Raw genomic sequence first — 57,108 nt, forward strand, 5'->3', positions numbered from 1 at the left:
TTATGCTGGGGGCCTTTTTGCGTTTATCGTCGACCTGTCTGTCGCATCGTCACCGGGTTCAGGGGGGACATTGAACTACTATCCGCCGCAGCCGAACTACGCGCCGCATTACCCACCGGCTCCGCCGAGCGGGAACGGTAACCGGGTGGTGCTCATCATCGTCTTCAGCCTCCTCGGGGTGGGAGTCCTCGTCGCCGCCGCGCTCTTCGTCTACGTCAAGAAGGTGACCAGCGACGACAATCCGTTCTCGTTGAACACCCAGGAGCTCGTGCAGCCTCAGATCGGGGAGTGCACCGCGGAGCGGGAGACGATCGTCGACTGGTCGGCGGTCGTCGCCGACTGCTCGAATCCGGCGGCGACGATGCGGATCGTGTCCAGCGAGATCGTGACGGGCCGTGACATCGAGGTCGAGTGCTCGAATCCGGACAAGCTGGTGATCACCGACGGGCGGGTCGACGGTGAGTACACCGTTGCGCACTCGTGTGCGGCGCCCAATCTGGTCGTCGGCAATTGCTATTCGGATGGGATCGGTGGATACACCTATGTTCCGGTGTGTTCGGGGACGGATGCCAGGCTGGATCGGGTGCTGACCGGGGTGACCGATGTGGGGGTGTGCGAGCCGGAGACGGACGACATCGCTGTCGAGATGCGGTACATCCTCGTGCGCAGCATGCATTTCATCGACCGGCACGTGGGGAGTACCTACTGCTTCGCGCCGGTGTCGTGAGCACTCGGCCGGGCTTTCGGTGACGTCGGGGTGAGGCGGTAGTGTGCTGGGGTGCGCCTCGTCATTGCTCGTTGCCAGGTCGACTATGTCGGCCGACTGACCGCTCACCTTCCGATGGCTCGCCGGCTGCTGATGATCAAGGCCGACGGGTCGGTGCTGGTTCACTCCGATGGTGGCTCGTACAAGCCGCTGAACTGGATGAGCCCGCCGTGCTGGCTGGAGGAGCGCGATATCGCCACGCTGGTGCCCGCGGAGCTGCCCGACGGCGTGACGGCGCTGCGGGAGGGCAAGACGGCGCTGCCGGTGAACATCAAGGCGCTGTGGGTGGTGACCAACAAGGCCGGTGAGGAACTGCGGATCACCATCGAGGAGATCGAGCACGATTCCTCGCACGAGCTCGGTGTGGACCCGGGTCTGGTGAAGGACGGCGTCGAGGCCCATCTGCAGGAGCTGCTGGCCGAACACGTGACGAAGCTCGGCGAGGGGTACACCCTGGTGCGGCGTGAGTACATGACCGCGATCGGCCCGGTGGACCTGCTGTGCCGGGACGCCGACGGCGCCACGGTGGCGGTGGAGATCAAGCGCCGCGGCGAGATCGACGGCGTCGAACAGCTCACCCGGTACCTGGAACTGCTCAATCGCGACCCGCTGCTGGCGCCGGTGGCGGGCGTGTTCGCGGCCCAGCAGATCAAGCCGCAGGCGCGCACACTGGCCGAGGACCGGGGAATCCGTTGCCTGACGCTCGATTACGACGAGCTGCGCGGCACGGAGAGCAACGTTTTCCGGTTGTTCTGAGGCTCACCACCATGCCGCGACGCAAGCCCCGCAATGATCGCCGTAGCGCCCCGGCGCCGATCGGCGACGTCTACGGCCGCACCGAGGAGGGGCCGGGCGACGAAACCTACATCGTGCGAACGGTTCCCGGCGCGCGAGCGGTGAAGACCTATCGCTGCCCGGGCTGTGATCACGAGATCGCGCCCGGGGTGGCCCATATCGTGGCCTGGGCGGCCGACGGCGGCGAGGACGACCGCAGGCACTGGCATCAGGGCTGCTGGAACGGGCGCCGCACGCGCGGCATCACCCGGCGCTGGTCCTGAACCCGTAGACAACGTAAACCGAAGGCCGCCTCGAAGATTCGAGGCGGCCTTCGGTGTTGGACGATATGTCGTCGCAGGTCCGGCGTCAGTTGCTGACGTCGGCGCTCTCGCGGTCCTCGTCGACGATGTCCTCGTCGGCGTCGGCGACCTCGGGGATGGCCTTGGCCTGGCGGCCGCCGGAGACCGACTTGTTGTTGCCGTTGTTGTTGCCGATCGACTTGCGCTCGGGGGCGCCGTCGAGCAGCTCGCTCTCCCGGTTGACCGCCGCGAGCATGGCGGGCACCGAGTCGAGCTGACCGCGGATACCGAGCAGCTGGGCCAGGACCCGGCCGCGCAGCACGCGCATCTCCTCGGCCAGTTCCTTCGCGTGCGCGATCTTGCGCTCGGAGGTCTGGGTGGCGGAGCTGATGAGACGGTTGGCCTCGTCGGTCGCGTCCTTGATCCGCTGGGCGGCCTCGGCGCGGCTGGTGGCCTCGAGCTCCTCCATGGCACGGGTCAGCTTGGTGCGCCGATCGTTCATGGTGGCCTCGAAGTCCTGCTGGGTGGCCTTGCGCTTGGCGTCGGCCTCCTTGCCCAGACGTTCGACATCGGCCTGGGCGGCTTCGATGATCTTGGCGGAATCGGTGCGCGCGTTGGCGAGGGTCTGCTCGTATTCGATCTCGAGCGCCTCGCGCTTCTCCTTGGTCTCCGCGAGCAGCGACTCGTACTTGCCACGCATCTCGGTGGCCTGCTGCTCGGCGATCGACACCATCTCGGCGGCCTCGGCCTGGGCCAGGGCGCGCACCTCGGACGCCTCGTCCGAGGCCAGGCGCAGCATGCGCGAGATGCGGTCGGACATGCCTTCGGCGGTGGTCGGCGGCACGGACAGCCGGTCGACCTCCTTGCGGAGCTCGTCGATCTCGTCCCGCGCGTCTTCCAGCTGGCTGGCGAGATTCCGGGCCTGCGCGGCGGCAGCATCCCGGTCGGTGGCGGTGACGCGAAGCTCCGCGTCGAAGCGGTCGAAGTAGTTGCGCACCTCGTCTTGCGCATAACCCTTGCGCACAACAGTGAAGGGCAGCGCAACGAAGCGATTGCGATCGGACTCAGGTGACGACATGGCACACAAAATACAGCCTCGAGCGACCGTGTGGAGACTCGACCGTGATTGTGATCTCGCCGAGATTTACCGACCGTATCTCCGTACTAGTGCGTAACATTGGGGTTCGGCTCGACGAGCTCCACCAGCACACCCCCAGCATCCTTCGGATGGATGAAGTTGATGCGGGAATCGGCGGTGCCGTGGCGGGGTGCGTCGTACAGCAAACGGAGTCCGCGCTCGCGCAGGAAGCCCGAAACCGCCTCGATGTCGGTGACCCGGTAGGCCAGCTGCTGCAGGCCCGGACCGCTGCGCTCGATGAACTTGGCGATGGTCGACTCGGGGGTCAGCGGGGCCAGCAACTGCAGGGCGGTCGCGCGGTCGGCCGCGGCCGGGCACGAGAGCATCGCCTCGACGACGCCCTGGGCCTCGTTCACCTCGCGGTGGGTCTCGACCATGCCGAGATTGTCGGTGTACCAGGCCACGGCGGCGTCGAGGTCGGGCACGGCGATGCCCACGTGGTCGACGGCGATGACGTAGTCGGCGGGGATGAAGTTCGTGTTGGTCACCCCACGAAGTTAGCGCCTGAACCGGCACAGACGCGAAGCGTTCCTCAGCCCTGCGCACGGCCGGAGCGCAGGCGGAGGTACGCCTACCTGCTGGTGGGGTGTTGGCGCGGACAAGTTACCGTTGAGTGCAACCCTTGATGCGTGCCGCTTTTCCGGATGTGCATCACGGCGAGGTTCGACTCTATGAATGCGAGGCTTTCGTGACGACTTCTGTCATCGTGTCCGGTGCGCGTACCCCGGTCGGCAGGCTCCTGGGCGGTCTGAAGGACTTCAAGGCCTCGGATCTGGCCGGTGTGGCCATCAAGGCGGCGCTGGAGAAGGGCGGCGTGGCCCCCGAACAGGTCGACTACGTCATCCTCGGTCAGGTGCTGCAGGCCGGTGCCGGGCAGCTGCCCGCGCGTCAGGCCGCCATCGCCGGTGGCATTCCGATGGACGTGCCCTCGCTGCTGATCAACAAGGTCTGCCTGTCGGGCATCAACGCGATCGCGCTGGCCGACCAGCTGATCCGCGCGGGTGAGCACGAGATCATCGTGGCCGGTGGCATGGAGTCGATGAGCCAGACCCCGCACCTGCTGCCCAAGAGCCGTGAGGGCCACAAGTACGGCGACACCACCCTGGTCGACCACATGGCCTACGACGGTCTGCACGACGTGATCACCGACCAGGCGATGGGTCTGCTGACCGAGGATCGCAACGACCTGGACAAGGTGAGCCGCGAGGAGCAGGACGCGCTGGCCGCGGCCTCGCACCAGCGCGCCGCCGCCGCGTGGAAGAACGGGCTGTTCGCCGACGAGGTCGTGCCGGTGGCCGTGCCGCAGCGCAAGGGCGACCCGGTCTACGTCACCGAGGACGAGGGCATCCGCGCCGACACCACCGTCGAGTCGCTGGGCAAGCTGCGCCCGGCCTTCCGCAAGGACGGCACCGTCACCGCAGGGACCGCCTCGCAGATCTCCGACGGCGCGGCCGCGGTCATCGTGATGAGCAAGGCCAAGGCCGAGGAGCTGGGGCTGGAGTGGATCGCCGAGATCGGCGCCGCCGGTCAGGTCGCCGGTCCGGATTCGACCCTGCAGGATCAGCCCGCCAACGCCATCCTGGCCGCCTGCGCCAAGGAAGGCATCACCCCGGCCGAGCTGGATCTGATCGAGATCAACGAGGCCTTCGCGGCCGTGGGCGTCGCCTCGACCAAGAAGCTGGGCTACGACCCGGAGAAGGTGAACGTCAACGGTGGCGCCATCTCCATCGGTCACCCGCTGGGCATGTCCGGCGCGCGCATCCTGCTGCACCTGGCACTGGAATTGAAGCGCCGGGGTGGTGGCGTTGGTGCCGCCGCACTCTGTGGTGGTGGCGGTCAGGGTGACGCGCTGATCATTCGGGTGCCGTAGGGCTGGTTGTTTACCGTCCTGGGACGGTATACGGGCTGTGTTTATTGGAGCGCTGGCGCGCTCGAGTCGCGGCCCCTAGGGGCCGCCGGTCAGGCACCGTTGCTTGCTCCTTCGTCGCGTACGCAACGGCGCCTGACCGGCGACCCGGCCGCGACCGGCCGACTTCGTCGGCCGCCGCTCCTCGAGGTCGCGGGTGCGGGGCTGGGAGTGCGGTCATGGCGGACTTGGGGGGTTGCCGGGTGGCTGGGTGTGGTGTGACCGGTCCAACTACGTGGTGTCGTAGTGGGTCCGGCACAATGGGGCCATGGGTTTCTTCGATCTGCGGTCCACCGCCAGTCGTTTCCGGTTCTTCGCGGTGCTCGAGGCGCTGTCCTGGATCGGTCTGCTGACCGGTATGGCGTTCAAGTACCTGCCCGCCGAGGGCAACGAGATCGGCGTGAAGATCTTCGGGCCGGTGCACGGCGCGATCTTCGTGCTGTTCGTGATCACCGCGCTGCTGGCCGCGCGTGAGCTGAGGTGGTCGGTGACCACCACGCTGCTGGCGCTGGCGTCGAGCATTCCGCCGCTGTTCACCGTGCTCTTCGAGGTCTGGGCGGTGCGCACCGGCCAGCTCGGCGAGCTGAGCACGGAGGCGAGCAAGACCTCGCCGAGCGCTTCGTGACAAACTGGAAACCGTGACTCGACCCGCTGCCCGTCGTCCTTCGCCCGCCGTCGCCGCCGCTATGTCCGGCGCGGTGGATCTGTCCGCGCTGAAGCAGCCCCCCGCCGCGTCCGGCGGAGGGGCCGCCGCCCCGGGGAACCACACGGTCACCGAGGCGGATTTCGAGCCCAAGGTGATCCGCCGCTCGATGCAGGTGCCCGTGGTTGTCGTGCTGTTCTCGCAGCGCAGCCCGGGCAGCGTCGAGCTGGTGCGCACGCTGGAACGGTTCCACGCCGACGACCGCGGCGCCTGGGATCTGGCCGCTGTCGAAGCCGAACCCAATATGAACATCGTCCAGGCGCTGCGCGTGCAGGGCATCCCGACGGTGATCGCGGTGGCGGGCGGGCAGCCGCTGGCCGACTTCGAGGGAGCCCAGCCGGAGGCGCAGGTGCGCCAGTGGCTCGACGCGGTGCTCGACGCGACCGCGGGCAAGCTCGAGGGTGACGGCACCGCGCCGGAGCCCGAGGTCGAGGACCCGCGCTTCGTCGCCGCCGAGGACAAGCTGGCCGAGGGCGACATCGCCGGTGCCGAGGCGGCCTACGAGGCCATCATCGCCGAGGAGCCGGGCAACGAGGAGGCCAAGGCGGCGCTGCGTCAGCTGCGCTTCCTGACCAGGGCCCAGCAGGTCGACCCGGCCGTGGTCGCCACCGCCGACGCCGACCCCGCGAACCTGGACGCCGCGCTCGACGCCGCCGACGTGGAACTGCTCGAGCAGCGTCCCGAGGCGGCCTTCGACCGGATCATCGCCGTCGTCAAGCGCACCGCGGGCGACGACCGCACCAGGGCCCGCACTCGGCTGCTGGAACTGTTCGAGCTGTTCGACCAGGCCGAACCGTTCGTCGCCGCGGCCCGGCGCAAGCTGGCCGCCGCGCTGTACTGACACCGACACCGTTTTCGGGCCCGTCTCGGCTGAACCGCCGGGGCGGGCCCGCCGTATCTCCTCACAGACCCCGCGGCGACCGGGCCGCGCGCTGACCCGAGGAGTACCCCATGACGTCACTCGATCAGGCGGCCGAGGTCGATCCGGCCGCCGTGGAAGCCTTCGCCGGACGGATGGTCGAGGTGCTCGACCACGCCAGTACCGCCCTGATGATCAGCATGGGCCACCAGGTCGGTCTGTTCGACACCATGGCCGCCCGGCCCGGCGCGACCAGTGAGCAGCTCGCCGCCGCGGCGGGGCTGAACGAGCGGTACGTGCGCGAATGGTTGGGCGCGATCACGACGGCGGGCATCGTCATCTACGACCCGGCCGCGGCCACCTACACGCTGCCCGCGGCGCATGCCGCCGCGCTCACCCGGGCCGCCGGTCCGGACAATCTGGCCAGGGTCATGCAGTTCATCGCCCAGCTCGGTGAGGTGGAGCCCAAGATCGTCGAGCGGTTCCGCACCGGGGGCGGGCTGTCCTACGAGGACTACGGGCGGTTCCACGCGCTGATGGCCGAGGAGAGCGCCGAGGTGTTCGACGCCGCGCTGCTCGAGGTGATCCTGCCGATGGCGCCGGGGCTGCCGGATCGGCTGCGCGCCGGGATCGATGTCGCCGATATCGCCTGTGGCAGTGGACATGCCGTGAATCTGATGGCGCGGGCGTTCCCGGCCAGCGGGTTCACCGGCTACGACTTCTCCGCCGACGCGGTGGCGGTGGGCCGGGCCGAGGCGGCGGAGCTGGGACTGGCCAACGCGCGGTTCGTGGAGCAGGACGTCGCGGAGTGGGACGCACCCGAATCCTGTGATCTGATCACGATTTTCGACGCCGTCCACGATCAGGCGCATCCGGCGCGGGTGCTGGCCAATATGGCGCGGGCGCTGCGGCCGGGCGGGGTGTTGCTGATGGTCGACATCCACGCGTCGAGCAGGCTGGAGAAGAACCTGGACCTGCCGCTCGGCCCGTTCCTGTACACGGTGTCGACGATGCACTGCATGTCGGTGTCGCTGGGACAGGGTGGCGACGGTCTCGGCACGGTGTGGGGCGAGGAGCTGGCGCTGTCGATGCTGGCCGACGCGGGCTTCGCCGACGTGCGGACCGCCCATGTCGACGGCGACCCGCTCAACACCTACTACGTGGCGCACAAGGCCTGAGCTCAGCGCTCGGCGGCCAGCCAGACCGCGCTGTTGGCGGCCAGGGTGACCGTCGCCGAGGCAGGACGACCGTGCCAGGGCCTGTCCTCGGCGACCACCCCGCCGAGATTCCCGAGACCGGAACCACCGTAATCCTGGGCGTCGGTATTGAGGACCTCGAGCCAGGAACCGGTGTGCGGCAGGCCGATCCGGTAGTCCTCGCGGGTGACGCCGGAGAAGTTGAACACGCAGGCCACCGCGCTGCCGTCGGAACCCCAGCGCAGGAAGGCGAAGACGGAGGCGGCGCTGTCGTCGGCCTCGATCCAGGAGTGGCCGCCGGGGGTGGTGTCCTGGCTCCACAGCGCCGGATGCGCGAGGTAGGTGCGGTTGAGATCGCCGACCATGGTCGAGATGCCCTGGTGCAGCGGGTTTTCCAGCTCGTGCCAGTCGAGGCCGCGGTCGTTGTCCCATTCCCGGAACTGGCCGAACTCCTGGCCCATGAACAGCAGTTGCTTGCCGGGATGGGCCCACATGTAGGCGAGCAGGGCGCGCACGCCGCTCGCCTTGGCGAAATCGTCGCCGGGCATGCGGGTCCACAGGGTGCCCTTGCCGTGCACGACCTCGTCGTGGCTGATCGGGAGCAGGTAGTTCTCGCTCCAGGCGTAGACGAGGGAGAAGGTCATCTCGTTGTGGTGCCAGGAGCGGTGGATCGGGTCGCGGGCCAGGTAGCCGAGGGTGTCGTGCATCCAGCCCATGTTCCACTTCATGGTGAAACCCAGACCGCCGACATCGGTGCCGCGGGTGACGCCGGGCCAGGTGGTGGACTCCTCGGCGACGGTGACGACGCCGGGGTACGCGCGGTGCACGGTGTCGTTGAGTTCCTGCAGGAAGGTGACGGCCTCGAGGTTTTCCCGGCCGCCGTAGATATTGGGTTCCCAGCCGCCCTCGGGGCGCGAGTAGTCCAGGTAGAGCATGGACGCGACGGCGTCCACGCGCAGGCCGTCGAGGTGGAACTGCTCGATCCAGAACGCCGCGTTGGCGACCAGGAAGTTGCGTACCTCGTTGCGGCCGAAGTCGAAAACGTAGGTGCCCCAGTCGAGTTGCTCGCCGCGGCGGGGGTCGGGGTGCTCGTAGAGCGGGGTGCCGTCGAAGCGGGCCAGCGCCCATTCGTCGCGCGGGAAGTGCGCGGGCACCCAGTCCAGCAGCACGCCGATGCCCGCGTTGTGCAGGTGGTCGACGAACCAGCGGAAATCGTCGGGGCTGCCGAAACGGGAGGTGGGGGCGTAGTAGGAGGTGACCTGATAGCCCCAGGACCCACCGAACGGGTGCTCGGCGACGGGCAGCAGTTCGACGTGGGTGAAGCCGGTGGTGCGCACGTAGTCGGCGAGCTGTTCGGCGAGTTCGCGGTAGGTGAGGCCGGGGCGCCAGGAGCCCAGGTGTACCTCGTAGACGCTCAGCGGCGAGCGGGTGGCGTCGGTGCGGGCACGGCGGTCGAGCCACGCGCTGTCGGTCCAGACGTGGTCGGCGCGGGTGACGACCGAGGCGGTGGCGGGCGGCACCTCGGTGGCGAAGGCGAGCGGGTCGGCGTGGTCGACGACCCGGCCGTCGGCGCCGTGCACCCGGTACTTGTAGCGGGTGCCGGGTTCGACACCCGGCACGAACACCTCCCACACGCCCGAGGTGCCCAGCGCGCGCATCGGTGCCGAGGTGCCGCTCCAGTGGTCGAAATCGCCGAAGACGGTGACGCCGCGGGCATTCGGGGCCCAGACGGCGAAGGAGGTGCCCGTCACCTCGCCGTCGAGGGTGCTGTACCGGCGCGGATGCGCGCCGAGCACCTCCCAGAGGCGGGTGTGGCGGCCCTCGCCGATCAGGTGCAGGTCGAATTCGCCGACAGTGGGCAGGAAGCGGTAGCCGTCGGCGCCGAGCACGGTCGGGCCGCCGGGGTAGTCGGTGCGGACGCGGTAGTCGTCGATCTCCGGATAGGGCAGTACCGCGGCGAAGACGCCGTGCCCCAGCGACTTCAGCGGATGTTCGGCCGTGCCGACCAGCACTGTCACGGTGTCGGCGTGCGGGCGCAGCACGCGGACCGCGGTGCCGTCGGGGGTGGGGTGCGCGCCGAGCACGGTGTGCGGGTCGGTGTGCGTGCCCGCCGCCAGCAGCATCAGGTCGCGGCGCTGCATCAGAAGCTCCGGCGATAGGCCAGGGGTGCGCGGGCGGCGGCGGGGACGGCGGGCAGGGCCAGGATGTGCGCGGCCGCGCGGGTGGGGTCGAGCTGCACGAAATTGCGCTGGCCCCAGTGGTATTCCTCACCGGTGACCTCGTCGAACACCACCGGGTGGTCGTGCCATTCGCGGCCGATGGCGGGCAGGTCGAGGGAGATGTGGCCGTATTCGGTGGCGTACGGGTTGAGGTTGACGATCACCAGGACCGCGTCGCCGGTGGCCGGGTCGAGCTTGGAGTAGGCCAGCAGGGCGTCGTTGTCGACGGGATGGAAGTGGATGCAGCGCAACTGTTGCAGCGCGGGGTGGTTGCGGCGGATCTCGTTGAGGCGGGTCAGCCACGGTTCCAGGGACTCGCCGCGGGCCAGCGCACCGGCGAAATCGCGCGGGCGCAGTTCGTACTTCTCCGAGCCGAGGTACTCCTCGCTGCCGGGGCGCACGGCCTCGTGCTCGAACAGCTCGAAACCGGAGTACACACCCCAGGTGGGGCCCAGGGTCGCGGCGAGCACGGCGCGGATGGCGAACATGCCGGGGCCGCCGTGCTGGAGGCTCTCGTGCAGGATGTCGGGGGTGTTCACGAACAGGTTGGGGCGGGCCTCGTCGGCCTTGGCGGCCAGTTCGAGGCCGAACTCGGTGAGCTCCCACTTGTGCACGCGCCAGGTGAAATACGTGTAGGACTGGCTGAAGCCGCGCCGGGCCAGGCCGTAGAGGCGGGCCGGGCGGGTGAACGCCTCGGACAGGAAGAGCACGTCCGGGTCGGTGCGGCGCACCTGCGCGAGCAGCCACTCCCAGAAGTCGGCGGGCTTGGTGTGCGGGTTGTCGACGCGGAAGATGGTGACGCCCAGCGAGATCCAGTGCCGCACCACGCGCAGCACCTCGGCGTAGATGCCGTCGGGGTCGTTGTCGAAGTTGACCGGGTAGATGTCCTGGTACTTCTTGGGCGGGTTCTCGGCGAAGGCGATGGTGCCGTCGGGCAGGGTGGTGAACCACTCGGGATGCGCGGTGACCCAGGGGTGGTCGGGGGCGCACTGCAGGGCCAGGTCGAGGGCGACCTCGAGGCCGAGATCGGCGGCGGTGGCGACGAATTCGGCGAAATCGGCTTCGGTGCCCAGCTCCGGGTGCACGGCGTCGTGGCCGCCGTCGGCCGAGCCGATCGCCCACGGCGAGCCGACATCACCGGGCTCGGTGGTGAGCGCGTTGTTGCGGCCCTTGCGGTTGACCTCGCCGACCGGGTGGATCGGCGGCAGATAGACCACATCGAATCCCATGCCCGCGATGCGGGGCAGCTCGCGCGCGGCGGTGGCGAAGGTGCCGTGCACGGGACGGCCCTCGGCGTCGCGGCCGCCGGTGGAGCGGGGGAAGAACTCGTACCAGGAGCCCACCAGCGCGCGGCGGCGTTCCACCAGCACGGTGTGCTGGGTGCCGCGGGTGACCATCTCGCGCAGCGGGGTCGCGCGCAGGATCTCGCCGACCTCCGCGCTGAACGCGGGCGCCACCCGGGCGGGCAGCTGGTCGTCGCCGCGCAGCGCGGCCGCGGCGGCACGCAGGCGCTCGAACTGCTTCTTCGGCACCGCCTGGGCCGCGCGCTCGAACAGCACCGCGCCGAGCTCGAGATCGTTGGCGAGGTCGGCGGCGCTCTGCCCGACGCCGAGCTTGGCCTCCACCGCGGAGCGCCAGGTGGCGATCGGGTCGCTCCAGCCCTCGACCCGGAAGGTCCACAGGCCGGGGGTGGTAGGGGTGAACACGGCATTGAAGACATCGGGTTCGTATTCGGGGGCCATCCGGATCCGGGTGATCCGCGAGGAGCCCGGTGCCCGCACCGCCAGGGTCGCGGCGACGGCGTCGTGGCCCTCGCGCCAGACCACGGCCCGCACCGGGAAGACCTCCCCGACGACGGCCTTGGCCGGTCGGCCGCCGGGGATCGACGGTGCGATGTCATCGATGGCAATCCGGCCGCTCACCTCGTCAACGTACTGTATTTTTCGGCGCGCTGGCGCGCGCGTGTCCGCGGCCCCTGGGGGGCCGCCGGTCAGCCACCGTTTCTTGCTCCTTCGTCGCCTACGAAACGGCGGCTGACCGGCGACCCGGCCGCGGACCGGCCACTTCGTGGCCGCCGCTCCTCTGGGTCGCGGGTGCGGGGCTGGGGGTGCGGTCATCGCTGTGTGTTCGGCCTCGGTGGGCGGCATCGGATAATCTTCCGCTGGTGAAGGCACTTCGTCGGTTCACTGTCCGTGCCCATCTGCCGGAGCGGCTCGCCGCGCTGGGTGAGTTGTCGACGAACCTGCGCTGGTCGTGGCACGGCCCGACGCAGGATCTGTTCGCCGAACTCGATCCGGAGCTGTGGCGTGTCGTCGGGCAGGACCCGGTCCGCATGCTGGGTGAGGTGCCCGCCGGGCGGCTCGACGAACTCGCGGCCGACCCCGGCTACACCGCCCGCGTCGACGCCCAGGAGCGCGGGCTGGCCGACTACCTGGCCCGGCCGCGCTGGTTCCAGGAGCAGAGTGGCACCGCGGTGGCGGGGATCGCGTATTTCTCGATGGAGTTCGGTGTCACCGAGGTGCTGCCCAACTACTCGGGTGGGCTGGGGATTCTGGCCGGTGACCATCTCAAGGCGGCCTCGGATCTGGGGTTGCCGCTGATCGGGGTCGGGCTGCTGTACCGCTCGGGCTATTTCCGGCAGTCGCTGTCGGCCGACGGCTGGCAGCGCGAGCACTACCCGGCACTGGACCCGCAGGGCCTGCCGCTCAAGCTGCTGACCAGCGACGGGTCGCCGGTGCTGATCCACGTGGGCATGCCGGAGGGCCGGGTGCTGCGCGCTCGGGTCTGGATCGCGCAGGTGGGCCGGATCCCGCTGCTGCTGCTGGACTCCGATATCGCCGACAATGATCCGGAGCTGCGCGCGGTCACCGACCGGCTCTACGGCGGCGACCAGGACCACCGGATCAAGCAGGAGATCCTGGCCGGGATCGGCGGGGTGCGCGCGGTGCGGGCCTACACCCGGGCGCACGGGCTGCCCGATCCGGATGTGTTCCACATGAACGAGGGGCACGCGGGCTTCCTCGGGGTCGAGCGGATCCGCGAATTCGTCGCGGGTGGACTGGATTTCGACACCGCGCTGGCGGCGGTGCGCGCGGGCACGGTGTTCACCACGCACACCCCGGTGCCCGCGGGGATCGACCGGTTCCCGATGCCGTTGGTGCGCCGCTACTTCGGTGGCGCGCACGGCGAGCCCGAGTCGGCGCTGCTGCCGGGGCTCTCGGTCGACCGGATCCTGGCCTTCGGGCGCGAGGCCGATCCGTCGGTGTTCAACATGGCCCACATGGGCCTGCGGCTGGCCCAGCGCGCCAATGGCGTCTCGCGGCTGCACGGGGAGGTCAGCCGGGAGATGTTCGCCGGGCTGTGGCCCGGATTCGACGCCGCCGAGGTACCGATCGGCTCGATCACCAACGGCGTGCACGCGCCGACCTGGGCCGCGCGCGAATGGCTGGACAAGGCGCGCGAGCTGGTCGGGCCGGAACTGGTCGAGGAGGCGCGGGGCTGGGAGAAGCTCAGCGATGTGGACCTCGGTCAGCTGTGGTCGACCCGCGATACCCTGCGCGGGGTGCTGATCGCCGAGGTGCGGCGCAGGCTGCGCGAGTCGTGGTCGCAGCGCGGGGCCGCCGAGGCCGAACTGGGCTGGATCGACGACGTCTTCGATCCGGATGTGCTCACCGTCGGCTTCGCCCGCCGCGTGCCCACCTACAAGCGCCTGACCCTGATGCTGCGCGACCCCGAACGGCTGCGCGCGCTGCTGCTCGACCCGGAGCGGCCGGTGCAGCTGGTGGTGGCGGGTAAGAGCCATCCCGCCGACGACGGCGGCAAGGCGCTGATCCAGCAGGTCGTGCGCTTCGCCGACGACCCCGCGGTGCGGCATCGCATCGTCTTCCTGCCCGACTACGACATGTCGATGGCCCGCTACCTGTACTGGGGTTGCGATGTGTGGCTGAACAATCCGCTGCGCCCGCTCGAGGCGTGCGGTACCTCGGGGATGAAGTCCGCGCTCAACGGCGGGCTCAACCTGTCCATCCGGGACGGCTGGTGGGACGAGATGTTCGACGGCGAGAACGGCTGGGCCATCCCCACCGCCGACGGCGTGCGCGACGAGCACCGCCGCGACGATCTCGAGGCCGCCGCCCTCTACGAACTCGTCGAACGCACCGTCGCGCCCCGCTTCTACGACCGCGGCGCCGACGGCGTGCCGGTGCGCTGGACCGAGATGGTGCGCCACACCCTGCAGACCACCAGCCCGAAGGTGCTGGCCTCGCGGATGGTGCGCGACTACGCCGAGCAGTACTACGGCCCGGCCGCCACCGCGTTCGCCGAGGTCGCCGACGACGGCTTCGCCGGGGCCGCGCAACTCGCCGAGTACCGGCGCCGGATGGAAGCGGCCTGGCCCGCGGTGCGGGTGCTACAGGTGGACAGCTCCGGGCTGCCCGACACCCCGGTGATCGGCGCGGAGCTGTGGCTGCACGCGCGGGTGGAGCTGGGCGGGCTCACCGCGGCGGATGTGGAGGTGCAGGCGGTGCTCGGCCGGGTCTCGCCGACCGACGACCTGTCCGACACCGTCACCCTGGAGATGCGCCACACCGGCGCCGACGACGGCGTGCAGCTCTACGACATCAAGTCCCCGGTGCCGCTGTCGGGCGCGGTCGGCTACACCGTGCGCGTGCTGCCGCGTCATCCGCTGCTGGCCTCCGGCGCCGAGCTGGGCGCGGTCGCGGTGGCGGGCGGCTGAGCGTGAGCGGGGACACGGTTGACGGGTTGTTCGGTTCAGTGAACTTTCCGCTACCGTTCCTGGGCATCCTTCTTCTCTGAACACCCCGGACTGGAGAGTCATGGCCAGCGATGTCGTCACCCGCGCCCGGCGGCGCGTCGACGGATACTTCGGTGTCTCGTCGAGCGGGTCCACCTTCCGGCGCGAGGCGATGGCCGGGACGATCACCTTCCTGGCGATGTCCTATGTGCTGGCGGTGAATCCGTCGATCCTCGGTGACGAGGGCGCCCTCGGCGACAAGGGCATCCCGATGCAGGCGGTGTTCACCGCCACCGCGGTGGCCGCGGTCTTCGGCACGCTGGTGATGGGGATCTGGGCGCGCTATCCGATCGCGCTCGCGCCGGGCATGGGGCTCAACGCGTTCTTCGCCTACACCGTGGTGCTCAGCATGGGCATTCCGTGGCAGGTGGCGCTCTCGGGCACGCTGCTCTCGGGCATCATCTTCTTCATCCTCGCGGTCACCAAGGTCCGCGAACGGATTCTCAACGCGATCCCGTTGCAGATGAAGTTCGCCGTCGGCGCGGGCATCGGATTGTTCGTGGCGTTCCTCGGGCTCAAGAACGCGGGCATCGTGGTCGACAGCGAGGCCACGCTGGTGACCCTCGGCGACTTCACCAAGGGCACCACCCTGCTGGCGCTGTTCGGGCTCGTGGTGACCGTGGTGTTCCTGGTGATCGGCTGGCACGGCGCGGTGCTCTACGGCATCGTCGCCACCACCGTGCTCGGCATGGTGACCGGCCTGGTCGGCGTGCCGCACGCGATCGCCGAACTGCCCAAGGGGCTGGATCAGACCTTCGGACAGGCCATCATCCACCTGCCCGACGCGTTCACCGGGCAGATGCTCGTGGTCGTGCTGACCATGCTGTTCGTCGACTTCTTCGATGCCTCGGGCACGCTCATCGGCGTCGCGAACCAGGCCGGGCTGCTGAACAAGGACGGCACGCTGCCGCGCGCGGCCAGTGCGCTGGCGGCCGACTCGGTGGGTACCACGGCGGGCGCGATCATCGGTACCTCCACCACCACGGCGTATGTGGAGTCGACGGCGGGTGTGTCGGCGGGTGGCCGGACCGGGCTCACGGCGGTGACCACGGCGGGCTGGTTCCTGCTCGCGATGTTCTGTTATCCGGTGTTCTCGGTGATCGCCGGGGCGGGGGAGGTCACCGCGCCCGCGCTGATCGTGGTGGGTGTGCTGATGGCCCGCGCGCTCGGTGACATCGACTGGCAGCACCTCGAGTACTCGGTGCCCGCCTTCATCACGGTGATCATGATGCCGCTGACGTATTCGATCGCCAACGGCCTGGCCATGGGCATGATCCTGTATCCGGTGGTCATGGTGGCCAAGGGCCGGGTCAAGGAGGTGCATCCGGCCATGTGGGCGCTGATGGTGCTGTTCCTCGGCTACTTCTTCTTCCTGACTGAATAGGTTAGGCTAACCTCTCTGCTTTCGCATGTGATCACCGACACAGATCCGGTGGTCCGGATGCGAAATAGCCGATTCGACAACGGGGTTGATCGGAGAAGGCAATCGGACCACGGTCCGGTTGCGGGCATGTATCGAATCGCAGATGAGGACACGATGACCGACACCGCTACCCGCACCACTCCCACGACAACCACCACCACCGCCGACGCGGCGCTGTCCAGCGATATCGGGCTGCTCGTCCTCCGCGTCGGGTTCGGCGGGCTGTTCGCCGCGCACGGCGCCCAGAAACTCTTCGGCTGGTGGGGCGGGCAGGGCTGGCGCGCCACCGTCGACGGCTTCACCGGCATGGGCTACAACCCCGGCGAGATCTTCGGCACGCTGGCCGGTCTCACCGAATTCGCCGGTGGTCTCGCGCTGCTGCTGGGCCTGCTCACGCCGCTGGCCGCGGCCGCGGTGCTGGGCACCATGGTCAATGCCATCAATGTCACCTTCAGCGGTGGCCTGCTCACCGGCCAGGGGTACGAGATGGCGCTGTTGTTCGCCATCCCGGCGATCACGCTGGCCTTCACCGGTCCCGGTCGGCTCTCGCTGGATCACGGGCGGCCGTGGGCGCGTCAGGGTGTGGTGTGGGGCGCGGGCGCGGTCGCGCTCGGTATCGGCTCCGGTCTGCTGACGTTGCTGCTCAAGGCTGTGCTCTGAGCTGAGTTTCCCGCGACGGCGGTGTAGTGACCATGGGTCGCCGCGCCGCCGTTGTCGTGTGCCGGTCGCCGGGCTGTCGCCGCGGTGTCACCGGATGTCGGCGGCAACCACTACCCTCGTCGGCGTGCGGCCCGCGCGGGGCGGGCACGACATCGTCCGCACAGGGAAGGGACAGTCGGGATGAAGGCGTACGACCTGGGTTTCGGGGACTCGGCGGACAAGCTGGCGGAGACGCCGGGGGGTGAACCGCTGACGTTGGACGCGCCGGTGCGGTCGGGGTGGATCGGGAGCGAGGGGCCGGGGATCGAGGTGGCGAGCTGGCCGCGCGGGCCGGTGACCGGGTTGCCGATGATGCACGCGTTCACGGTGCGGCTGCCCGCCGACTATCAGCGGCGCGGTCCCGGGTTTCCGGCCATCGCGTTCTTCCAGGGTGAGGGGCAGTTCGCCGACGCCTCGGAACCTGTTGTGCCCGATGCCGCGTCGGAGGACCCGGTGGCGCGGGATCTGGTGAGCACCCGGCTGCATCCGCAGCTGCGGATTCTGCACGACGAGATCGGCGGCGCCTTCGCGCTGATCTGGCTGACCGAGGCCGAATTCGCCGCGGGGCCGGTCGCGCCGCCCGCCGACGTGCGCCCGGCCGGTGCGCCGGTGGCGAGCGACGAGGGCTGCAATGCCTGGGACGACGTGCATCCGACCGTGGGTATCTGGCTGGCCGAGCGCACCGGCGATCCCAATGTGGGTATCCCGCCGGTGGAGTACGAGACCGAGACCCGCTACCAGGACCCGCTCACCGAGGACTCCGGCTGGAACACCTGGGCCGAACCGCTGTTCGGGCGCTGCCACCTGGGTGGCACCGCCTTCCCCGTGCAGGCCCTGCCCGAGGGGCTGACCGCGTACTACCTGGAGATCGAGGAGATCTCCGGGATGAACTTCGGCGGCGGCAATGCCCAGCTCGACCTGGAGTCAGGCGTTTTCGACTGGGCGTGCGGGTAGCGGGACCACTACCAGCGGGTCGAGTCCGCGCGGATCCGGCGCTGTCGCGGGCTGTTCCATGACGATCGGGTCGATCGGTGGCGGCGTGCGCCCGCGCAGACCGACCGCGATGCTCACCAGCGTGATCAGGTACAGCACCACGTAGATATTCATCAGTATCTGCGACAGCGGCCACCACGGCGGCAGCAGGAAGGTGCCCACGCTGACCCAGGTCGGGGTGTAGGTGTAGGTCCACGCGGCGATCGCGGGGTAGAGGACACCGGCGGCGAGCCACCAGCGCCGCCGGGTCTGGGCGCGATGGATCAGGTAGACCAGCAGCGGGACGAACCAGACCCAGTGGTGGCCCCAGGAATACGGGGAGATCGCGCAGGCGGTGAGCCCGCCGAGGGTCACCGACAGCAGCGGCTCGCCCCGGCGCGCGAGCCGCGCGGAGAGCCACAGCGCGGTGATCGCGATCGGCACGGCGATGAGCAGCCACAGCCAGATCGGCGCCGGGCCGTGCGTCAGATGGGCGATGGCGCCGCGCAGGGACTGGTTGGCCGGGTGCACATCCGGGGCGATCCGGCCGGAGTGGAAGAACGTCGAGGTCCAGTACTGGAAGGAATCGCGCGGCAGGATCAGCGCGGTGCCCGCGATGGTGGCCAGGAAGGTGAGCGCCGCGGTGGCCGCCGCGCGCCACTGCCGCTGGAACAGGTACTGGGCGATGAAGTAGAGCGGGGTCAGCTTGATGCCCGCGGCGATGCCGATGCCGAGGCCGCGCAGCTTGCTGTGCTCGCCGCGCGAGAAGTCCCAGAGCACCAGCAGCATCAGCCACAGATTGATCTGCCCGTAGTACAGCGTGGTGCGCACGGGCTCGGCGAAGGTACCGGCCAGCGCGATCAGCGCGCTGATCGTGACCAGGCGCGGGGTGACCCGGTAGCCGAGCATCCGCCAGCTCTGCAGCACACAGCCGACCAGCACGGCCAGGTTGAGCACCAGCCAGGTGGTGGTGACGAAGCCCCACGGCACCAGCAGCAGCGGCAGGAACACCACCGCAGAGAACGGCGTGTAGGTGTAGAGCAGGCCGTAGTGGGTGGGCTCGAGATACAGCGCGCGGCCGTGCCACAACCGCCAGCCGCCGTCGCGATAGATGTGGGCGTCCAGGCCGCCGGCGAGGATGCCGCCGCTGTTCATCCAGGGGTCCATGGTGGTGAACAGCAGCGTCACGCCTAGGACGGCGGTACCGAGTAGCAGGATGAGCGTCAGGGTCGTGCGCGGCAGCTCCACGCGTCGAGATCTCTCCGCCACGGCCGTGCTACCGGCCGGCTCGCATCGTATGCACGACTAAGAACGTACAACGCCGGGCCGGGGGTGCCCGGCGGCGGCTCGCCTTCGGTAGCCGGGATCTATGACCGGTACGGGCGTGCCCGAATGCCGGTCCGGGCTAGCGGACCGGCATCGACCTGCGGTGATCAGGCGACGGGCTGCAGCGTCAGCATGGTGTCGGCGCCGTGGTGGAACTCATAGGGGGTTTTGCGCAGCGAGGTCTGAATTCCCTTGTCGTGCAGTTCGGTGCGCAGATGATCGATCAGGTCGTCGAGCGGGGCGCCGGTATAGTCGAGCAGCGGATAGACGCGAGCCTCGGTGGTGGCGACGCGGGCCAGTTCGACCAGGGCGGCCAGGTGGAAGTCGGCGTCGAGGCGGTCGGCGTAGCTGAACAGCAGGTGCGAGCTCAGGGCCAGATCGAAGGAGTCGTCCGGGCAGGGCAGCGACGGTAGCGAACCGGCCAGGTAGCGGTCGGGGGTGGTGCGCACGTCCTCGGCGAAGCGGGCCGCGGCGCCGCGGCGGATGGCGGCGTGCTCGGCGGTGCCGCCGTACCAGTCCCAGCGGTAGCGCTCGGCGTGCTGGTGGGCCCAGGCCACCGCGCGTTCGGTTTCGGGGGTGGCGCGGGCGGCCAGGTCGTCGGGGGCGGTGGCGTAGATCGGGTCGATCGCGGTCACCTCGGCGCCCAGCGCGCTCGCCTCCACGGCGAAACTGGCTGCGCCCCCGGGGCAATCGAGAATGCGGCGACCGGCGAGGTCGTCGTCGGAGAGTTGGAACATCGCGCGGTACTCGGCCAAAGATCTTGCGCTGACCAGAAATTCGCCGAGTACCTCGCCATCGGCGTGGTGCATCATCAGCACACGTTCTCACGAGTTGCGTTCGCCCGGTAGCGAATTCATTGTGCCAACCTTGCGAACCGAACCCCCGCTGTGCAAGCTCGCGGGCTCAGGACGACGCGGTCAGCCTTCGCAACGCCTTGGTCACGATCTCCGGATCGGTGGTCTCCCAGTACGGCGGCAGCGAGGCCCGCAGGTAGCTGCCGTAGCGGGCGGTGGCTAGCCGCGAATCGAGCACGGCAACCACGCCGCGATCGTCGACACTGCGCAGCAACCGGCCGGTGCCCTGGGCGAGCAGCAGCGCGGCGTGGTTGGCGGCCACGGTCATGAAGCCGTTGCCGCCGCGCGATTCCACCGCGCGCTGGCGGGCGGTGAGCAGCGGGTCGTCCGGGCGCGGGAACGGAATGCGGTCCAGGATCACCAGACTCAGCGACGGGCCGGGCACGTCGACGCCCTGCCACAGGGTGAGGGTGCCGAACAGCGAGGTGGCCGGGTCGTCGGCGAACTTGCGAACCAGCGCGCCCATCGAATCGTCGCCCTGGCACAGCACGGGGGTGTCGAGCCGCTCGCGCAATGCCTCGGTGGCGGCCTTGGCGGCGCGCATGGAGGAGAACAGGCCAAGGGTGCGTCCGCCCGCGGCGGTGATGAGCTGCTCGATCTCGTCGAGATAGGTGGGCGAGAGGCCGTCGCGGCCCGGGGCCGGAAGGTGCTTGGCGACATAGAGGATGCCGGACTTGGCATGGTCGAACGGTGAGCCCACATCCAGCGAACTCCAGCGCACCGTCTCGGTGTCGGAGGGGGCGGTGGCGCCGTTGGCCAGTGCCGCGTCGACCTTGCCGCCGGACTGCGCGGGCAGGCCCCAGGTGATCGCCAGGCCGTCGAAGGACCCGCCGATCTGCAGGGTCGCCGAGGTGAGCACGACGGTGGCCGAGCCGAACAGCCTGCTGCGCAACAACCCACCCACCGACAGCGGCGCCATCCGCAGGGTGCGCCGGGGCACGCCGCGCACCTCGTCGGCGGAGAGCCAGATGACATCGCGGCGCGCGGCCGGATCGGCCTCCTCGAAGGCGGTGAGCGCGCGGACCGCGGCATCGTGCACGTCGTCGAGGGCGGCCACCGCCATGGTGCGGGCGGCGGCGTTGTCGGGGTCGTCCTGGGCCTTCACGCTGCCCTGCGGGGCGAGTTCGGTGCGGGCGTTCCAGGCGGCGTCGCGGACCAGCGCGAGCACCGGGGCGATACCCTCGGGCAGGTGGTCCCAGCGGGCGGCGGGCAGGTCCTCGATGGCCTGGTGGAAGGCCTCGGCGGCGCCCTCGAGCCGGTCTACTTCGCGTTCGTCGATGAGTTTGGCGCAGCGCCGGGCGGCGGCGCTGATGGCGGTGGCGGCCAGTTCGGCGGTGGCCACGCCGGTGACCCGGTCGACCAGTTCGTGCGCCTCGTCGATCACCACCACGTCGTGTTCGGGCAGCACCTGGATGCCGCTGATGGCGTCGATGGCCAGCAGGGCGTGATTGGTGACCACCACATCGGCCTGGGCCGATTCGGCGCGGGCTTTCTCGGCGAAGCAGTCCTGGCCGAACTGGCAGCGCGACTTGCCCAGGCATTCACGCGAGGACACGCTCACCTGCCGCCAGGCCCGGTCGCTGACGCCGGGGGCGATCTCGTCGCGGTCGCCGGTCTCGGTGTCGGAGGCCCACTCGTTGAGGCGCTGCACCTCGCGGCCCAGGCGCGAGATGGCGAAGGCGTCGAAGAGTTCGGCCTCGCCGCCGGTGTCCTCCGGGATGACGCTGTTGATCTTGTTCAGGCAGAGATAGTTGTTGCGGCCCTTGAGGATCGCGAACTGCGCCGCGCGGCCCAGCGGCTTCTTCAACGCGTCGGCCAGGCGGGGCAGGTCGCGATCGACGAGCTGACGTTGCAGCGCGATGGTCGCCGTGGAGACCACCACCGTACGCCCGGTGCGCACCGCGTGCCGCAGGCTCGGCACCAGGTAGGCCAGCGACTTACCGGTGCCGGTGCCCGCCTGCACGGCCAGGTGCTCCTTGGTGTCGATGGCGTGGTCGACCGCGGCGGCCATGCTGGTCTGACCGGCGCGTTCCTTCCCACCGAGGGCATGCACGGCGGTGACGAGCAGGTCGGTGACGGGAGGAAGTTCGGGCACGCAGGCAGCCTAGCGGCCGCCGCCGACAGATTTTCCCGGCGATCAGTCCGCGCGGACGAAGTCGTCGGGGTGGGCGCGGATGTAGTCGAGGACGCGTTGTTCGAAATCTTCCGGTTCGTTGATGTCGTAGATCTCGTCGGGGTCGTCGGCGCGGGTGCCGGTGGGGCGGCGGATCTGGGCGGGGTTGGCGAGGGTCTGGTGTTCGTCTTCCCAGAAGCGGTCGAGGGGGTCGTCGGGGGAGCTGGGGGAGATGTCGTGGGCGGTGAGGATGGCGGCGGCGGCCAGGCGCGGCATGCCCGCGGCGCGCAAACCTCGGGTGGCCCAGGGGAGTTCGGCGCGGCGGGTGCGCAGGTAGCCGCTGAAACCGGTGTCCAGGACGGTGGTGTGCAGGCTGGTCAGGGCCAGCAGGTGGGTGAAGGCGGGTGGGAGCTGGGCGAAGGCGCCGATGCCGAGGCGCTGGAGGTCGTCGGTGGCGGGGTTGGACCAGAAGACCAGTTCGGCGGCGTCGTGGATGTTGTCGAGCCCGGCGAGCGCGGTGGTCAGGGCGGCGCGGGTGTGGGCCGGGAATCGATAATCCATGGGAGGAAGTATCGGCCCAGGCGCGGAGCGGGACGCGGGCGCATCCGTCCTGATGGCGCCGTGCCGGGGGTGTCGCGGCCCGGGATGCGGCTGGCGGGGCGCGCCGTGGCCGGGGTGGCTCAGGACGCGGGCGCACCGACCAGGTCGACGCCCGCCGCGCGCAGCGTGTCGAGTGCGGTCCGGGTGGTCTCGGGGGCGACGCCCGCGGTGAGGTCGAGCAGGACGCGGGTGGCGAACCCGGCGGCGCGGGCGTCCAGCGCGGTGGCGCGCACGCAGTGATCGGTGGCGATCCCGACGACATCGACGCTGTCGATGCCGCGGGCGCGCAGCCAGTCGGTGAGTGTGGTGCCGTCGGTGGCGGCGCCCTCGAAGCCCGAGTAGGCGGCGGTGTACTCGCCCTTGTGGAAGGTCTCCTGGATGGCCGCGGTGTCCAGGTTCGGGTGGAAATCGGCGCCCGGCGTGCCGACCCGGCAGTGCGGCGGCCAGGTGTCGACGTAGTCGGGGGTGTCGGAGAAGTGGGCGCCGGGGTCGATGTGCCAGTCGCGGGTGGCGACCACCGCGGCGTAGCCCGCGCCGGTGACGTACTCGCTGATCGCGGTGGCGACGGCGGCCCCGCCCGCGACGGCGAGCGCGCCGCCCTCACAGAAGTCGTTCTGCACGTCCACGATCACCAAGCCGCGCGTCATACCGGTCCCTCCAGGTTCGTCCACCACCATTGTCCTCAGCCCAGGAAGGTCGTGGTGATCGCGGGCTCGCCCGCCGAGAGCTTCAGCCCCTCCCACGGCAGGCTGACCAGCCCGCGCGCGACCAGCTCCCGGCTCCGCGCCAGCGTGGCCACCTCGTCGACGATCTCGCCCTTGCGCACCAGCGGCACCTGCAGCTCCCGCACCTGGAATCCGTCGGTGGCGGGCGCCTCCCCGGCGGCCGGGTAGATGATCTCCTCCACGATGGTGCCGGTGGCGCGGGCCAGCCGGACCGCCTTCTTGGTGCCGCCGCGCGACTGCTTGTGACTGGACCGCTTGGCGACCGGGATGCCGTCGACCTCGACCAGCTTGTAGACCATGCCCGCGGTCGGCGCGCCCGACCCGGTGACCAGCGAGGTGCCCACGCCGTAGACGTCCACCGGTTCGGCGCGCAGCGCGGCGATGGCGTATTCGTCCAGGTCGCCGGAGACCACGATCCGGGTGCCGGTGGCGCCGAGCCCGTCGAGCTGGTCGCGGACCTGCCGGGCCAGCACGCCGAGATCACCGGAATCGATGCGGACCCCACCCAGCTCGGGACCGGCCACCTCGATGGCGGTGGCCACGCCGCGGGTGATGTCGAAGGTGTCGACCAGCAGCGTGGTCGACACGCCGAGCGCCGCGATCTGGCTGCGGAAGGCCGCCGCCTCGTGCTCGCCGTCGGCGCCGGAGTGCAGCAGGGTGAACGCGTGCGCGCTGGTGCCCGCGCCCGGCACGCCGAAGCCGCGCACCGCCTCGAGATTGGAGGTGGCGTCGAAACCGGCCAGGTAGGCCGCGCGCGAACTCGACGGCGCGGCCAGCTCGTGGGTGCGCCGCGACCCCATCTCGATGGTCCGGCGCCCGGCCGCGGCGCTGACCATCCGCGCGGCCGCCGAGGCGACGGCGCTGTCGTGATTGAAGATCGACAGGGCCAGCGTCTCCAGCAGCACGCACTCGGCGAAGCTGCCGCGCACGGTCAGGATCGGCGAGCCGGGGAAGTACAGCTCGCCCTCGGCGTAGCCGTCGATATCGCCGGTGAAGCGATACTCGCGCAACCAGTCGACGGTCGCCGGATCGAGGAATCTCGCCACCACGTCGAGCTCGTCGGGGCCGAAGCGGAACTCGCGCAGCGCGTCGAGCAGCCTGCCCGTGCCCGCCACCACGCCGTAGCGGCGGCCGTTGGGCAACCGGCGGGCGAACACCTCGAAGGTGCAGCGCCGGTGCGCGGAACCGTCGGCCAGGGCCGCGGCCAGCATGGTCAGCTCGTACTGGTCGGTCAGCAACGCGGTGCTGGCGGACTCGTCACGGTGGGGCACACGAGAAACTGTAGTCACCGGGTGTTGTTTCCGGCCGCCCTCGTCGTACCCTGGGGTTTATGGCCGTGTGCAATTCCGTTCGAGCCGACATCGTGAACGCCGTCCTCTCGGCGCCACAGGCTACGCCGGAGGCCGTCGAGCACGCCGAGATCCTGGAGGCCGAGGACCGCCCCTGGGTGACTGTCGTCTGGGACGACCCGGTGAACCTCATGCACTACGTCACCTACATCTTCCAGAAGCTGTTCGGCTACAGCAAAGCCAAGGCGACCGAGTTGATGCTGCAGGTGCACAACGAGGGCAAGGCGGTGGTGTCCTCCGGATCGCGCGACAAGATGGAACAGGACGTGCGCCGGTTGCACGCCGCGGGCCTCTGGGCAACCATGCAGCGCGACGACTGAGTACCGTGGCCCTGTGCGCAAGTGGAGCCGGAAGAACTCGCTGAGTGGCCTGAAGCTTCGATCCGAGATGGACGAGCACGAGGCCACCGTGTTGCGCTCGCTGATCGGGGCCGTGTCCGGCCTGCTCAGCGACCGGGCCAACGAGGCCCCCGAAGACGAACTCGCCGCCCTCACCGGGCTGCGCACCGGCAATTCCACCCCGCCGGACGACCCGCAGCTGCTGCGCCTGCTGCCCGACTTCCACCGTGCCGAACCCGGCTCGCCCGACGCCAAGCGCGCCGACCTCAACAGCGCGCTGCGCAGCCTGCACGAGCCGGAGATCATCGACGCCAAGCTCGCCGCGGGCCGCACCGTGCTCGACAGCTGCCCGGAGACGGGCGGGCGCATCGTGCTCACCCCCGAGCAGGCCGACGCCTGGCTGGCCGCGCTCACCGATGTGCGCCTGGCCCTGGGCACGCTGCTCGACATCGATGACGACACGCCCGAGCATTTCGATCCCGACGATCCGCGCGCGCCGCATCTGGACGTCTACCACTGGCTCACCTGGATGCAGGACTCACTGCTGCAGGCATTGGCCCCCTGATGCGCAGCGCGCCGGGCGCCCGCGATGCCGTCACCGATGTGGCGGGGGTGCTCGTCGGTCATTGGCAGCGCCTCGACGCCGAGGTCACCCTGGGTTCCGGCGCGGCGACCGGCTGCACGGTGGTGCGGGTACCGGGCGGCGCGACGGCCGCGGTCGACGTGCGCGGTGGCGGCCCCGGCACCCGCGAGACCGACCTGCTCGACCCCGCCAATACCGTCCGCCAGCTGCACGCGATCCTGCTCACCGGCGGCAGCGCCTACGGCCTGGCTGCCGCCGACGGCGTGCTGCGCTGGGCCGAGGAACACGGCGAGGGCATCCCGATGGACCCGGCCGATCCGAGCCGGGTGGTGCCGATCGTGCCCGCCGCGGTGATCTTCGACCTGCCGGTGGGGGACTGGCACATCCGGCCCGACGCGGACGCGGGTTTCCGCGCCGCCGAGGCCGCCTCGACCGAGTTCGCGCGCGGTACCGCCGGGGCGGGGGTCGGCGCGCGGGCCGGGGCGCTCAAGGGTGGAATCGGTTCGGCGAGTGTGGTTCTCGGTGACGGGCCGGGGGAGGGGATGACCGTGGGCGCGGTGATCGTCGCCAATCCGGTCGGCTCGGTGGTCGACCCGCGCACCGGGTTGCCCTGGGGCACGGGCACCGACGGGCCGGAATTCTTCGGGCTCGCACCGGGCACGCCCGAACAGATCGCCGCGCTGAACGCGCTGCCGGTGAAGGGCACCGTGCTCAATACGACCATCGGCGTGGTGGCCACCGACGCCGCCCTCGACCCGGCCGGGTGCCGCAGGCTCGCCGCCACCGCGCACGACGGGCTGGCCCGCGCGATCCGCCCGGTGCACTCCCCGCTCGACGGCGACACCCTCTTCGCCCTCAGCACCGGCGCGAAGCAGGCCCCGGCCGTCCCGCTACCCCCGGCTTTCCCGGCGGATCTGCTGCTGCTCGACCAGCTGTGCACCGCCGCGGCCGTTGTCGTCGAACGGGCCGTGGTCGACGCGGTCCGCAGCGCCACCTCCATCGCCGACATCCCCGCCTACCGCGACCTGTTCGCGCCCTGATCCGGCCCGGCGTGCGCACCCACCGGAATAGCCGAATAGGGTGAGTGGTTGTCGAGACTGGTGCTCGGCACCGCTGGAACAGGATGTGGAAAGGGCCGACAAGTGCTGGTGATCAGGGCCGACCTCGTGGACGCCATGGTGGCGCACGCCCGCGCCGACCACCCCGACGAGGCCTGCGGGATCATCGCCGGACCCGAGGGCAGCGACCGCCCGGAACGCTTCGTGGCCATGGTCAACGCCGAACGCTCGCCCACCTTCTACCGGTTCGATTCCGGCGAGCAGCTGAAGGTCTGGCGCGCGATGGACGACGCCGACGAGACCCCGGTCGTCATCTACCACTCGCACACCGCCACCGAGGCCTACCCCAGCCGCACCGACATCTCCTACGCCTCCGAGCCCGACGCGCACTACGTGCTGATCTCCACCCGCGACGCGGACCAGCACGAGCTGCGCAGCTACCGCATTCTCGAGGGCGAGGTCACCGAGGAACCGGTGCGCGTCGTCGAGTCCTACGACGCCTGAACCCCACCGAACGAAGTCATCACCGAGGAGTCACCATGCCGGTCACCGTGTCCATCCCCACCATCATGCGTGGTCTCACCGGAGGCGAGAAGCGAGTCCAGGGCGAGGGTTCGACCCTGTCCGCGCTGATCGACAACCTCGAGGCCAGCCATCCGGGCCTGGCCGAGCGCCTGCTCAAGGACGGCAAGCTCAACCGCTACGTCAATATCTACGTCGGCGACGAGGACGTGCGCTTCGCCGGTGGTCTCGACGCCGAGGTGCCCGCGGACGCGTCGGTCACCATCCTGCCCGCCGTGGCGGGCGGCGCGTAACACCGTGGCCCGTTACGAATCGCTGATCGCGACCCTCGGCAACACGCCCCTGGTCGGGCTGCAGACGCTGTCGCCGCAGTGGGACGGCGAGCACCACGTGCGGCTGTGGGCCAAGCTCGAGGACCGCAACCCGACCGGCTCGATCAAGGACCGCCCCGCGCTGCGGATGATCGAACAGGCCGAGGCCGACGGGCTGCTCACCCCCGGCTGCACCATTCTGGAGCCCACCAGCGGCAATACCGGGATCTCGCTGGCCATGGCGGCCAAGCTCAAGGGCTACCGGATCGTGTGCGTGATGCCGGAGAACACCTCGGTGGAGCGGCGTCAGCTGCTCACCATGTTCGGTGCCGAGATCATCGACTCGCCCGCCGCGGGCGGCTCCAACCAGGCCGTGGCGCTGGCCAAGCAGATCGCCGCCGAGAACCCCGACTGGGTGATGCTCTACCAGTACGGCAACCCGGCCAACGCGCTGGCGCACTACGAGAACACCGGCCCCGAACTGCTGGCCGACCTGCCCGAGATCACCCACTTCGTGGCGGGTCTGGGCACCACCGGCACGCTCATGGGCACCGGGCGTTACCTGCGTGAACAGGTTCCGGATATCGAGATCGTGGCGGCTGAGCCGCGCTATGGCGAGCTGGTCTACGGGCTGCGCAATATCGACGAGGGGTTCATCCCGGAGCTCTACGACGAGAAGGTGCTCACCACGCGCTTCTCCGTCGGGCCGTATGACGCGGTCAAGCGCACCAGGGAACTGGTCGGCGAGGAAGGCATCTTCGCCGGGATCTCCACCGGCGCGATCCTGCACGCCGCCCTGGGCATCGGTAAAAAGGCACTGAAGGCGGGCAAGCGCGCCGATATCGCGTTCGTGGTGGCCGACGGCGGCTGGAAGTACCTGTCCACCGGCGCCTACGACGGCACGCTCGACGAAGCCGAGGAGAAGCTCGAAGGCCAGCTCTGGGCCTGACCGGTTTCGGTACGCTCGACGTAGTGGGCTTGTCCCCGGCCGGAGTGGAGGCGATGTCGGTGAGTGGTGGACTGGGCGCGTCGTTCGACCCGGATCGGATCGCGGGATTGCAGGGGCGTTCGGCGGGCCCCGCGCCGCGGCAGACGCGGACGTGGGCGCAGGCCGCGGTGGTGATTCTCGGGTTCGTCGGCGCGCTGTACGTGATCGAGGGGATCGACACGATCCTGTCGCACGACCGGCCCGCGGGCACGCTCAACCAGCTCGACGAGGCCGGGATCGCGCCGCGCTCGGTCGACGGGCTCGACGGCATCCTGTGGGCGCCGCTGCTGCACGGCGGGTGGGACCATCTGCTCGCCAATACGCTGCCGCTGCTGGTGCTCGGCTTCGTGGTGCTGCTGTCGGGGATCGGGCGTGGGCTCGCGGCCACGGCGATCATCTGGGTCGTCGCGGGGGTGGGCACCTGGCTCACCGCGTCGTCGGGGAGTGTGCACCTGGGGGCGTCGTCGATCGTATTCGGCTGGCTCACCTATCTGATCTGCCGAGGCTGGTTCACCCGTCATGTCGGCCAGATCGTGGTGGGGCTGGTGATCTTCCTGATCTACGGCTCCATGCTCTGGGGCGTGCTGCCCAGCGACCCCCGAATTTCTTGGCAGGGGCATCTTTTCGGGGCGGTGGGTGGAGTGCTGGCGGGCTGGGTACTCTCATCAGATGAACGTCGACGCCGCCGTGGAGCATCGGTCGTACCAACGCGGTAGCCGGGGATCCGGTCTGGGAAATGGGGGGATCCTGCAGTGAGCACCAGCACGTCGTGGCAGCATGAGGGCATGCGCCTTACCGTCCTCGGGTGCTCGGGCAGCGTGTCCGGCCCGGACTCCCCAGCGTCGGGTTACCTGCTGACGGGCCCCGATATGCGGCCGACCGTCATCGACTTCGGCCCCGGGATCTTCGGTGCGCTGCAGAAGCATCTCAACCCGGGTGACGTCGACATCTTCCTCACCCACCTGCACGCCGACCACTGCCTGGACCTGCCCGCCTTGCTGGTCTGGCGCCGCTACCACCCGAACCCGCCCACCGGCCGGGCCCTGGTGCGTGGCCCGTCCGACGCGGCACTGCGCATCGGCAACGCCTCGGCCGAGATCGGCGGCGAGACCGACGACTGGTCCGACGTGATCGACTCGCAGGCCTGGGTGGAGAACACCCCGATCCCGTTCGGCCCCGGCCACACGGTGGAGGCGCGGCGGATGTACCACCCGCCGGAGTCCTACGGCCTGCGCATCACCGCCGCCGACGGCCGCGTGTTCGTCTACACCGGCGACACGGCCATGTGTGATGCCGTGGTCGAGCTGGCCCAGGGCGCGGACGTGCTGATGGCCGAGGCGTCGTGGACCCACGATCCGGCCAATCGTCCTCCGGGCATCCACCTTTCGGGCACCGAGGCCGGTGAGATCGCCACCCGGTCCGGCGCCAAGGAACTGCTGCTCACCCACATCCCGCCGTGGACCTCGCGCGAGGACGTGATCGCCGAGGCCAAGGCCGCCTTCGCCGGTCCGGTGCACGCGGTGTCACCGGGCGAGAGCTTCGATCTCTGACGCGCACGTCCACGCCCCGGCCCCGTGCGCGAGGCCGCTGCCCCTAGACTGTCCGCGTGTCGAGACGAGCCGATGGCAGAGCGGATGACGAACTCCGCGAAGTGAAGATCACCCGGGGATTCACCTCGCACCCGGCGGGGTCGGTCCTGGTGGAATTCGGGCAGACGCGGGTGATGTGCACCGCGAGCGTCACCGAGGGGGTGCCGCCGTGGCGCCGGGATTCCGGGCTCGGCTGGCTCACCGCCGAGTACGCCATGCTGCCCGCCGCCACCCACACCCGCAGCGGCCGCGAGTCGGTCAAGGGCAAGGTGGGCGGGCGCACCCAGGAGATCAGCAGGCTGATCGGGCGTTCGCTGCGGGCCTGCATCGACCTGGCCGCGCTCGGCGAGAACACCATCGCCCTGGACTGTGATGTCCTCCAGGCCGACGGCGGTACCCGCACCGCCGCCATCACCGGCGCCTACGTGGCGCTGCACGACGCGGTGACCTACCTGGCCGCCGCGGGCAAACTGGCCGACCCGCAACCGATCTCGTGCATGATCGCCGCGGTGAGCGTGGGCGTGGTGGACGGCCGGGTGCGCCTGGACCTGCCCTACGAGGAGGACTCGCGCGCCGAGGTCGACATGAATGTGGTCGCCACCGACACCGGCACCCTGGTCGAGATCCAGGGCACCGGCGAGGGCGCCACCTTCCCGCGCTCGACCCTGGACAAGCTGCTGGACTCGGCCCTGGCCGGTTGCGAGCAGCTGTTCGCGGTGCAGAAGGAAGCCCTCGCGCTGCCGTATCCGGGCGTGCTGCCCGAGCCCGCCGCCGCGAAGAAGTAGCCGTGGCCGCGCGCGTGCTGGTGGCCAGCCGAAATGCCAAGAAGCTGAGGGAACTGCGCCGCATCCTCGACGAGGCGGGCGTGGCCGGGATCGAGCTGGTGAGCCTAGCCGATGTGCCACCCTACGAGGAGGCGCCCGAAACCGGCGCCACCTTCGAGGAGAACGCGATCGCCAAGGCCCGCGACGGTGCCGTGGCGACCGGATTGCCCTGTGTGGCCGACGATTCCGGCATCGAGGTGGACGCGCTCAACGGCATGCCTGGTGTGCTGTCGGCGCGCTGGTCGGGCAAGCACGGTGACGACGCCGCCAACAACGCCCTGCTGCTCGGCCAGCTCGGCGACGTCCCCGACGAGCGGCGCGGCGCCGCCTTCGTCTCCACCTGCGCGCTGGTCCTGCCCGACGGCACCACCACCGTGGTTCGCGGCGAATGGCCCGGCCGCATCGCCCGCGGCCCGCGCGGTGAGGGCGGCTTCGGCTACGACCCGCTGTTCCTGCCCGAGGGCGGCACCGGTTCCGCCGCCGAACTCACCCCCGCCGAGAAGGACGCCGTCTCCCACCGCGGCCGCGCCCTCACCCAGCTCATCCCCGCCCTGGCCGCGCTGGCCTGAAATCAGCTGGCGGAATGACGAACGCCGCCGCTCCGGGGGAGTGGCGGCGTTCGGCGTTTGGGGTCAGAGGTTGTACTGGTTCTTCACGTCGTTGGCGTTGCGGTGCTCGACGAAGAAGGACAGGAACGGGATGGTGCCCGCGATGAGGGTGCCGACCGTGCGGCCGATGGGCCAGCGGACCTTGACCGCGAGGTCGGCGGTGACCAGCAGGTAGGCGAAGTACACCCAGCCGTGCACCACCGCGATCCAGCTCGGGGTGTCGACGCCGAAGCCGTACTTGGCGACCATCTCGAAGGTGAGCAGCAGCAGCCACAGGCCGGTGACCCAGGCCAGCACCCGGTAGCGCAGCAGCGCCGAGGCGATCTTGGCCGCGCCCGCGGGAGCGTCGGCGTCCTTGTCCAGCGACGGGGCGGTGGTGTCGTTGTCGGTCACCCGGCGTTCCTCTCTGGGGCGTGCAGACCGGCCGAGCGGACCTGCGCGTCGATATCGCTGGCGTGCAACTGCGCCAGGTACTGGTTGTAGGCGACCGTCTCCGGGTCGTCGGCGGCGGCCGCGACGGGCCGCTCCGGCAGGATCCCCGCGGGGATCTCGCGCGGGGCCTCGACCTTGCGCGGGCGCTCGTCGGCGGGGGCCTCGGCCTCGCGTTCCAGACGCACGAACCGCACGTAGGCGAACACCGCGAAGGCGGCGAACAGCGGCCACTGCAGGGCGTAGCCGAGGTTCTGGCCGGTGCCCGAGGACGATTCGAACCGCTCCCACTGCCACCAGGCCAGGGCCAGACAGCCCAGCGCGACCACGACGACCAGCGCGATCAGAGCCGGTCGGTTGTGCGCTGGACGGGGCGAGGAAGCGGACACGCGCTCCACGGTACCCGCCTACTACAGGGTGCGTAGGAGCAGGTCAGAACTTGTAGGTGACGCCGGTCATCCGCTCCGATTCGGTCCACAGCCTGCGCTGCAGTTCCCGATTGCGCGAGATCGCGCTCGACGGGCACGCCTCCACCGGGCCCTGCGACTGCATCCACTTGTTGGGACCCCAGTAGATGGTCGGGTCGGCGCCCGGTTCGGTGGCGGCGAAGAGGGTGGAGTAGGCGGCCCGGTGCGGCGGGTGGCCGATGAGCTTGATGAACGGCTTGCTCACCCGGTCGATCGGGGTCTCGGTGCGGGCGAACAGGTCGGTCGCGGAGACGCCGGGGTGCACGGCGTAGGACTTGGTCGCCGAGCCCGCGGCGGTGAGCCGGTGCTGGAGTTCGCGGCCGAACATGAGGTTGGCCAGCTTGGCCTGGGCGTAGGCGAGATTGCGCTGGTAGCGGCGGTTCTCGTAGTTGAGGTCGTCGATCCAGAGCTTGGGGGTCTGCTTGTGGGCGATGGAGGCCAGCGTCACCACCCGGTCGCGGATGCGGTCCAGCAGCAGGCCGGTGAGCGCGAAGTGGCCCAGGTGGTTGACGCCGAACTGGGTCTCGAAGCCGTCGGCGGTGCGCGAGAACGGGATGTTCATCAGGCCCGCGTTGTTGATCAGCACATCGAAGTCGCCCTGCTGCTCGGCGAAGGCGCGCACGGAAGCCAGGTCGGCCAGGTCCAGCGCGGCCACCCGCACGTCACCCGGGATGGCGTCGGCGATCGGCTGGGCCTTGGCCGCGTTGCGGCAGGCCATGATCACGGTGGCGCCCTTGCCCGCCAGCACCCGGGTGGTCTCGGTGCCGAGGCCGCCGTTGGCCCCGGTGATCACGAACGTGCGCCCGCTCTGGTCCGCGATGTCAGTTGGTTTCCATGCCATGCCCCGACCTTACTCTGGAGTAAGATAGGAGGGAAGGGGTCAGCCGAGCAGTCCGGCCAGCGCGCCCGCACAGCCGGGTCTGCGCAGTTTGGTCATCGCCTTGGCCTCGATCTGCCTGGCCCGCTCCCGCGAGACACCCAGCGCGGACCCTACCTCCTCCAGTGTGCGCGCCTCCCCGCGATCGAGGCCGAAACGCAGCCGGATGACGGCGGATTCGCGCTCGGTCAGGACCGTCATCGCGGCCTCGACATAGCCGCGCAGCATCTGCTCGGCCACCACGTCGGCCGGGGCGGGCGCGGTGTCGGGCAGCAGGGCGCCCAGCTCGGTGTCCTCGCCGATGGGTGCGTGCAGCGAGACAGGTTCGGCTTCGAGTCGCAGCATCCTCGCCACCTGGGCGACGTCGATCTCCGCGGCCACCGCCAGCTCTTCGACGGTGGCGGGCCTGCCGAGCTGCTGGGCCAGCTCGCGGCGCACCTTGATCACCCGGTGCAGCACGTCGGCGACGTTCGAGGGCAGTCGGATGGTGCGGCCCTGATCGGTGAGCGCGCGCCCGATCGACTGCCGGATCCAATAGGTCGCGTAGGTCGAGAGCTTGAGCCCGCGCTCGTGATCGAACTTCTCTACCGCGCGGATCAGGCCGAGCGTGCCCTCCTGGATGAGATCCAGCAGCGACATGCCGGTGTTGGTGGGGAAGCGGCGCGCGATGGAGACGACCAGGCGCAGATTCGCCCGCACCATCTGGTCCTTGGCGTGCAGACCTGCCCGTTCGGCGCGGTGCAGCTCCGCGCGCCGCTCGGCGGTGGGTTCGATGCCCGCGGCCGCGTCGGCGTCGAGTTCGGCGCGCGCCGCGGCCCCGGCGGCGATGCGGGCGGCCAGCGCGTACTCCTGCTCGGGGGTGAGCAGGGGAGTGCGGGCGATCGCGGTGAGGTAGTCGCGGACGGGATCGGCGGTGACGTGCAAAAGAGCTCCGTTCGATACGGCGAGATCGGGTGGCTCGCGGCGACGAACACAAACTTAGACTCGACCTAAAAATATGTCAAGAACAAATTTGGGTCGACTTCAGCTACGCTTGCCTCTATGACCACACCGGGACTCAGGGCCAGGAAGAAACAGCAGACCAAGGAGCAGATCTCGCATCGCGCGACCGAGCTGTTCCTGGCGCGTGGGTTCGACAAGGTGACCATCGCCGAGATCGCCGCGGCCGCCGATGTCGCCAAGATGACCGTCACCAACTACTTCCCGCGCAAGGAGGACCTCGCGCTGGATCTCGGCCCGGTCTTCACCGGCCAGCTCGCCGCCGTCGTGCGGGGTCGGGCGCCGGGGGAGTCCGCGCTGGCCGCGTTGCGCGCCGCCTACCTCGCCGCCGTCGAGGCGCAGGACCCGGTGATCGGTTTCAGCGGCAAGCCGTTCGCGACGATGATCACCGACAGTCCCGCGCTGGTGGCGCGCCTGCGCGAGTTCCACGAGGTGCGCGAGACGGTACTGGCCGAGGTGCTGGCCGAGGAGACCGGCGCCGCCCCCGGCGACATCACCCCCCGGGTCGCCGCCGCGCAGCTGGCCGGGGTGCAGCGGGTGCTGTTCGAGGAGATCCTGCGCCGGTCGCTGGCGGGCGAATCCGGTGACGACATCGCCACCGCGCTCCTCGGCTACGCCCGCGCCGCCTTCGACGCGCTCGAACCCGGCCTGGGCGAGTACGCCGTGCGCTGAGGTCTCGGTCGGATTGCTGCCGTGTCACTGAACTCCGGGACCGAGGGGGAAAGCCCATACTGGGGCAATGCCGGAGGGTGTTGCTGTAGCCGATCCCGTCGAGCCGATGAGCCGGGCCAAGATCAATGTCATCTTCGCGACGGTGGTGCTCGGCATGCTCATGGCGGCCCTCGACCAGACGATCGTCTCGGCGGCACTGCCCAGCATCGTGGCCGATCTCGGCAGCGCCGGGCACATGGCGTGGGTGGTCACGGCGTATCTGCTGGCCGAGGCGGTGGCGACCGCCCTGGCGGGCAAACTCGGTGACCTGTTCGGCCGCAAACTGCTCTTCCAGCTCAGCGCGATCATCTTCATCGCCGGATCGGCGCTGGCCGGGGTCGCGGGCGGCATGGTGGTGCTGGTGATCGCGCGCGGCATCCAGGGGGTGGGTGCGGGCGGGCTGATGGTCACCTCCATGGCGCTCATCGCCGACACCATTCCGCTGCGCGAACGCGGCAAGTACCAGGGCGCCCTCGGCGCGGTGTTCGGCGTGACCACCGTCGTCGGGCCGACGCTGGGCGGGCTGTTCACCGACCACGCGAGCTGGCGATGGTGCTTTTACGTCAATGTGCCGATCGCCATCGTCATGGTGCTGATGGCCGCGCGCACGCTGCCGCGGGTCAAGGCGGTCACCCGGCCGGTGGTGGACTACCTGGGTATCGGCCTGATCGCGCTGGGCGTCTCGGCGCTGATCCTGGCGCTGGAATTCGGCGGCAACGAGTTCGACTGGCTGTCCTGGCAGATCATCGGGTTGTTCGCGCTGGCCGCGGTGCTGATCTACTACTTCATCGCGGTGGAGCAGCGGGCCGCCGATCCGATGCTGCCGATGCGGTTGTTCCGCAGCCGGGTGTTCACGGTGTCCTCGGTGCTCAGTTTCATCGTCGGCTTCGCCATGCTCGGCTCGATGACGTATCTGCCCGCCTACCTGCAATACGTGGACGGAGCCTCGGCCACCGAATCCGGGGTGCGCACGCTGCCGCTGGTCGTTGGCCTGTTCGTCACCTCGATCTTCTCCGGGCAGGTGGTCGGGCGCACCGGGCAGTACCGGTACTTCCCGATCGTGGGTATGGCGGTGATGGCGATCGGGCTGGCGCTCATGTCGACGATGGGGCGCGACACCAGTGCCTGGCTGGAATCGCTGTACATGCTGGTCCTCGGGTCCGGGCTCGGGCTGTCGATGCAGGTGCTCACGATCGTCGTGCAGAACACCGTGCCCTACGCCGACCTGGGCACCGCCACCTCCGGTGTCACCTTCTTCCGCACCCTGGGCAGCGCGTTCGGTACCGCCGTGTTCGGCACGCTCTACTCCAATCAGAGCCAGACCGCGCTCGCCGAGGCCATGCGCGAGGCGCCGGGGATACCGCCGAATGTGGTGGCCGATCCGAAGGCGCTGCGTGAATTGCCGCTGGAGCAGGCCAGGCCGATCATCGACGCGTACGCGGACTCGATCGACTATGTCTTCCGCTGGGTGGTGCCGGTGGCGCTGATCGGGTTCGTGGTGGCCTGGTTCCTGCCGCAGGTGCGATTACGCGACAGCGCCCGCCACGGCGCGGGTGATGTCGGCGAGGGATTCTCGGTGCCCGATTCGCCCGACCGGATCGTCCAGCTGGAACGCTCGGTCGCCGGGACCGTGCGCCGGGCCAGGGCCAAGGGCCCGATCATGCCCCAGATCGTCGCCGCGGGCGGCAGCACCCTGACCCCCGACACCGCCTGGGCCCTCGCCCAGATCTACCTGTCCGACAAACAGGGCCACCCCGCCGCCGTCCACGCCATCGCCTACCGCCACCACGTCCCCGTCGAGGTCCTGCTCCCGGTCTTCCGCAACGCCGTCGACACCGGCCTCCTGACCGACGACGCGGGCACCCTCACCCTCACCGAATCCGGCACCACCGAGATCACCAAACTCCGCGCGGGCTGGCGCCGCTGGCTAGGCGACCGCCTCGACGACTGGAACTCCGACGACCCCACCGACCGAGCCCTCCTCGACCAGGCCCTCACCGACATCGCCGCCAAACTCCTCGACCAGGGCGCCGACGACAACCTCACCGTCAAGACCTGACCCGCCGTGCCACAGTGGATTCCCGTGGCAGACAACGACAACGACGCCCAGACCCTCCGACGAATGGCGAGCCTGGCGACCCCGATGGCCCTGCGGGTCGCGGTGACCCTCGGCCTCCCCGACCGCCTCTCCGACCACCCGGCCGACGCGGCCGCCCTGGCCACCGAACTCGACGCCGACCCGGTCGCCCTCGAACTCCTGCTCGCCCACCTCGCGACCCTGGGCATCGTGGAACCGGCCGCGGCGGGCTATCGAACGACCGCGTTCGGCGCGCATCTCGGCACCGGCGACGCCTTCACGAACATCCTGCTGCGGCTGGACTCCGCGGCCGGGCGTGCCGAGCTGGCCTTCGTCGAACTCGCGCACAGCATCAGCACCGGTCAGGCAGCCTATCCGCGCCGCTACGGCAATGATTTCTGGGCCGATCTCGCCGAATCCGCCGAGCTGCGGACGTCTTTCGACCAGCAGATGGGCCTGCGGTTCCGCGATCAGGCACCGCGGATCGCCACCGGGTTCGACTGGTCACGTTTCGCCACGCTCGTGGATGTCGGCGGCGGCCGCGGTGACCTGCTCGCGGCGATCCTGCACGCGCACCCGGACATCCGCGGCCACCTGGTCGACCTCGCCCCCACCGCGACCGCGGCTCGCGACCTGTTCGCGGCCCGCGGGCTGGCCGGGCGCGCACACGTGAGCGCGCAGAGTTTCTTCGACCCGCTGCCCGCCGGGGCCGACGCCTACCTGCTCTCCGACATCCTGCACGACTGGGACGACCACCACGCCGACCGGATTCTGGCCCGCTGTGCCGAGGCAGCCGGGCCCACGGGCCGGGTGCTGGTGGTGGAGCCGGTCGGCGGTCAGCGGGCGATGAGCGAGATGGATCTGGCCATGCTCGTCATCTATGGCGGGCGGGAGCGGCGGATCGCGGAATTCCAGGCGCTGGCCGCCGCGCACGGGCTGGTTCTCGACGCGGTGGTGGACCTGACCGAGCAGCGCTGCCTGCTGGAATTCCGGCCCGGCGTTCCTGATAACCCCGCTGAACACTCCTTGCCCGGCGATTACTCGTAGACGTATATTCGTAGACGAGTAAGGAGGTGGGTGTGGCGGGCAAGCGTAAGGTGAACAACCTGCTGGCGCTGGCGGTGTTGTCGGTGATCGTGCAGCGGCCGATGCATCGCTACGAGATCGCGGCGACGCTGCGGGCCCACGGCAAGGACCGGGATATGGACATCAAGTGGGGTTCGCTCTACACGGTGGTCCAGAACATGGCCAAGGCCGGGTTTCTCGAGGTGGTGGGCAGCGAGCGCGAGGGAGCCCGACCCGAGCGGGTGATCTACCGGATCACCGACGCCGGACGGGCCGAGATGGCCGACTGGACCCGGGAACTGCTCGCGCGGCCGGAGCCCGAGCATCACCGGTTCACCGCGGGCCTGTCGATCCTGGCGGTCCTGCCGCCCGACGAGGTGATCGCCCTGCTCGGCACCCGGGTCGACACGCTGACCCGGACCATCGAGACCACGCGAAACGACCTCACCGCGCTGACCGGCACCCTGCCCCGGCTGTTCGTCGTCGAATCCGAATACGGCCTGGCGATGCTGGAAGCCGAACGCGCCTGGGCGGATTCCCTGCGCGAGGAACTGCGCACCGGCACCTTCGACGGCCTCGACGCCTGGCGGCAGTGGCACGCCGACGGCATGCCCTCCGACCGGATTCCCGCACTCGGCGAAAGGGGGAGCGACTAGCGGCGCCCCGAACAGACACCGGACCCGATGGTGTGCGGCAACACCCCACCGGGCCCGGCGAAACCGTCCCGACACCGTGCTCGCACGGAGAACCCACGCGCACCCGGCCTCGAGGCAGGCAACCACAGGATAACCGGGTGACGCGGACACAGATCTGGAGATCACCCATGTCCCGAACCCGTACCGCGCTGATCATCGGCGGTGGCATCGCCGGACCCGTCACCGCCGCCGCGCTGCACCGCGCGGGCATCGACGCCCACGTCTACGAGGCCTATTCCGGCCCGTCCGACGGCATCGGCTCCGGCCTCGCCCTGGCACCCAACGGCCTCGCGGCCCTCGACCTGCTCGGCGCGGGCGATGCCGTGCGCGTCATCGCCCTGCCGTGCGCGCACACGCGCCTGGCCGTCGGCGGCCGCGAACACGAACTGCCGATGCTCGCCGACCAGCCACCACTGCAGGTCGTCGACCGCGGCGAACTGCACCGCACCCTGCACGACCACGCCGTCGCGGCCGGTGTGCCGTTCTCCTACGACAAGCGCCTGACTCACGTCGACGAACACCCCGACGGCGTCACCGCGCACTTCGCCGACGGCACCACCGCCACCGCCGACCTCCTCGTCGGCGCCGACGGCATCCGCTCCACTGTGCGCACTCTCATCGACCCCGAGGCCCCCGGGCCCGACTACACCGGCATGCTCGGCTTCGGCGCCCGGATCGACTGCGAGCTGGACCTGCCCGACGACACCATGGTCTTCGCCTTCGGTGCCAAGGCCTACTACCTGTACTGGAAGCACGCCGACGGCGGCGTCACCTGGGGCGCGAACCTGCCCAGCGAGCAGTACTACTCGCTGACCGAGGCCCGCGCCGTCCCGGCCGAGCACTGGCTGCGCGTCCTGCGCGAGACCTACGCCCCCGACACCCCCGGCGGCGAATTCGCCCGCCGCACCACCGCCGCGGACCTGGAGATCACCGGCGCGCTGCACATCATGCCGCCGGTCCCACACTGGTATCGCGACCGGCTGGTCCTGGTCGGCGACGCGGTGCACGCGCCGTCCAACAGCTCCGGCCAGGGCGCCTCGCTGGCCATCGAGAGCGCTGTGCAACTGGCCCGCTGCCTGCGCGATATCGACGACCCCACCCTGGCCTTCGCCGCCTACGAACGACTGCGCCGCACCCGCGTCGAGGACATCACCGCCCGCGCGGCAAAGATCAACCACAGCAAGACCCCGGGCCCGCTCGCCCGCAAGATCATGAACGCGCTGCTGCCGCTGATGGTCCGCACGGTGATGAACCCGGAGAAGACCATGGGCGCCGACCGCCGCTACCGCATCGACTGGGACGCCCCGGTCGCGCGTGAACTGAAAGGGACACCCTGATCAGGCGCGGTCGACGCGCCGCAGCGCTGGACGGGCACCGGTCGGCTGACCTCGCGGCGACCGGCGCCCGGCCGGTGATCGACGGTCCAGCCTGTTCGCGCGCAGCTCGCGGGTGATCACAGGGGCCCGCGACCGGCGGGCTCCGGTATCGCCGGCGGCAGCGCCGCCCGCTCGACGCGCACCACGGTGAACACCGTGACACACACCGCCAGCCAGATCAGCCCGATCGTCCACCCCGCCAGCACATCGCTGAGCCAGTGCACGCCCAGATAGACCCGCGACAATCCCACCGCGATCGGGAACAGCACCGCGAGCACGGTCGCGACGACGCGCACCCACTGCCGCCGCAGCCGGGGGATCAGCGTGATGGCCACGATGCCGACCACCACCGTGCTGCCCAGGGTGTGTCCGGACGGGTAGGACAGGCTCGGTTCGTAGACCAGCCTGCTCAGCTCCGGCGGACGATTCCTGCCGACGAGCTGCTTGATCACCACGACGAGCAGGCCCGCGCCGAGCGAGGTCACCGCGACCAGCACCGCGCACGCCCAGTGCCGCTGCCACAGCAGCCAGCACCCGGTGATCGTGGCGAGCACCGTCATCGCCAGGGTGTCGCCGAGATCGGTGATCACCCGGGCCACCGAGGTGAGGGGTTCGCCGCGGTGCGCGATCATCCAGTCGAGGACGCGCGCGTCCAGCCGGGTGACGGCGGCGCCGCTGTCGACCTGCCAGGTCAGCACCGCGACCACCACCGCGGCGGCCGCGATCAGCGCGGCGGTGAGTGGCAGGCGGCGGCCCAGCGCGGACCACGCGATCTCATCGGGCGGGGGACGTCGAGAGGCGATCGGCATAACTACCAGATTGCCAGCTCCGGCGATCAGGCCTCGAACACCACGGTATTGCCCGCGATGTCGCGGGTGCCCGCGACCTTCTTGATCGCCTTCACCAGGTCGGCGACGGTCTCCCAGGTGCGCGGCGGCTCGGCCTCGATATTGCCGATGGTGTACCAGGTGTCGGTACCGCGATAGCGGACGAGACCTTTGCCCGAATCATCGAGCATGACATCGAGCTCGCCGGACACCGTCCCTTCCTCTTCGGTCATGACGGCGCTCTCGGCGGTGATCTCGATGGGCTCGCTTATTTGAACTCTCCTCGACGAACGCAGTCCTCGACTGCGGTGCGCAACGCGGTGTGCTCGGCGGTATCGACGGTCAGCGCGTACTTTATCTTCACTTTCACGTAGTGCTCGACATAGGCACACCGGAAATTGCCCGGCGGCAGGTAGTTCGCCGGGTCCTGATCACCTTTGGACCGGTTGGCCGAGGGGTCGGCGGCGACCAGGTTGAGCGAGTCGTTGGCGATGCGGCGGCGGGTGTCCTCGTCGCGGTCGGCCGCGCCGGAGCGCCAGGCCTCGGCCAGCGCGACGATGTGTTCGGCGTCGACCTTGGACGGATCGGTGATGAACTTGTACGGGCCCATCTCGCCGGTCTTCTTGTCGATGAAGCCGTAGTGGTCCTGCCAGCCCGCGCCCGCGGGCACGCTCAGATCGCAGGTCTTGGGGTCGAGGGTGACCTTGCCGGTGGCGTCCCGCAGCATCATCACGTCGCGGCTGGTGCACTTGGGGTACTGCGCGAGGTCGCCGCCGAAGCCGTGCTCGGGCTTGTTGGTATCCCAGTGCGGGAACTTCTCCCTGGTGTAGCCGGTCATCGGGCCCTCCTTGGCGACGACGAGCGTCGCGACCAGATCGCCGATCTCCTTGCCCGACACCGTCGCCGCGCCCGCCGAACCGGGGCCGGGCGCCGTCGGGCTCACCTTGTCCAGCAGCGTGTTCGCGACCGTGAGCGCGATGGCGAAGATCGCCGCGGCGGCCATCGCCAGCAGCGCCTTCCCGATCGGAGATCCGCTGATCGAGGACCATTTCATGCCCGTACCACCCACATGCTTCGTCGAAAGATGAACCGGCACAACCTATCGGCCGCACCCGGCGGAGTCGAGCGCCCGCAGCCGCGTGTCGATAGCGTTCACCTATCGAGTGAGGTGGCCCTCGGAAACCCTAGGCAAACCGATGGTGACGCATCTCACGTCAATCCGCCAGCGAACCGGCCTCGGGCGGAATTCCGGTGTCCAGGAAGCGGATCAGGCGGGCGATGCGCGCGGCGTGATCGACGCAACGCTGGAACTGACTGCCCAGCAGTGCCAGGTCGATCGCGGCGCCCGTATCGACCCCCGCCCCGGGGGTGGTGAGGGCGGTCCGCAGCTCGGTGCACAGCGTGCTCATGGCCGCGGCGTCGCTGCCGTCGTCGGCGACGAAGCGGCCCGTCGCCACCGACGAACTCACCCGCGCAACGCATTCCGCGGCGAGGGTGCCCATCGCCACCAGCGCGGCCAGCACCGGCTCAGGCGCGACCGCGCGCGGATGCGCCCGATAGACGTACTGCCCAGCGGTTTCCGTGCGCCTGCCGAGGCGGGAGAGCTCCCCGGCGATCTGGATCGCGGTCACCACATGACGGAGGTCGCGGGCCACCGGCGCCTGGAGCGCGAGCAGTGCCATCGTCCGGGTTTCGCAGGCGGCGAACATCTCCTGGAGTTGTTCGTCGAGCGCGAAGACCTCGTAGGTCGCGGCGAGGTCGGCGCCGGCCAGCGCCTCGGTGACCCGCTCGGTCGCATCGTGGGCCAGGCGCGACATCAGAGTGAGCTCGTTGGAAAGCTCGACGAGCTCGAGGGTGAACTGGGTCCGCACGCGCTGAATTGTTCCCCATCGGGGCCCGCTGAGTGAATCCATCGGCCAGATCCGGCGGCGACGAGCGGGGGGTCACTCGCGCGGAACTGGAAGGATGGGGGGCATGATCGCCGCTTTGACGACCAGATGGACCCTCTATGTGCCCCTACTCGCCGCCCTCGTTCTCGCCCTCAGCTGGGGGCGATCGATACCGGGATTGATTGTCGCGCTGGTGAGTCTGGCTCTGGTCGGTGCGGTGCTGGCGGCGGTGTACCACGCGGAGGTGGTCGCGCACCGGGTCGGTGAGCCGTTCGGCTCGCTGGTGCTGGCGGTCGCGGTGACCGTCATCGAGGTGGCGCTGATCGTCACCATGATGATCTCCGGTGGCGAGAAGGCGGCCTCGCTGGCCCGCGACACCGTCTTCGCCGCGGTGATGATCACCTGCAACGGCATCTTCGGTCTGGTGCTGCTGGTGGGTGCCCTGCGCAGGCGGGTCGCGGTGTTCAATTCCGAGGGCACCGGCGCCGCCCTGGCCACCGTGGCCACGCTGGCGACCCTGAGTCTGGTGTTACCCACCTTCACCACCAGCAAACCCGGCCCGGAGTTCTCGGTCGCCCAGCTGGCCTTCGCCGCGGTCGCCTCGCTGCTGCTCTACATCCTGTTCGTGATGGTGCAGACGGTGCGGCACCCCGACGACTTCCTGCCCGTGGAGGACGGCGGCGCGGTCGACGACGACGACGATCCGCACGGCGCCCGGCCGTCCAAGCGCACCGCGCTGGTCAGTCTCGGCCTGCTGGTGCTGGCCCTGGTCTGCGTGGTCGGCCTGGCCAAGGTGGTCTCGCCGACGCTGGAGTCGGCGGTGAACTCCGCCGGACTGCCGCAGTCTGCGGTCGGTGTGGTGATCGCGATGCTGGTGCTGCTGCCCGAGACGCTGGCCGCGGTGAACTCCGCGCGCCGCAACCGGGTGCAGATCGGCCTGAACCTGGCGCTGGGCTCGGCCATGGCCAGTATCGGCCTGACCATCCCGGTGATCGCGCTGGCGACGATCTGGCTCAGCGGCCCGCTGGTGCTCGGCCTGGGGGCCACCCAGATGGTGCTGCTCGCGCTGACTGTCGGCGTGGGCACGCTGACGATCGTGCCCGGCCGCGCGACCCTGCTGCACAGTGGCGTCCACCTGGCGTTGTTCGCCGCGTTCGTGTTCCTGGCCGCCAGTCCGTAGCTGGAGTGTTGCGGATCACATGATCCGGATAGCTGTCATCGGAATCGCCTAAGAGAGACGAGGGTCACTACCCCGAAATTTTGTTGTGACGCAGAGTACCGGTTAGCTTGCTGGAGTTGGCACCGACGCCGAAGCCAGAGAGTGCGGTATGAAAATCACCATGCCCCGCGCTTCGCGAGCGGGCCGGGGGCATCGCTGATGTCCGCCGATCTGCAATCCGCGAAGCAGGATTCCGCCACCCAGATCGTCCGCAAGAACTTCACCGACACCGTCGTGTCGTCGTTGCGGACCTTCGGGCGGGCGGTCGACCTCGCCCAGGAGTCGGTCACCGGCACAGTCGCCGATGTCGCCCGTAGGCAGTTCCAGTGGCGCGAGACGCTGGTCCAGGCCTGGCGCCTGATCACCGTCACCGCCATCCCCGCGATCCTGATGGCCATCCCGTTCGGGGTGATCGTCTCGATCCAGGTCGGCAACCTGATCCACAGCCTGGGCGCCGACTCCATGCTCGGCGCCACCGGCGGTCTGGGCGTCATCAAGCAGGGCGCCCCGATCGCGACGGGCTTCCTGCTCGGCGGCGCGGGCGCGGCTGCCATCGCGGCCGACCTGGGCGCGCGCACCATCCGCGAGGAGATCGACGCGCTCAACACCATGGGCATCAGCCCGGTGCACCGGCTGGTCATCCCGCGCATGATGGCGATGCTCATCGTCGCCCCGATGCTCAATGTGCTGATCATCTTCGTCGGCGTGCTGGCCGGATACGCGGTCGCCGTGGGCGGTCAGGGCGTGACCCCGGGCAGCTACTGGTCGACCTTCGGCTCCTTCGCCACCGCCGGTGACGTGTGGGTCTCGCTGCTCAAGGCGGTGATCTTCGGCTTCCTGGTCGTGGTCATCTCCTGCCAGCGCGGCCTGGAAGCCAAGGGCGGGCCGCGCGGGGTGGCCGACGCGGTCAACGCCGCGGTGGTGCTCTCGGTGGTCTCGATCGCGATCGTGAACCTCCTCGCGACCCAGATCAGCGCCATGTTCCTGCCGACGAAGTTGGCATGATGGCTGCTTCCTCGTACATCCCCACCTCGCTGCACTGGCTGCGCAAGCCCGCCCGGCTTGGCCGCAAGATCACCTCCGCGGGCGAGTCCTTCGGCTTCGTCGCCGTGTTCGTCTGGCAGGTGCTGTCCTCGGTGCCGCTCACGCTGCGCCGCTACCGCGACGAGACGCTGCGCGCGGTCACCGACATGACCTGGGGCCGCGGCTCGATCATCGTCGGCGGCGGCACCGTGCCGATGATGATCGTGCTCGGCCTGGTCATGGGCGCCTCGGTCGGCGTGGAATCGTTCGCCTCGCTCGACATGCTCGGCATGGGCCCGGTCACCGGCGTCATCTCGGCCTACGCCACCACCCGTGAGCTGGCCCCGATCGCGGCCGCCATCGGCTTCGCCGCCCAGGCGGGCTGCCGGATCACCGCCGAGATCGGCTCGATGCGCATCTCCGAGGAGATCGACGCCATCGAGGCGCTCGGTCTGCGCTCGGTGCCCTTCGTGGTCACCACCCGCGTGATCGCGGGCGCCATCGCCATCGTGCCGACCTTCCTGATCGCGCTGATCCTGTCCTACGGCGCGACCCGCGGGCTGCTGACGATGGTCTACGGACAGTCGGCGGGCGTCTACGACCACTATTTCTTCCAGTTCATCTCCGGCTTCGACATGATCGCCGCGGTGATCAAGGTCGCCGTGTTCGGCACCGTCGTGATCCTGGTGCACAGCTATTTCGGATTCTTCGCCACCGGTGGCCCCGAGGGCGTCGGCATCGCCTCCGGCCGCGCGGTCCGGGCCAGCTCGGTGGCGATCGTCGCCATCGACATGGTGCTGTCGATCGTGCTGTGGGGCTTCAACTCGGCGATCAGTTTTACGGGGTGAGCAGGTAGTGCCAAATTATGGAATGCCCGGCGTCGCGGCCGATCGGCGCACCTCCCGGCTGACCGGGGGAATCATCCTCGGCATCATCGCCGCGGTCGTGCTGGCCACCGTCGCCTACAACAACATGAAGACCGAGGACGGCCTGCGCATCGCGCTGCACACCGAACACCTCGGTGACGGCATCAGCGCGGGCAGCCAGGTCCGCATCGACGGCGTCACCGTCGGCGAGGTCGCCGAGGTGGCCCCCGGCGAGCGCGGCACCCAGCAGATCTCGCTGCTGCTCGACGCCGAGCGCCTGCACGGCATCGACGACAGCCTCGCCGTCGACTACGCCCCGACCAACCTGTTCGGCATCGCCGAACTGGAACTGCGCCGCGGCTCCGGCGGCGCGCCGCTGCGCGAGGGCGCGGTCCTCGACCTCACCGGCGCCAACTCCGGCCGCGTCTACGACGCCACCATGAGCGCTATCCTGCGCAGCCTGTCCCAGGTCGGCATGACGGTGACCAGCCCGCAGATGGCGACCGTGGTCTCCCAGCTGGCCGCCGACTTCAAGGCGTTCACCCCGCTGGTGCAGGCGCTGATCACCGTCGCCAAGACCATCGCCGACAACCAGGACGTCGCCCCGTCGGAGCTGTTCGGCAGGCTCGGCCCGGCCTTCGAGGGCGGCGGGCAGTTCGCCGGGGCCACCATGCAGGTGATCGACATCCTCAGCGATATCAAGGTGACCCAGGTCGACAAGGACCGCTACGACATCGACATCGGCGTCGGCGCGATCGGCGGCGGTATCCTGCCCGCCCTGAGCACCACCGTGAGCACCGCGGGCGGCCACTTCGCCGAGACCACCGACATGCTCGCGCCCATGCTCTACGCGCTGGCCCAGATGTCGCCCAACCCGGCCCAGACCGGCGCCGACCTGCGCGCCCTGCTGACCAACCTGCTCGGCGCCATGCCCGCCGGACCCGACGGCCCGGTGCTGAACCTGGACGTCGAGCTCGCCGGGGTCCCGGCACTGGCGGTGCCGCTGTTCGGAAAGGACGGTGCGCGATGAGGATCAGTGGCGTAGCGCTGCGCCTCGGCGCCTTCGCACTGGTGATGATCGCCGTGCTCGGCCTCGTGTTCACCCTGATCAAGCGTCCGGTCTCCGGTGACACCGAGGCCCACGACGCGCTGTTCACCGACGCCAATGGCCTCAAGGTCGGCAACGACGTGCGCATGTTCGGCGTGCAGGTGGGCAAGGTCGAGAAGATCAGCCTCGAGGGCGACAAGGCCAAGGTCCACCTCACGGTCAAGACCGACACCCCCATCTACGACAACAGCAAGCTGGCCATCCGCTATCAGAACCTCACCGGCCAGCGGTATATCGATCTGCAGCAGGCGCCGAACCCGGGCACCCGCATCGCCGCCGACGCGCGCATCGGCGCGAACATGACCGTCCCGTCCTTCGACGTGACCAGCCTGTTCAGCGGCCTCAAGCCGGTGCTGGCCACGCTGTCGCCGGAGGCGATCAACCAGTTCACCGCGAGCATGCTGGCCGTCATCGAGGGCGACGGCAGCGGCCTTGGCCCCGCGCTCACCGCGATCGACGAGCTCGCGAGCTACGCCGAGGACCGTCAGCAGGTCATCGCCACGCTGATCCGCAACCTGTCCACGCTCTCCGAACGCCACGGCGGCCAAGTCGGTCACCTGCTGCCGCTGCTGGCCCGGCTCACCGACATCTTCGAGGCCATGCAGCGCAATATCGGGGGCGTCGCGCAGTTCGCGATGACCGCGCCCTCGGTACTCGGCCCGGTCGACCGGATGCTGGCCGCGCTCGGCCTGACCGAAGGCGGCGGCGCCGATGTCGACGCGCTGATCGCCAACCTGTTCCCGAACCCGCAGCAGGCGGTCGAGGTCTTCGGGCAGCTGCCCGGCCTGCTGGCCGGTTTCGACGCCTCCCTCTCGCGCGGGTTCGCCGACTTCACACCGCACTGCGGCAACGGCGCCGCCGAGGTGCCCGCGCCGCTGCAGGTGCTGATCGCCGGACAGAAGGTCACGATATGCAACGCCTGACGAAGTTCTTCTCCGGCGACCGCCCGATCCTCGACGAGGCGTCCAAGCGCGCGCGGGAACTGCGCCTGGGCATCATCGGCCTCGGCCTGGTGGTGGCGTTCATGATCGGCGCGGGCATCGTCTACGTGGTGCCGCTGGGCAAGCACACCTACACCGCCGAGCTCAGCGAGGCGCAGTCGGTGCGCGAGGGCGACGATGTGCGCCTGGCCGGGATCTCGGTCGGCAGCGTCACCTCGCTGGAGCTGAAACCGGACAGGGTGATCATGCGGTTCACCGTCGACAACGACGTGTTCGTCGGCGACCAGACCTCCCTGGACGTCCGCATGCTCACCGTGGTCGGCGGCCACTACGTCGCGCTGTATCCCGCGGGCTCGCGGCCGCTGGGCGAGACCGCCATCCCGGCCGACCGGATCCGCCTGCCCTACAGCCTGATCGAGACCTTCCAGGACGCCACCACCCCGCTGGCCACCGTCGACGGCGACACCGTGCGCGAGAACCTGGCCGCCGCCAACGCCGCCATCGCCGCCTCCCCGGAGGCCCTGCGCGGCACCCTTGACACCGTCGGCAAGTACGTCGACATGCTCGACCGCCAGCGCTCGCAGGTCTCGCGCTCGATCGCCATCCTCGACGAGTACATCTCCATGTACGACGGCGCCAAGTCCGATCTGGGCAGGCTGATGGACAACGTCAACCTGCTCGAGGACGTGCTGCTGAGCCGCAAAGCCGAACTGGCCGAAGCGGTCCGGCTGCTCACCTCGGTGGTCGGCAGGCTCGCCGGGCTCGCCCCGTCCTGGGACTCGACGCTGAAGCCGCAGGCCCAGGCCCTGGCCGACGCGCTGCCCAAGCTGCAGGAACTCACCGGCCAGCTCGAACCGCTGCTGGGCACCGTGGGCTCGCTGCAGACCAAGCTCACCGAGTTGGGCGCGGGCGTGGTGGTCGACCAGTCCGGCACCCAGGTGTGCGTGCCGCTGCCCGGGAAGGACTGCTGATGCTGAAACGACTGCTCGGATCCCAGGCGTTCATGTCGATCGCCGGTGTCGGTGTCCTGGTCGCGCTGGTAATCGCTGGCTACTTCGTCGCCTTCGACCCGCTGAAGAAGACCGAATCCTATTGCGCGATCATGCCCGACGCGATCGGGCTGTATCCCGGAAACCACGTCACCATGCGCGGCATCGATGTCGGTGAGGTGACCGCGGTGCGCAACGAGGGCGCCACGGTCCGCGTGGACTTCGAGGTCGACGCCGACCACCCGGTCCTCGCCGACGCCTCGGCCACCACGGTCGCCTACTCGGTGGCCGCCGACCGCAATCTGGCCGTGCTCAGCAGCGGCAAGGACACCCGCGAGTTCGGACCCGGCTGCATCACCAAAACCCTGACGCCCAAGAGCATCACCGAGACCCTCACCGCGCTGGCGAGCCTGTCCGATCAGCTCTCCGGCGGCGCGGCGGGCCAGCCCACCGCGCTGGTCGACGGCCTGGCCGCGCTGGACCGCGCGACCGTGGGCACCGGCCCGACCGTCAACGAGCTCGTGCACAAGCTGGGCTCGGCGATGAACCAGCCCGATGCCGATATCGGCCATCTGGCCGGGCTTTTCGACGCCTTCGCCTCGGTCTCCAACCGCGTCGCCGCCAACTGGGGCGACCTGCAGTCCATGCTGACCCGGCTCGCACCGCTGCTCAACCAGTCCTCCGACGACCTGCTCGGCCCGGCGACCACCCTGTTCGACGGACTGCGCGAGCTGCTGCCGATGCTCAACGACTTCGTCACCATCCTCGGTGACCCGCTGATCGGCGCGCTCGACGGCGCGGTCCCGCTGGTGAAGTTGTTGCGCGCCAACGCCGGATCGCTCGGCGAGATCGTCCAGCAGACTCCCGCGCTGGCCACCGCCCTGCACGGCGTCGCCGAAGGCACCGCGATCACCTACGCGCCGCCGCGGGTGGCGCTGCCCAGCGGCGAGGCCGACCAGGTGTGCGCCGCGGTGAACGCGCTCGTCCCCGGCCAGTGCGCCGATCCGGCGCAGGGGCTGACCGATATGAATCTCGCGCAGGTCGTGCTGGGAATGGCAGGTGCTCGATGAACAGGCGAAAGACCGTGCGGCGCGGCATGATCGCGGCGCTGGTCGCGGCCGGGCTGGCCGTCGGCGGCTGCGGCTTCGACCCCGCCGAGGTGCCGGTCCCCGGTGCGACGATCAGCGGCCCGACCTACCGGGTGAACATCGAGTTCAGCAGCGCGCTGAACCTGCCCGCCAAGTCGAAGGTGATCGCCAACGGCGCCGAGATCGGCATCGTCGAGGGCGTGCGGGTGGTCCAGCCCGCCGACGCCCCGGCCGGTCGCGGCGGGTACGTCGTCGTGGAGGCCGATATCCGCGACTCGGTGCAGCTGCCCACCTCCACCATCGCCGAACTGCGCCAGGACACCATCCTCGGTGACATCCACCTGTCGCTGACCACCCCCAAGGACGGGTTCGGTCAGCTGCTGCGCGACGGCGGCACCATCGGCATCGACCAGACCAAGCCGCCGGTCCAGCTCGAGGACACCATGGCCACCATGGCCCTGTTCGTACAGGGCGGCGCGATCGGTCAGCTCCAGGAGATGATCGGCCGGATCAACTCGGTCATGCCGCAGGACCCGAAGGAGACCGCGCGGATCTCCGCGGTCATGGGCGCCGACGCCGCCGACCTGGCCGCGAACCTGGACCAGGTCGACCTGCTGGTCGACGGCCTGGCCGCCAACGCCGAGGTGATGGTCGGCATCGGCCCCGAGCTCACCCACATCCTCACCCCGGAGGCCGTCGCCGCCCTGACCGGCACCCAGGACTCGATCGCAAAGACCATGAAGATCTTCTCCGCGCTCGGCCCGGTCGGCGACTCGCTGACCTGGCTGGCCCCCGTCGCGAACTCCGGCGACGCGGCCGTGGCGGCGTTCCTGCCACTGGCCACCGGCGGCGCGCCCGACTCGCGCTCGCCCAGCAATATGGCCCTGCTCAGCACCCTGCTGCAGGAGCGGGTGTTGCCCTTCGCGCAGCAGCCGCGGGTGAACGTCACCGGCGTGCGGGTCTCCGACGAGGACCGGGTCGAGCAGATCGTGACCGCCCTGCGGATGATCGGAATGGTGCGATGAAGATCGGTGCCCTGGCCTCGCTCGGCGGCATCGCCGCCATCACCGTGCTCGGCGCGAGCTACCTGACCTTCGGCCTCGTGCGCGTCGACCCGTTCGCCGACTACACCGAGGCCTCGATCGAACTGGCCAACTCCGGTGGGCTCAGTGTCGGTTCGCCGATCCTGCTCACCGGCATCGAGATCGGCACTGTCACCGCCGTCGACACCTCGGCGGCCGGGCGCGTGCAGGTCGGCTTCCGTTTCGGCGCCGAGCACAAGGTGCCGATGAGCAGCGTGGTCACCATCGAGCACCTGTCCTCACTGGGTGAGCCGTACGTGCAGTTCGTCCCGCGCGGCGCCGACGGGCCCTTCGTCGCCGACGGCCAGCACCTGGCGGGGGAGAACGTGCGCACCCCGATGTCGATCCCGGAGGTCGCGCGGCTGGTCACCAAGACCGTCGAGCAGCTCGACCCCACCGTCGTCGGCTCGCTGGTCGACACCCTCGGCACCGCCATGACCGGCACCGAGAACGTCATCCCGGAGCTGGCCAGGGCCGGTGACCTGCTGGCGGCGGCCATCATGAGCCGCGCGCCCGCGATCGCCGAACTGCAGAACAACTTCGAGTACGTCTCCGGCGACATCGGCTGGGCGGGCCCGGCCACCGCCGCCGCCGCCCCCGCCTTCGTGCGGCTGGCGCACGTGATCGACCAGTTCGTCGAATCGGTCGGCCGGGTCAGCGCCGAGGGCGGGGATCCGGAGGTGTACCTGCGCGACGGCGGCCTTGTACCGTTCCTCCAAGAGCTCACCGCCAAGCTCGACGAGCTCGGTCCCGAGCTGTCGGCCCTGCTGCCCGGCTTGCGCCCGCTCACCGAATCGGTGACCGCCACAGGTCCGCAGCTCGACCTCAGCGCCCTGGTGGCACAGGCGTTGCACAACACCGACGCCGACGCGGTGAAGGTCCGGGTCGCGATCAAGTAAACATCTGGCAACCACTGGATATAGGTATATGCCCTGGCCAGTGGTTCTCCGTTGCTGTTGAGCCGTCATCGAGCAACCGTGCGGTAGCCTGCTGGACGAGGGGGAGACCTGGTCCGCGGCCGAAGGCGGTGCGATGGCAGAGCACAGCGAAGCTCCCGAGCGGGAATCCGGGAGCGGTACTCGAAGAATCGCGATCGCGGCGGTGCTCGCCGCGCTGCTGGCGCTCGTCGTCGCCCTCGGCCTGCTCCTACGGGTCGGCCAGGGCGAGGAGAACGACCCGGTCAGCCCGATGCGCGGCAACAGCGGTCTGCCGGTCTCCGGCGACGAGACCGGCTCCGACCAGGAGGCCGCCTTCGCCCCGCCGTGGCCCGCGCGCCGCGTCGGCGGCAACTGCTCGGCGGGCGGGATCGTCGCGCACTGGCGGGTCGAACAGGACGGCGCCTGGCAGTGCACCGCGACCACCCCCGACAACCCGGCCCCGTCCCCGGTCGGCGCACCTCCGCCGCCACCTCCGCCGCCTCCCGCCGAACCGGCGCCCGGCCCCGCGCCCGCTCCCGAACCGATCCCGGTCGAAGCGCCCCCGCCGCCGCCTCCGCCCGCCCCCGAACCGCCGCCTCCGCCGGTCTACGAGCCGCCGGTCTACGAACCCCCGCCCCCGCCCGAGCCCGCCCCCGCGCCGGAACCCGCCCCGGCGCCCGCGCCGCCACCACCCCCACCCGCCATCCAGCTCCCGTTCCCCCTCCCACCGATCCTGCTCCCACCGGCCGCCGCCGTCCTGCCCTGATTCACACCGCGCGGTCCGCGCGCCGCCGAACCACCACCACCGGTGGTGGTCGTCCTGCCCGACAGGTGCTGTGTGGTCCTCGCGCCGCCGGACCGGCGACCGGCCGCAGCCATCCTGCCTTGACCCTGCGGCGCGCCAGCACCCCCAACGGCGACGCGTGACGGCGTTCTACCAGGCCCCGGTAGCGCGCGGACCATGCTCTCGTGACGGCGACGGCGCCGCTCTCCCGCCCCGATCGTGCCGCGCCCTTGTGCCTCGATCGGCGGCGGGTCGGCCCGCCGGACCCGGCCCGATCCGTGAGACTGGTCGGCTATGGACCAGTTGGTGCTCACTCTGGTGATCCTGCTCGCGGCCGTGCTCGCCGAGTCCTTCGGTGACCGGATCGGCGTCGCCCCCTCGATCCTGATGACGGTCTTCGGCTGCTTGCTCGCGGTGATCCCGGCGGTGCCGAGCCTGAACATCCCGCCCGAACTGATCCTGCCGCTGGTGCTGCCCCCGCTGCTCTACGCCGCCGCCCGCCGCACCTCCTGGCGTCAGTTCGCCGAGAACTGGCAGATCATCGCGCTGCGCGCGGTCGGGCTGGTGATCGTCACCGCGATCGCCGTCGCCGCGGTCTTCCACGCTTGGAATCCGGCCGTCGCGGTCGGCGCCGGGCTGGTGCTCGGCGCGCTGGTCGCCCCGCCGGACCCGGTCGCGGCCACCTCGATGGCGGGCAGGCTCGGGCTGCCCCGGCGCCTGATCGTCACCCTCGGTGGCGAGGGCCTGTTCAACGACGTCACCGCCATCGTCATCTACACCGTCGGCATCCAGGCCGTGGTCACCGGCCTGTTCTCGCCCTGGCACGCGCTGGGCGATTTCGTGCTCGCCGCGGTGGTCGGGCTCGGTGTCGGGCTGGCGCTGGGCTGGCTGGGCAGCAAGTTCACCCGGTATCTCGACAGCGCGACCTGTCAGGTGGCGCTGAGCCTGCTGCTGCCTTTCGCCGCCTACGGCCTTGCCGAGCACTGGGAGGGCTCGGCGGTGCTCGCGGTGCTGGTCTGCGCGCTGTATCTCACCGACGCGGTGACCGAGATCGTCGACCGCGAATACCGCCTGGTCGCCGACTCCTTCTGGGACATCACCGAAATGCTCATCACCGGTTTCGCCTTCGCGCTGATCGGCCTGGAACTGCGCGTGGTCATCGACACCACCGGCCGCAACTGGCCCGCGCTGGCCGGGGTCACCATCGCGGTGCTCGCCGTGGTGGTGCTGCTGCGGCTGGCCTGGCTGCTGGTCACCTGGGTGATCAGCATGAAGCTGTGGCGCTACACCGACGAGCCGTTCACCTGGCGCGAGGTGATCGTCACCTGGTGGGCGGGCATGCGCGGGGTGGCGACCGTCGCGCTGGCCCTGGCCATCCCGTTCACCACCGATTCCGGCGCCGATTTCCCGGCCCGCTCGGAGATCCTGTTCGTCGCCTTCGCCGTGGTCCTGTTCACCCTGCTGGTGCAGGGCCCGACCCTGCCGCTGATCGTGCGGATCACCGGCGTGCACGCCGACACCCGCGAGGAACGCGCCGTCGAACAGGCCCTCTGGACCCGGGTGCTCCATGCCGAACTCACCGAACTCAAGCGCATCGCCGCCCGCGACGACCTGCCCGAAGACGTCTACGAGGACCTGCGCGACGCCCTACGCCACCTCTCCGCCAAGGCCGACCCCGAGGCCGCCGACGCCGACGCCAGGGCCACCCTGGAGAAGGAACGCGCCCTCGCCTCGCGGATGCGCGCGGTCCGCCTGGCCGTCACCGAGGCGGGCCGCCGCGAAGCACAGGCCGCCCGCCGCGAACCCGGCATCCCGCCCGACGTCGTCGACCGGGTCATCCGCAGGCTCGACCTCGGCCCGGCGCACTGAGTCAGCCGGTCACGGTGTCGGTGAGCATGCCGATCGCGTAGGTGATCGCCATGGCCAGCGCGCCGCCGAGCACCACGCGCGGCACCGCCCGGCGCCGCAGGCTGCCGCCGAGCCGGGCACTGAGCGATCCGGTCAGCGCCAGCGCCACCAGCACCGCCGCGAAGGTCACCGGCACCCGCCAGGTCGCGGGCGGCAGCACGATGGCCAGCAGTGGCAGCAGCGCACCGCAGGTGAACGCGATGGCCGAGGAGATCGCCGCCGCCCACGGATTGGTGAGTTCGTGCGGGTCCAGTTTCAGCTCGGCCTCGGCGTGCGCGGTGAACGCGTCGTGGGCGGTGAGCTCGGCGGCGACAGTGCGCGCCGTGGCCGAGCTCAGCCCCTTCGCCTCGTAGATGCCCGCCAGTTCGGCCAGTTCGGCCTCGGGATCGTCGGCCAGTTCCCGCCGTTCCTTGGCCAGCAGGGCCTTCTCCGAATCGCGCTGGGTGCTCACCGAGACGTACTCGCCCGCGGCCATCGAGATCGCGCCCGCGACCAGCCCGGCGATCCCCGCGGTGAGAATCGTCTGGGTGTTGTTGGTGGTCGCGGCGACACCCACCACCAGCCCGGCGGTGGAGACGATGCCGTCGTTGGCGCCGAGCACCCCGGCGCGCAGCCAGTTCAGCCGGGCGGCGAAGCTCTCGCCGTGCGGTTCGTGCGGGTGGGTGGTGGGCGACGGATCCGGCACCCGCTCACCCTAATCCGGCAGCGCGCCGGGTCGGGGAGGCCGCGCCGCCACGACCGCCTCGCACCGCTGATTGATGAAAGCCCGCACGAACCCGGCGGATTCGCGCACATACATCGACGCCCAGTACCGCGCCCCGGTGCCCGTCGTGGCCGCCACCATCGTGAGCTCACCGTCGAAACACTTGCCCACCAGATGGCGGGCCAGCGAGAGTTCCGGCGTCGAGGTCACCACGATGAGGTGCTTCCATCCGTAAATCGTTGCCCGCCGCACGATTTCGCGCGCCTCCCCGTCGGCCCGCCCGGCCTCGGGGACGAAACACGCGACGCGGAACGGGAACCGGCCCCCGCAGTACCGGTCCATCCGCGGATCGTCCGGTTCCTCGCCCAGCGAGATCAGCACCTCCCCGGCCAGCCCGTGCCCGGCCAGCGCGATCCCCACCTCGAACCGCTCGTCGAGCCCACCGGCGAGCACCACGACGACATCGGCGGGCCGTACCGGATCCCGCTGGGGTTCGACATACACCGGCACCCCGGCCAGCGCGGCGGCCGACACGGTGACCAGTGCGCTCAGGAGCGACCACCCCCCGCGCCGGAGAATCGACACCGGCGCAACGATAGGCGAACCGTCGGCCTTCTGTCCCCGCGTCGGGCCAGGCACACTGGACGCCATGACCGACTCCGCCGTTGCCCCCGAACACCTCGACGTCGTCATCGTCGGCGCAGGACTGTCCGGCATCGGGGCCGCCTACCGGCTGCAGACCGAACACCCGCACCGCAGCTACGCCGTACTCGAGGCCCGCGCCGATCTCGGTGGCACCTGGGACCTGTTCCGCTACCCGGGCATCCGGTCGGACTCGGACATGTTCACCCTCGGTTACCCGTTCAAGCCGTGGCGCGCGGCCAAGTCCATCGCCGACGGCGCCTCGATCCTGGACTACATCCGCGAGACGGCCCGGGAGAACGGCATCGACAAGCGCATCCGTTTCGGCGCGCGGGTGATCGGCGCCGACTGGTCCTCGGCGCGGGCGCGCTGGCAGCTCACCATCGCCCACGAGGGCCCCGACGGCCCCGCCCTGAGCACCCTGACCTGCAATTTCCTCTACGCCTGCGCCGGGTACTTCGACTACCAGCAGCCGCACGCGCCGGAGTTCCCGGGCCGGGAGGATTTCGCGGGCACCGTGGTGCACCCGCAGTTCTGGCCCACCGACCTGGACGTGCGCGGCAAGCGGATCGTGGTGATCGGCAGCGGCGCCACCGCCGTCACCCTGGTCCCGTCGCTGGCCACCGAGGCCGAACACGTCACCATGCTGCAGCGCACCCCCACCTGGATCAGCGCCGTGCCCGGCCGCGACAAGCAGGCCGACAAGATCCGCGAACTGCTCCCCGCCGGTCTGGCCCACCGGGTGATCCGGACCAAGAACATCCTGTTCAACATCGGTTTCTACCAGTACTGCCGTCGCCGCCCCGCGGCCGCGCGCAAGCTGCTCACCGGCCTGGCCACCCGCATCCTCAAAGACGACAAGCTCGTC

Annotated in this window: 58 protein-coding genes (1 of these 58 only partly in view); 38 read left to right on the forward strand and 20 right to left on the reverse strand. The window is 70.1% G+C overall.

The annotated features are described in order from the left end of the window. From WA675_RS25825 to WA675_RS25835, 3 genes are all read left to right on the forward strand, one after another. A partial coding sequence (locus WA675_RS25825) for a hypothetical protein (protein ID WP_336087846.1) occupies positions 1-727 on the forward strand: 727 nt, incomplete at its 5' end. A 51-nt stretch (positions 728-778) separates the two neighbouring features. Then, positions 779-1,522 carry an endonuclease NucS gene (gene nucS, locus WA675_RS25830; protein ID WP_336087847.1) on the forward strand — a complete coding sequence of 248 codons (744 nt, stop codon included), beginning with the start codon at positions 779-781 and terminating at the stop codon, positions 1,520-1,522. A gap of 11 nt (positions 1,523-1,533) precedes the next feature. Continuing rightward, positions 1,534-1,824 (forward strand): ATP/GTP-binding protein, encoded by a 291-nt coding sequence (locus WA675_RS25835; protein WP_336087849.1) that lies wholly within the window; start codon positions 1,534-1,536, stop codon positions 1,822-1,824. 85 nt (positions 1,825-1,909) lie between these two features. On the opposite strand, the gene WA675_RS25840 is transcribed toward WA675_RS25835, so the two are convergent. Together WA675_RS25840 and mce are read right to left on the reverse strand one after the other, a co-directional pair. Next, the gene (locus WA675_RS25840) at positions 1,910-2,920 is read right to left on the reverse strand and encodes a hypothetical protein (protein WP_336087850.1); all 1,011 of its coding nucleotides are present in this window, start codon (positions 2,918-2,920) and stop codon (positions 1,910-1,912) included. Positions 2,921-3,006: 86 nt separating this feature from the next. Beyond that, entirely contained in the window at positions 3,007-3,468 is a 462-nt protein-coding gene (gene mce, locus WA675_RS25845; protein ID WP_336087852.1) for a methylmalonyl-CoA epimerase, read from the reverse strand. A 200-nt stretch (positions 3,469-3,668) separates the two neighbouring features. On the opposite strand from mce, the gene WA675_RS25850 reads away from it, so the two are divergent. The 4 genes from WA675_RS25850 to WA675_RS25865 all read left to right on the forward strand — a co-directional run bounded on the left by WA675_RS25850 (position 3,669) and on the right by WA675_RS25865 (position 7,626). Next, positions 3,669-4,850 (forward strand): acetyl-CoA C-acetyltransferase, encoded by a 1,182-nt coding sequence (locus WA675_RS25850; RefSeq protein ID WP_336087854.1) that lies wholly within the window; start codon positions 3,669-3,671, stop codon positions 4,848-4,850. Positions 4,851-5,154: 304 nt separating this feature from the next. After that, positions 5,155-5,511 (forward strand): DUF3817 domain-containing protein, encoded by a 357-nt coding sequence (locus WA675_RS25855; protein WP_336087855.1) that lies wholly within the window; start codon positions 5,155-5,157, stop codon positions 5,509-5,511. A gap of 61 nt (positions 5,512-5,572) precedes the next feature. Continuing rightward, on the forward strand, positions 5,573-6,430 hold the full coding sequence (locus tag WA675_RS25860; RefSeq protein ID WP_336087920.1) for a tetratricopeptide repeat protein: 858 nt from the start codon (positions 5,573-5,575) through the stop codon (positions 6,428-6,430). 110 nt (positions 6,431-6,540) lie between these two features. Continuing rightward, positions 6,541-7,626: a class I SAM-dependent methyltransferase gene (locus WA675_RS25865; protein ID WP_336087856.1), complete on the forward strand. Its 1,086-nt coding sequence runs from the start codon at positions 6,541-6,543 to the stop codon at positions 7,624-7,626. A 2-nt stretch (positions 7,627-7,628) separates the two neighbouring features. On the opposite strand, the gene glgB is transcribed toward WA675_RS25865, so the two are convergent. Both glgB and WA675_RS25875 read right to left on the reverse strand, forming a co-directional pair. After that, on the reverse strand, positions 7,629-9,785 hold the full coding sequence (gene glgB / locus WA675_RS25870) for a 1,4-alpha-glucan branching protein GlgB (RefSeq protein ID WP_336087858.1): 2,157 nt from the start codon (positions 9,783-9,785) through the stop codon (positions 7,629-7,631). Further along, entirely contained in the window at positions 9,785-11,785 is a 2,001-nt protein-coding gene (locus tag WA675_RS25875) for an alpha-1,4-glucan--maltose-1-phosphate maltosyltransferase (protein WP_336087859.1), read from the reverse strand. The genes glgB and WA675_RS25875 overlap by 1 nt, the downstream gene beginning before the upstream one ends. A 242-nt stretch (positions 11,786-12,027) precedes the next feature. On the opposite strand from WA675_RS25875, the gene glgP reads away from it, so the two are divergent. The 4 genes from glgP (at position 12,028) to WA675_RS25895 (ending at position 17,752) form a co-directional block, all read left to right on the forward strand. Next, the gene (gene glgP / locus WA675_RS25880; protein WP_336087860.1) at positions 12,028-14,598 is read left to right on the forward strand and encodes an alpha-glucan family phosphorylase; all 2,571 of its coding nucleotides are present in this window, start codon (positions 12,028-12,030) and stop codon (positions 14,596-14,598) included. 100 nt (positions 14,599-14,698) lie between these two features. Beyond that, on the forward strand, positions 14,699-16,060 hold the full coding sequence (locus WA675_RS25885) for an NCS2 family permease (RefSeq protein ID WP_336087861.1): 1,362 nt from the start codon (positions 14,699-14,701) through the stop codon (positions 16,058-16,060). 153 nt (positions 16,061-16,213) lie between these two features. Continuing rightward, on the forward strand, positions 16,214-16,759 hold the full coding sequence (locus tag WA675_RS25890) for a DoxX family protein (protein ID WP_336087862.1): 546 nt from the start codon (positions 16,214-16,216) through the stop codon (positions 16,757-16,759). A 180-nt stretch (positions 16,760-16,939) separates the two neighbouring features. After that, positions 16,940-17,752 carry a hypothetical protein gene (locus tag WA675_RS25895; RefSeq protein ID WP_336087863.1) on the forward strand — a complete coding sequence of 271 codons (813 nt, stop codon included), beginning with the start codon at positions 16,940-16,942 and terminating at the stop codon, positions 17,750-17,752. On the opposite strand, the gene WA675_RS25900 is transcribed toward WA675_RS25895, so the two are convergent. The 6 genes from WA675_RS25900 to WA675_RS25925 all read right to left on the reverse strand — a co-directional run bounded on the left by WA675_RS25900 (position 17,723) and on the right by WA675_RS25925 (position 24,659). Further along, positions 17,723-19,018 carry a glycosyltransferase 87 family protein gene (locus tag WA675_RS25900; RefSeq protein ID WP_336087864.1) on the reverse strand — a complete coding sequence of 432 codons (1,296 nt, stop codon included), beginning with the start codon at positions 19,016-19,018 and terminating at the stop codon, positions 17,723-17,725. The genes WA675_RS25895 and WA675_RS25900 overlap by 30 nt on opposite strands. Positions 19,019-19,203: 185 nt before the next feature. Further along, positions 19,204-19,833 carry a class I SAM-dependent methyltransferase gene (locus tag WA675_RS25905; protein WP_336087866.1) on the reverse strand — a complete coding sequence of 210 codons (630 nt, stop codon included), beginning with the start codon at positions 19,831-19,833 and terminating at the stop codon, positions 19,204-19,206. Positions 19,834-19,999: 166 nt separating this feature from the next. Beyond that, positions 20,000-22,045, reverse strand: coding sequence for an ATP-dependent DNA helicase (locus WA675_RS25910; protein WP_336087867.1), 2,046 nt, complete (start codon positions 22,043-22,045; stop codon positions 20,000-20,002). Between the two features lie 42 nt (positions 22,046-22,087). Beyond that, complete coding sequence (locus WA675_RS25915) at positions 22,088-22,624, reverse strand: DMP19 family protein (RefSeq protein ID WP_336087868.1); 537 nt, start codon at positions 22,622-22,624, stop codon at positions 22,088-22,090. A gap of 119 nt (positions 22,625-22,743) precedes the next feature. Further along, on the reverse strand, positions 22,744-23,310 hold the full coding sequence (locus tag WA675_RS25920) for an isochorismatase family protein (protein WP_336087870.1): 567 nt from the start codon (positions 23,308-23,310) through the stop codon (positions 22,744-22,746). 35 nt (positions 23,311-23,345) lie between these two features. Further along, positions 23,346-24,659 carry a nicotinate phosphoribosyltransferase gene (locus WA675_RS25925; RefSeq protein WP_336087871.1) on the reverse strand — a complete coding sequence of 438 codons (1,314 nt, stop codon included), beginning with the start codon at positions 24,657-24,659 and terminating at the stop codon, positions 23,346-23,348. A 59-nt stretch (positions 24,660-24,718) separates the two neighbouring features. On the opposite strand from WA675_RS25925, the gene clpS reads away from it, so the two are divergent. The 10 genes from clpS (at position 24,719) to rdgB (ending at position 31,519) form a co-directional block, all read left to right on the forward strand. After that, positions 24,719-25,057, forward strand: coding sequence for an ATP-dependent Clp protease adapter ClpS (gene clpS, locus WA675_RS25930; RefSeq protein ID WP_336087872.1), 339 nt, complete (start codon positions 24,719-24,721; stop codon positions 25,055-25,057). Between the two features lie 13 nt (positions 25,058-25,070). Further along, a complete protein-coding gene (gene aosR, locus WA675_RS25935) occupies positions 25,071-25,640 on the forward strand; it encodes an oxidative stress transcriptional regulator AosR (protein WP_336087873.1) in 570 nt (189 codons plus the stop codon). After that, complete coding sequence (locus tag WA675_RS25940; RefSeq protein ID WP_442945722.1) at positions 25,637-26,698, forward strand: P1 family peptidase; 1,062 nt, start codon at positions 25,637-25,639, stop codon at positions 26,696-26,698. Before aosR ends, WA675_RS25940 begins: the two co-directional genes overlap by 4 nt. Positions 26,699-26,800: 102 nt before the next feature. Further along, entirely contained in the window at positions 26,801-27,220 is a 420-nt protein-coding gene (locus WA675_RS25945) for a M67 family metallopeptidase (RefSeq protein WP_336087875.1), read from the forward strand. Positions 27,221-27,255: 35 nt separating this feature from the next. Continuing rightward, positions 27,256-27,531 (forward strand): MoaD/ThiS family protein, encoded by a 276-nt coding sequence (locus tag WA675_RS25950; RefSeq protein WP_336087876.1) that lies wholly within the window; start codon positions 27,256-27,258, stop codon positions 27,529-27,531. A gap of 4 nt (positions 27,532-27,535) precedes the next feature. After that, positions 27,536-28,498, forward strand: coding sequence for a PLP-dependent cysteine synthase family protein (locus WA675_RS25955; protein ID WP_336087877.1), 963 nt, complete (start codon positions 27,536-27,538; stop codon positions 28,496-28,498). 53 nt (positions 28,499-28,551) lie between these two features. Continuing rightward, positions 28,552-29,253: a rhomboid family intramembrane serine protease gene (locus WA675_RS25960; protein WP_336087922.1), complete on the forward strand. Its 702-nt coding sequence runs from the start codon at positions 28,552-28,554 to the stop codon at positions 29,251-29,253. A gap of 69 nt (positions 29,254-29,322) precedes the next feature. Continuing rightward, on the forward strand, positions 29,323-30,087 hold the full coding sequence (locus WA675_RS25965; protein WP_336087923.1) for a cyclic nucleotide-degrading phosphodiesterase: 765 nt from the start codon (positions 29,323-29,325) through the stop codon (positions 30,085-30,087). A 56-nt stretch (positions 30,088-30,143) separates the two neighbouring features. Beyond that, positions 30,144-30,911 carry a ribonuclease PH gene (gene rph / locus WA675_RS25970; protein WP_336087878.1) on the forward strand — a complete coding sequence of 256 codons (768 nt, stop codon included), beginning with the start codon at positions 30,144-30,146 and terminating at the stop codon, positions 30,909-30,911. A gap of 2 nt (positions 30,912-30,913) precedes the next feature. Further along, complete coding sequence (gene rdgB, locus WA675_RS25975) at positions 30,914-31,519, forward strand: RdgB/HAM1 family non-canonical purine NTP pyrophosphatase (RefSeq protein WP_336087879.1); 606 nt, start codon at positions 30,914-30,916, stop codon at positions 31,517-31,519. Between the two features lie 63 nt (positions 31,520-31,582). On the opposite strand, the gene WA675_RS25980 is transcribed toward rdgB, so the two are convergent. From WA675_RS25980 to WA675_RS25995, 4 genes are read right to left on the reverse strand one after another with little or no spacing between them, the layout of a single operon-like run. Next, positions 31,583-31,921 carry a DUF3817 domain-containing protein gene (locus tag WA675_RS25980; protein ID WP_336087924.1) on the reverse strand — a complete coding sequence of 113 codons (339 nt, stop codon included), beginning with the start codon at positions 31,919-31,921 and terminating at the stop codon, positions 31,583-31,585. Positions 31,922-31,947: 26 nt separating this feature from the next. Continuing rightward, positions 31,948-32,376, reverse strand: coding sequence for a transcriptional regulator (locus tag WA675_RS25985; protein WP_336087880.1), 429 nt, complete (start codon positions 32,374-32,376; stop codon positions 31,948-31,950). Positions 32,377-32,419: 43 nt separating this feature from the next. Further along, positions 32,420-33,295 (reverse strand): oxidoreductase, encoded by an 876-nt coding sequence (locus WA675_RS25990; protein ID WP_336087881.1) that lies wholly within the window; start codon positions 33,293-33,295, stop codon positions 32,420-32,422. A gap of 39 nt (positions 33,296-33,334) precedes the next feature. Next, the gene (locus tag WA675_RS25995) at positions 33,335-34,255 is read right to left on the reverse strand and encodes a sigma-70 family RNA polymerase sigma factor (RefSeq protein ID WP_336087882.1); all 921 of its coding nucleotides are present in this window, start codon (positions 34,253-34,255) and stop codon (positions 33,335-33,337) included. A gap of 117 nt (positions 34,256-34,372) precedes the next feature. On the opposite strand from WA675_RS25995, the gene WA675_RS26000 reads away from it, so the two are divergent. The 5 genes from WA675_RS26000 to WA675_RS26020 all read left to right on the forward strand — a co-directional run bounded on the left by WA675_RS26000 (position 34,373) and on the right by WA675_RS26020 (position 40,215). Then, the gene (locus WA675_RS26000; RefSeq protein ID WP_336087883.1) at positions 34,373-35,002 is read left to right on the forward strand and encodes a TetR/AcrR family transcriptional regulator; all 630 of its coding nucleotides are present in this window, start codon (positions 34,373-34,375) and stop codon (positions 35,000-35,002) included. A 67-nt stretch (positions 35,003-35,069) separates the two neighbouring features. After that, complete coding sequence (locus WA675_RS26005) at positions 35,070-37,100, forward strand: MDR family MFS transporter (RefSeq protein ID WP_336087885.1); 2,031 nt, start codon at positions 35,070-35,072, stop codon at positions 37,098-37,100. A gap of 24 nt (positions 37,101-37,124) precedes the next feature. Continuing rightward, positions 37,125-38,165 (forward strand): methyltransferase, encoded by a 1,041-nt coding sequence (locus WA675_RS26010; protein WP_336087886.1) that lies wholly within the window; start codon positions 37,125-37,127, stop codon positions 38,163-38,165. A gap of 32 nt (positions 38,166-38,197) precedes the next feature. Beyond that, a complete protein-coding gene (locus WA675_RS26015) occupies positions 38,198-38,839 on the forward strand; it encodes a PadR family transcriptional regulator (protein WP_336087888.1) in 642 nt (213 codons plus the stop codon). Between the two features lie 167 nt (positions 38,840-39,006). Next, positions 39,007-40,215, forward strand: coding sequence for an FAD-dependent oxidoreductase (locus WA675_RS26020; protein ID WP_336087889.1), 1,209 nt, complete (start codon positions 39,007-39,009; stop codon positions 40,213-40,215). A gap of 116 nt (positions 40,216-40,331) precedes the next feature. Here WA675_RS26020 and WA675_RS26025 read toward each other — a convergent pair whose 3' ends face one another. The 4 genes from WA675_RS26025 to WA675_RS26040 all read right to left on the reverse strand — a co-directional run bounded on the left by WA675_RS26025 (position 40,332) and on the right by WA675_RS26040 (position 42,952). After that, the gene (locus tag WA675_RS26025) at positions 40,332-41,063 is read right to left on the reverse strand and encodes a phosphatase PAP2 family protein (RefSeq protein ID WP_336087892.1); all 732 of its coding nucleotides are present in this window, start codon (positions 41,061-41,063) and stop codon (positions 40,332-40,334) included. Positions 41,064-41,089: 26 nt separating this feature from the next. Continuing rightward, entirely contained in the window at positions 41,090-41,314 is a 225-nt protein-coding gene (locus WA675_RS26030) for a hypothetical protein (protein ID WP_336087894.1), read from the reverse strand. Between the two features lie 35 nt (positions 41,315-41,349). Continuing rightward, positions 41,350-42,135 carry an HNH endonuclease family protein gene (locus WA675_RS26035; protein WP_336087896.1) on the reverse strand — a complete coding sequence of 262 codons (786 nt, stop codon included), beginning with the start codon at positions 42,133-42,135 and terminating at the stop codon, positions 41,350-41,352. 160 nt (positions 42,136-42,295) lie between these two features. Then, entirely contained in the window at positions 42,296-42,952 is a 657-nt protein-coding gene (locus tag WA675_RS26040) for a phosphate signaling complex PhoU family protein (RefSeq protein ID WP_336087897.1), read from the reverse strand. A 94-nt stretch (positions 42,953-43,046) separates the two neighbouring features. On the opposite strand from WA675_RS26040, the gene WA675_RS26045 reads away from it, so the two are divergent. The 11 genes from WA675_RS26045 (at position 43,047) to WA675_RS26095 (ending at position 54,856) form a co-directional block, all read left to right on the forward strand. Further along, entirely contained in the window at positions 43,047-44,150 is a 1,104-nt protein-coding gene (locus WA675_RS26045; RefSeq protein WP_442945721.1) for a calcium:proton antiporter, read from the forward strand. Positions 44,151-44,348: 198 nt separating this feature from the next. After that, positions 44,349-45,194: an MlaE family ABC transporter permease gene (locus WA675_RS26050; RefSeq protein ID WP_336087899.1), complete on the forward strand. Its 846-nt coding sequence runs from the start codon at positions 44,349-44,351 to the stop codon at positions 45,192-45,194. Further along, positions 45,194-46,060: an MlaE family ABC transporter permease gene (locus WA675_RS26055; RefSeq protein ID WP_336087900.1), complete on the forward strand. Its 867-nt coding sequence runs from the start codon at positions 45,194-45,196 to the stop codon at positions 46,058-46,060. Before WA675_RS26050 ends, WA675_RS26055 begins: the two co-directional genes overlap by 1 nt. 22 nt (positions 46,061-46,082) lie before the next feature. Next, positions 46,083-47,108: an MlaD family protein gene (locus WA675_RS26060; RefSeq protein ID WP_336087901.1), complete on the forward strand. Its 1,026-nt coding sequence runs from the start codon at positions 46,083-46,085 to the stop codon at positions 47,106-47,108. Further along, entirely contained in the window at positions 47,105-48,109 is a 1,005-nt protein-coding gene (locus WA675_RS26065; RefSeq protein ID WP_336087902.1) for an MlaD family protein, read from the forward strand. The genes WA675_RS26060 and WA675_RS26065 overlap by 4 nt, the downstream gene beginning before the upstream one ends. Beyond that, positions 48,097-49,098, forward strand: a complete 1,002-nt coding sequence (locus WA675_RS26070; protein WP_336087903.1) for an MlaD family protein — start codon at positions 48,097-48,099, stop codon at positions 49,096-49,098. The genes WA675_RS26065 and WA675_RS26070 overlap by 13 nt, the downstream gene beginning before the upstream one ends. Beyond that, entirely contained in the window at positions 49,098-50,186 is a 1,089-nt protein-coding gene (locus WA675_RS26075; RefSeq protein WP_336087905.1) for an MlaD family protein, read from the forward strand. Before WA675_RS26070 ends, WA675_RS26075 begins: the two co-directional genes overlap by 1 nt. Further along, positions 50,183-51,229, forward strand: a complete 1,047-nt coding sequence (locus tag WA675_RS26080; protein ID WP_336087906.1) for an MlaD family protein — start codon at positions 50,183-50,185, stop codon at positions 51,227-51,229. Before WA675_RS26075 ends, WA675_RS26080 begins: the two co-directional genes overlap by 4 nt. Next, the gene (locus WA675_RS26085) at positions 51,226-52,185 is read left to right on the forward strand and encodes an MlaD family protein (protein ID WP_336087908.1); all 960 of its coding nucleotides are present in this window, start codon (positions 51,226-51,228) and stop codon (positions 52,183-52,185) included. The genes WA675_RS26080 and WA675_RS26085 overlap by 4 nt, the downstream gene beginning before the upstream one ends. Positions 52,186-52,318: 133 nt before the next feature. Next, positions 52,319-52,969 (forward strand): hypothetical protein, encoded by a 651-nt coding sequence (locus tag WA675_RS26090; RefSeq protein WP_336087909.1) that lies wholly within the window; start codon positions 52,319-52,321, stop codon positions 52,967-52,969. Between the two features lie 312 nt (positions 52,970-53,281). Next, entirely contained in the window at positions 53,282-54,856 is a 1,575-nt protein-coding gene (locus WA675_RS26095; RefSeq protein WP_336087910.1) for a Na+/H+ antiporter, read from the forward strand. A gap of 1 nt (position 54,857) precedes the next feature. Here WA675_RS26095 and WA675_RS26100 read toward each other — a convergent pair whose 3' ends face one another. Then, a complete protein-coding gene (locus WA675_RS26100) occupies positions 54,858-55,580 on the reverse strand; it encodes a VIT1/CCC1 transporter family protein (RefSeq protein WP_336087911.1) in 723 nt (240 codons plus the stop codon). Between the two features lie 9 nt (positions 55,581-55,589). Further along, the gene (locus WA675_RS26105) at positions 55,590-56,183 is read right to left on the reverse strand and encodes a hypothetical protein (RefSeq protein ID WP_336087913.1); all 594 of its coding nucleotides are present in this window, start codon (positions 56,181-56,183) and stop codon (positions 55,590-55,592) included. A 64-nt stretch (positions 56,184-56,247) separates the two neighbouring features. Here WA675_RS26105 and WA675_RS26110 point away from each other — a divergent pair, with 64 nt between their 5' ends. Further along, on the forward strand, positions 56,248-57,108 hold the 5' portion of the coding sequence (locus tag WA675_RS26110) for a flavin-containing monooxygenase (protein ID WP_336087915.1). Its footprint extends 636 nt past the window's final position; the window shows 861 of its 1,497 coding nt (coding positions 1-861); the start codon lies at positions 56,248-56,250; its stop codon lies beyond the right edge, outside the window.

This window comes from Nocardia sp. SSK8 (assembly GCF_037034205.1).
Lineage (GTDB): Bacteria > Actinomycetota > Actinomycetes > Mycobacteriales > Mycobacteriaceae > Nocardia.

Coding starts and splice junctions, on each gene's coding strand:
- WA675_RS25835 (WP_336087849.1), top strand. CDS start 1,534: ATGCCGCGACGCAAGCCCCGCAATGATCGCCGTAGCGCCCCGGCGCCG.
- WA675_RS25960 (WP_336087922.1), top strand. CDS start 28,552: ATGTCGGTGAGTGGTGGACTGGGCGCGTCGTTCGACCCGGATCGGATC.
- WA675_RS25915 (WP_336087868.1), bottom strand. CDS start 22,624: ATGGATTATCGATTCCCGGCCCACACCCGCGCCGCCCTGACCACCGCG.
- WA675_RS25965 (WP_336087923.1), top strand. CDS start 29,323: ATGCGCCTTACCGTCCTCGGGTGCTCGGGCAGCGTGTCCGGCCCGGAC.
- WA675_RS26050 (WP_336087899.1), top strand. CDS start 44,349: ATGTCCGCCGATCTGCAATCCGCGAAGCAGGATTCCGCCACCCAGATC.
- WA675_RS25840 (WP_336087850.1), bottom strand. CDS start 2,920: ATGTCGTCACCTGAGTCCGATCGCAATCGCTTCGTTGCGCTGCCCTTC.
- WA675_RS26045 (WP_442945721.1), top strand. CDS start 43,047: ATGGGGGGCATGATCGCCGCTTTGACGACCAGATGGACCCTCTATGTG.
- WA675_RS26000 (WP_336087883.1), top strand. CDS start 34,373: ATGACCACACCGGGACTCAGGGCCAGGAAGAAACAGCAGACCAAGGAG.
- glgB (WP_336087858.1), bottom strand. CDS start 9,785: ATGCAGCGCCGCGACCTGATGCTGCTGGCGGCGGGCACGCACACCGAC.
- WA675_RS26070 (WP_336087903.1), top strand. CDS start 48,097: ATGCAACGCCTGACGAAGTTCTTCTCCGGCGACCGCCCGATCCTCGAC.
- WA675_RS25905 (WP_336087866.1), bottom strand. CDS start 19,833: ATGTTCCAACTCTCCGACGACGACCTCGCCGGTCGCCGCATTCTCGAT.
- WA675_RS26030 (WP_336087894.1), bottom strand. CDS start 41,314: ATGACCGAAGAGGAAGGGACGGTGTCCGGCGAGCTCGATGTCATGCTC.
- WA675_RS25895 (WP_336087863.1), top strand. CDS start 16,940: ATGAAGGCGTACGACCTGGGTTTCGGGGACTCGGCGGACAAGCTGGCG.
- WA675_RS25865 (WP_336087856.1), top strand. CDS start 6,541: ATGACGTCACTCGATCAGGCGGCCGAGGTCGATCCGGCCGCCGTGGAA.
- WA675_RS25860 (WP_336087920.1), top strand. CDS start 5,573: ATGTCCGGCGCGGTGGATCTGTCCGCGCTGAAGCAGCCCCCCGCCGCG.
- WA675_RS25920 (WP_336087870.1), bottom strand. CDS start 23,310: ATGACGCGCGGCTTGGTGATCGTGGACGTGCAGAACGACTTCTGTGAG.
- WA675_RS25885 (WP_336087861.1), top strand. CDS start 14,699: ATGGCCAGCGATGTCGTCACCCGCGCCCGGCGGCGCGTCGACGGATAC.
- WA675_RS26055 (WP_336087900.1), top strand. CDS start 45,194: ATGGCTGCTTCCTCGTACATCCCCACCTCGCTGCACTGGCTGCGCAAG.
- WA675_RS26065 (WP_336087902.1), top strand. CDS start 47,105: ATGAGGATCAGTGGCGTAGCGCTGCGCCTCGGCGCCTTCGCACTGGTG.
- WA675_RS26075 (WP_336087905.1), top strand. CDS start 49,098: ATGCTGAAACGACTGCTCGGATCCCAGGCGTTCATGTCGATCGCCGGT.
- WA675_RS26035 (WP_336087896.1), bottom strand. CDS start 42,135: ATGAAATGGTCCTCGATCAGCGGATCTCCGATCGGGAAGGCGCTGCTG.
- clpS (WP_336087872.1), top strand. CDS start 24,719: ATGGCCGTGTGCAATTCCGTTCGAGCCGACATCGTGAACGCCGTCCTC.
- WA675_RS26025 (WP_336087892.1), bottom strand. CDS start 41,063: ATGCCGATCGCCTCTCGACGTCCCCCGCCCGATGAGATCGCGTGGTCC.
- WA675_RS25855 (WP_336087855.1), top strand. CDS start 5,155: ATGGGTTTCTTCGATCTGCGGTCCACCGCCAGTCGTTTCCGGTTCTTC.
- WA675_RS25890 (WP_336087862.1), top strand. CDS start 16,214: ATGACCGACACCGCTACCCGCACCACTCCCACGACAACCACCACCACC.
- WA675_RS25990 (WP_336087881.1), bottom strand. CDS start 33,295: ATGGCATGGAAACCAACTGACATCGCGGACCAGAGCGGGCGCACGTTC.
- WA675_RS26095 (WP_336087910.1), top strand. CDS start 53,282: ATGGACCAGTTGGTGCTCACTCTGGTGATCCTGCTCGCGGCCGTGCTC.
- WA675_RS26080 (WP_336087906.1), top strand. CDS start 50,183: ATGAACAGGCGAAAGACCGTGCGGCGCGGCATGATCGCGGCGCTGGTC.
- WA675_RS26005 (WP_336087885.1), top strand. CDS start 35,070: ATGCCGGAGGGTGTTGCTGTAGCCGATCCCGTCGAGCCGATGAGCCGG.
- WA675_RS26085 (WP_336087908.1), top strand. CDS start 51,226: ATGAAGATCGGTGCCCTGGCCTCGCTCGGCGGCATCGCCGCCATCACC.
- WA675_RS26060 (WP_336087901.1), top strand. CDS start 46,083: ATGCCCGGCGTCGCGGCCGATCGGCGCACCTCCCGGCTGACCGGGGGA.
- WA675_RS25950 (WP_336087876.1), top strand. CDS start 27,256: ATGCCGGTCACCGTGTCCATCCCCACCATCATGCGTGGTCTCACCGGA.
- WA675_RS26090 (WP_336087909.1), top strand. CDS start 52,319: ATGGCAGAGCACAGCGAAGCTCCCGAGCGGGAATCCGGGAGCGGTACT.
- WA675_RS26020 (WP_336087889.1), top strand. CDS start 39,007: ATGTCCCGAACCCGTACCGCGCTGATCATCGGCGGTGGCATCGCCGGA.